This is a genomic window from Rhodococcus sp. FW305-130 (genome assembly GCF_058788335.1).
On record NZ_JBYTAP010000003.1, the window covers coordinates 559,171 to 616,841 of the forward strand.

The window sequence follows — 57,671 nt, forward strand, 5'->3', positions numbered from 1 at the left end:
GCAAGGCTTCGACCCAAGGACGAACGACGTCGGCGCTGCCGGACGCGATGTTGGTGAAGACGGTCGCTTCAGGCTCGAGCGTGCCGCTGTTCTGTGCGGACAGTTCGGCGGTGCGAGAGAGCAGCCAACGACCCAAAGCGTCGAATCGTGGCCGGTAGGCGGCGGTAGGCCGGCCACCGAGGATGGCGCCGAGGCCCATGTCGAGGTTGGGGGCGTCCCAGACCAGAAGCACCCGCTTGGGGTGGCGGGAGTCACGACCGAAGTCGAGAGGAGATTCCGACGACGTCACGTCGTCGGATAGCTGTTCGCTGACGCTCATGCTCTGATCTTCCCCCATATAAGCTCGGTGATTGCACTACCGACCTTATGGGCTTTGTCCTCGAACTTGGTGACCGGACGCTCGTGGGTCATCGGAGACTCCCAGTCGAGTGCGGTCAGCAGTGGCTCGGCATTGCCGGCTTCTTCGATCCATTCGGCGTACTCGGCGTGATCGGTTGCCACGTGCAGGACTCCGCCGGGCTTGAGGCGGTTGGCGATCAGCGCGAACGTCGGCCCCTGCAGGAGGCGACGCTTGTGATGGCGGGCCTTGGGCCACGGGTCCGGGAAGAACACCCGGACGCCCGTCAGGGACTCGGGGGCGACCATGTTCTCGAGTACGTCCATCGCGTCACCGCGTAGTACGCGGACGTTGGGAATCTCTTCACGCTCGACCTGCTGGAGAAGTTGCGCGAGCCCCGGGCGGTACACCTCGATCGCGATCAGGTTCACGTGCGGTTCCGCCTTGGCCATAGCGGCCGTCGCGGTGCCGGTACCCGAACCGATCTCGATGATCAGGGGTGCCTCGCGTCCGAACCAGGCGTTCGCGTCGAGCGGTGTGTCCGAGACGTCGGCGCCGATGAGCGGCCACTGACGGTCCCAAGCCTGCTGCTGCGCGTCGGTCAGCGCACCCCGGCGAGAGCGAAAGCTGGTCACTCTCGGATGGAGACGGGACCCCTTGGCGTGGTCCGTCTGCCCCGTGTCAGGGGTCTGCGGTGCATGCTGATCGGCTTCGTTCACGAACCCATTGTCACGCATGACCCCCGTTTAGCGCAGACGGGTCTGAAGTTTGAGTTGAGACTTTCTGCGGAAAGTCCTGAAACAGCCGACTTCGGACAGCTAGCGAAAGAGTGGTGTCACCTGCCGTCCTTGCCGAGAACCTGACAGAATCTCACCGACACGATGGGGACGTGGGGTGGGGATGAACACAGGATTTGCATGCAGTAATTGGTCACGAATGTTGCCCGCAGAATCGATCGACGACGCCTGCGCGGAGCCGATCGACCACTTGCGCGCTCTGGCATATCGGCTGACGTCGATCGATTCGGGAGCCGCAGAGGCGGTTCACTCGGTGCTCGGATCGCTGAGCGCGCCGCTCGAATTGGTGGTCGCCGGGCGAGCCGGGGTGGGGCGGTCGTCGTTGGCGCGGATCCTGGGGCGCGACGACCGGTTCTCGCACAGAGTCGTCGGCGCACCGGTTGTGGTGACCGAGTCACGCGCGTTCGACGTCCCTGGAACGCCGAACCCCGATCTGGGTCGTCGTTGCGTTGTCTACGTGGTGGTCGACGCGGTCCGCGACGTCGACGGCCGAGCCATTGCCCGAGTTTCCGATCGTGTGGTCGTCGCTGCGAACAAGGCTGACTTGTTCGGGCCGCGCTGGGACGAGGCGCTGGGACGGGCCGCGGAGATCTCGGAGACCGTCGGCGTGCCCACGGTTCCGGTGGAGACACTGACCGGGCGCGGCGTCGAAGAATTGTTCGAGGCTCTCGGACCTGTTCTGGAGGCGCAGTGGTGGGGCCGGGTCGAGCAGATCGGCCCGGCGCTGAGGCGGTCTGCCTCGCGCAGCGCTGCGGGCAGGGACGAGATCGAGTTGTATCTGAGTTCGGACTCCGCGGTGCTGTTCGGCGCCGCGGCGGCGATGATGAGCCCCGAAATTCGAGCCCTGCGTCAAGGCGAGCCTCCCGATCCTCGTACCGCCGACGACGCGGGCACATGCAGCCGGTGGTGGGGCGAGCTCGTGGACGGGTCGGAACAGGCTCCGCAACAAAGGGTCTCACTGATTCGCCGCGGGTATGTGCGTCGGTGGGCGCAGCTCGGGGGCGATCGCTCCGCTCCGGCGGTGACCGATGGATAGCGTTTCGGTACTTCCGGATTCGGTGCTGCGCGTGGTGCAGCGATGGAATCCGGCATCCGATCCGGGTCGCCAGGTCGCCGCCGAAACATCCAGTGGCACTAGAATTTACGTTGTCGGCCCACCGAGGTGTGGACGGGAAGACGTCGCCCGGATGTTCAATGCTTCGGATGCCTGTTCGACAGTGACACGCGAGGTGGACGCCGACGTCGTACTTCTGGTCGTCGACGCCGCCAGTGTGATCGGACGCGAGGATCTTCTTCTTCTCGACGACGCTGCAGAGAGCGGAATCCCGGTGGTGGTCGCGCTGACCCGCATCGACGTCTACCGAGACTGGCAGGCGGTGCGCCGGCGTGATGCCGAGATTCTTGCTTCGCACTGCACCGCTTTTGCTCAGGCCCCGGTGGTCCCGATTGCGCCTGGTCAAGAGCAGTCGCTCGTTGCCGTCGTGAGCCGGGCGGCACGGGAGAGGGAAGCAGGCGGTTCGGATTCCGGTGTCATCGCGCAGACGCGCCGGATGATCGAGATAGAGATCAGGAATCTGCGTGACAGTGTTCCAGGTGCCGAACTGCGGGCCGAGCGATCACAGCTGCTCGCAGACCGTGACGGCCGGCGAGGCGAACGCCTGGTGCAGGTGCGAAGCCGACTGCAGCGAGCGCGCGGGGATCTGTCACAACAAATCGCCGAGGCAACCCGGGCTACGGTCGCGGGGGCACGTGCCTGGGTCGATGCGGCCTCGCGAGCCGAATTGGGCAGCGTGCCGACGCGACTGCAGCACGAGGTCGACCACCACACCCGGGTGTTCGATGCCGCGATGGCGGCAGCGGTGGAAGTGGCGGGCACGATCGGATACATGCCTTCCCCACGGATTCCGGAGGGCCCGCCGCGCCGTCAGCGCGGAAACGAGGACCGGGTGACAATTCTTGTCGGCGCGTCCGCGGGTCTCGGCCTCGGCCGTATCGCGGTGACTCCGCTGGAGATGATTCCGGCCCTGGAGTTCGCGAGTATCCCCGTGACGTTGGTTCTGGGTGGCGCCGCGGCGTGGTGGTTGGCGCGAACTCGCGGGCTGACGGCGGATCGTGCCTACTCGAGGTCGTGGATCGTCGAATCGATGTCGACGGTTCGCGCACAGTGGGAGCAGCGAGTCCAGAGTGTTCTGCTCGAGGCCGAGGCGGATCTGGGAGCGGCGATCATGGCGGAGAGCCGCGAGCAGGTGGCGTCGGCGCAGGCCCGAATCGTGGAGATCGACGGTGAACTTCGTGAGCTTGCCGCGGCCAGATCAGGGCAACTGGCGTCGTGCGAGCGCGACCTCGCCGTTTTGAACGCCGCCTACTGACATTCCGCGAGTGCAGAGTTCTCCACAGCGCCGCAATTTCGGCCTCGACTGATCGTCGGGGTCTGGTAATACTGAGCGGACGGTTTCGGTAGGGGTTGCCGAAGCAGTAGGTCACCATCCAGTAGGGGGAGTAATGGACGCATTTCTGATCACGGCCGGACACATCGACGGGCACGAAGCCGAAGCGCTCGATCCTGGGCGTATCGAGCCCGAGACCTTCGGGCCCTCGTCGGGACCGGTCGATGCCGGCGACCTGAACTTCGACGCCTTCGACTTGGACGGTGACGGAACGGTCGACAGCCGTGTCGTCCACTCCGACGACGACGTCGTGATCGTGTCCGATTTCGATCGCGACGGTAGCGCCGATCGCCTCACGATGATCGAGTCGGACGGCGACTACTCGGCCTGGGAATGCAGTCGAGACGACGAAGGCGCCCTCGTGTGGCAGAAAATCGATGCCGGAGCGCTCTGAAAAGGTTCCGTTTATGTGCTCTGAGCGCCGGGTAGGCACCTGAACACACCAACTGAATCGTTTCTGTGACATTTCTGACCGCACCCGATTACCTGCAGGTGAACAGCCAGCGTTAACCTCAATACATAGGACACCCGGCGTCCGTGAAATCCACGTGAGTGGATGACGCGGCTGGACCCCGTCGAGAGGGGGACACCGGGATCGACTGGTATCGGGGCGCTGCAGTTTGCATCCGGTGTCACGAGAACCCGGTTCCGGCTCACCCCAGGAGAGTTTGATGACCTCAGCGACCATTCCCGGTCTCAATGGAACTGACGGCACGCCCCCCACGCAGCACAAGGAACTGCTTGCATGGGTGCAAGAGGTTGCCGAACTCACCCAGCCTGATCGCGTCGTCTTCGCAGACGGCTCGGACGAAGAATGGGACCGACTGACAACGAAGTTGGTCGAGGCAGGAACCTTCACCCGCCTCAACGACGAGAAGAAGCCGAACTCTTTCCTCGGCAACTCCGATCCGTCCGATGTCGCGCGAGTCGAATCGCGTACGTACATCTGCTCGAAGGAAGAAATCGACGCAGGTCCCACCAACAACTGGATGGACCCGGCGGAGATGCGCACCCTCATGGGTGACCTGTACCGCGGTTGCATGCGTGGACGCACCATGTACGTCGTGCCGTTCTGCATGGGCCCCCTCGACGCCGAGGATCCGAAGCTGGGCGTCGAGCTCACCGATTCCGAGTACGTCGTCGTCTCCATGCGCGTCATGACCCGCATGGGCAGCAAGGTTCTCGACAAGCTCGGCACCGACGGATTCTTCGTCAAGGCGCTTCACTCGCTGGGCGCTCCGCTGGCCGATGGCCAGGAAGATGTCGCGTGGCCGTGCAACGACACCAAGTACATCACTCACTTCCCCGAGGATCGTGAGATCTGGAGCTTCGGTTCCGGCTACGGCGGAAACGCTCTCCTGGGCAAGAAGTGCTACTCGCTGCGTATCGCTTCGGCAATGGCGCACGACGAGGGCTGGCTGGCCGAGCACATGCTCATCCTCAAGCTCATCTCGCCCGAGGACAAGGCCTACTACATCGCGGCGGCATTCCCCTCCGCTTGTGGCAAGACCAACCTCGCGATGATCCAGCCGACCATCCCCGGATGGCGCGCCGAGACCCTCGGTGACGACATCGCCTGGATGCGTTTCGGTGAGGACGGACAGCTCTACGCCGTCAACCCGGAATTCGGTTTCTTCGGCGTGGCTCCCGGCACCAACTGGTCGTCGAACCCCAACGCCATGCGCACCATCGACCAGGGCAACACGGTCTTCACCAACGTCGCTCTGACCGACGACGGTGACGTCTGGTGGGAAGGCCTCGAAGGCGACCCGCAGCACCTGATCGACTGGAAGGGCAACGAGTGGACGCCCGAGTCGGGCACCCATGCGGCTCATCCCAACTCGCGTTACTGCACCCCGATGTCGCAGTGCCCGATCATGGCTCCCGAGTGGGACGACCCGAAGGGCGTGCCGATCTCGGCAATCCTGTTCGGTGGACGCCGCAAGACGACGGTTCCGCTGGTCACCGAGGCTCGTGACTGGCAGCACGGCGTCTTCATGGGTGCAACGGTCGGCTCCGAGCAGACCGCAGCAGCCGAAGGCCAGGTCGGTACGGTTCGCCGTGATCCGATGGCTATGCTGCCGTTCCTCGGCTACAACGTCGGTGACTACTTCCAGCACTGGATCGACCTCGGCAAGTCCGCGGACGCGTCCAAGCTCCCCAAGGTCTTCTACGTCAACTGGTTCCGCCGTGGCGACGACGGACGCTTCCTGTGGCCAGGCTTCGGCGAGAACTCTCGCGTCCTGAAGTGGATCGTCGAGCGCATCGAGCACAAGGCTGCCGGCATCGACACCCCGATCGGCGTCGTTCCCACCGGATCGGCACTCGACATCGAAGGCCTGGACGTGTCGGACGCCGACATCACCGAGGCCCTCGCGGTCAACATCGACGAGTGGAAGGCCGAGATCCCGCTCATCGAAGAGTGGTTCGACTTCGTCGGCGAGAAGCTGCCGACCGGCATTCGTGACGAGTTCGAAGCTCTGAAGCAGCGGTTGGCCTGATAAACCGCCCCCGTATGTAGTGGCCTGATGCCGCATTGGTTCAATTTGATGAACCGATGCGGCATCGGTCGTCTGTATGCCCTTGCCTGTAGCCGTTATGCAGTTCAGCCGTAAAGCAGTGATCAGCGAATCGAGCGGGTCGACACACTCGATCCTCAGGAGGACCAGATATGAGCGGGATCTACAACAACGTGACCGAATTGGTCGGGCGCACCCCGATCGTGCGGCTCAACCGTCTGACCGAGGGCCTGGACGCACAGGTCGCCGTCAAGCTCGAGTTCTACAACCCGGCCAACAGCGTCAAGGACCGGATCGGCGTGGCAATCATCGACGCCGCCGAGAAGTCCGGTGCACTCAAGCCCGGCGGAACCATCGTCGAGGGCACCAGTGGTAACACCGGTATCGCACTCGCCATGGTCGGTGCTGCTCGCGGCTACAAGGTCATCCTGACCATGCCGGAGACCATGTCCACCGAGCGTCGCGTGATGCTGCGTGCTTACGGCGCCGAGATCGTCCTTACCCCGGGCTCCGAGGGCATGGCCGGTGCAGTCGCCAAGGCCAAGGAAATCGTCGAGCAGACCGAGAACGCTGTCTCGGCCAGCCAGTTCGCGAACCCGGCCAACCCGGCCATCCACGAGGCGACGACGGGCGAAGAGGTCTGGGCCGACACCGACGGCGCCGTCGACATCTTCGTGTCCGGCATCGGCACCGGCGGCACCATCACCGGCGTCGGACGCACCCTTCGCAAGTACAAGCCCGAGGTCAAGATCGTGGGCGTCGAGCCCATCGACTCGCCGATCCTCAACGGTGGCCAGCCCGGTCCCCACAAGATCCAGGGAATCGGCGCGAACTTCGTGCCCGACGTCCTCGATCGCGAGATCTACGACGAGATCATCGACGTCTCGTTCCCCGATTCCATCGAGGTCGCTCGCGCACTCGGAACCCAGGAAGGCATCCTGGGCGGCATCTCGTCCGGTGCCATCGTCTGGGCCGCACTCGAGTTGGCGAAGCGTCCGGAAAACGCCGGCAAGCTGATCGTGGCTGTCGTGTGTGACTTCGGCGAGCGTTACATCTCCACCCCGCTGTTCGAACACATCCGGGACTGAGACTTGTGAGTATCCTCGGGACAATTCGCGAGGACCTGCAGGCTGCGCGCGGTCAGGATCCTGCCGCGCGCAGCAATGTGGAGAACGCGCTCGTTTATTCAGGGCTGCATGCCATTTGGGCGCATCGGGTTGCGCATCGCATGTGGGTCGTCCCTGCGCTACGCGGCCCGGCGCGAGTGCTCTCGCAGCTGACACGCTTCGTTACCGGCATCGAGATTCACCCCGGTGCCACCATCGGTCGACGGTTCTTCATCGACCACGGCATGGGCGTCGTGATCGGGGAGACGGCCGAGGTCGGTAACGACGTGATGCTCTATCACGGCGTCACCCTGGGTGGTCGCTCGCTCGAGCAGGTCAAGCGTCACCCGACGCTGGGAGACCGGGTCACCGTCGGCGCTGGTGCCAAGATCCTCGGACCTGTCGTCATCGGTGAAGGTAGCGCTATCGGCGCCAATGCCGTTGTCACCAGAGATGTTCCGGCCGAATCCATCGCGACGGGTATCCCGGCGGTGGCGCGGCCACGGACCACCAAGGAAAAACTGGTGGACCCGAACAGTTACATCGATCCTGCGATGTACATCTGAAGCACTCCTTCTTCGATGGCCACCCTCGTGTAGACGGCGGGTGGCCATCGGCGTCTGTTCAGGCTCGCGTCAGGTGCCACCCGCGACGTCCCAGTACGACGGCCGTCGCAGCGCCCAGTGCTGCTCCGATCAGGGGATAGCAGGCCAGGACGAGCCAGCGTGGATTGTCCGATCGGGCGTCGAAAGCGATGTTCAACGACGACTCGTAGTCCCGAGCCATCTGTACGCCGCGCAGTGGTACGTAGGAACCCTGATAGACGATGGTCTCGTCAGGACTGGTCATCACGTCGATCAGACTGCCTACCAGGGGAATTCCCCCGACGACAAATCCCAGAACCGCCAGAATTACGATCAGTGCGCGCATCGAACGAGCCTATCGCCCGGCCGGAAGTTCAGACTGCGATCGACGGTTCTTCGGGCGTCGAGAGGGTCAGGATCGCTCGCACGACGCGTGGACTCTGCTCGAGTGAGCGTTCGAGTTCGCGCAACGTGTGGGCCACTCGGGATTCCGCGTAGTCGCCGACCAGGCCGACGCTGGCCACCAGGTACACCTGCCGCGGACCGAGGTATTCCATGCGCAGGAACGTGATTCGGTTGATCTCGGGCAGTTGGGTGAGAGCTTCGACGGCTGCTGCCCGCAGCGTCGGTGAGGCCTCTTCGCCGACCAGGAATCGGCGGTTGCGATCGATCAGGATGATCGCGATGACTCCGAGAAGTATGCCGACGAAGATGGAGCCGAGGGCGTCGGGGATCGGTGAACCGGTGATCTGGTGCAGTAGGACGCCGACGAATGCGATGACCAAACCGATCAGTGCCGCAGCATCTTCGGCGAACACGGCCCGGGTCGTCGGGTCGGACGTGTTGAGCGCCTGGGCCATGACGTCACGGTTCACGGCGGACGCTTCGGTTCGGAGTTGCTTGTACGCCTGCCGGAACGAGATGCCTTCGAGGATGAACGAGACGCCGAGGACTGCGTAGGCGACACCGAAGTCGGTGGCAGGTTCGGAATGGAACAGTTCCTGGATGCCGTGGGTGATCGACACACCTGCACCGAGCGCGAAGAGTCCGAGGGCGGCGAACATCGACCAGATGTAGGCCTCCCGGCCGTACCCGAGTGGCTGGTCTCGGTCGGGAACCCTTTTCGAGCGGCGGTTCGCGATCAGCAGCAGCACTTCGTTGCCGGTATCGGCCCAGGAGTGGGTGGCCTCGGCGACCATCGATGCAGATCCGGTGACGATGGCGGCCGCCGTCTTGGCCCCGGCGATCAGCGCGTTAGCCGCAAACGCCAGTACGACTGTCGTGGTGCTCTCGTCGCCGTTTCCCGTCGGCTCGGCCTTGGGTTCGATGCTCACGAACTTCAGGCTAGGCGGGTGGCGACGGTTTCGTGCGGTGACGCTCGGCGACGGAGCGCAGCAGTGTGTCGACGGCGTCGTGGAACTGCGTCAGGCCCGGCTCTTCGACGGGAAAGTGCCCGCACCCGTCCAGCATCACGAATTCGGTGTGTGCGTTGATGCGGCGGAGGAACTGCAGGCTCAGTTCGGGTGGCGTCCATCGGTCGTCGGCCGGGTGGGTGAGCAGAACGGGCGTCGTCCGAAATGCTTCGGGTGCGGTGTGCTCGAACGAGAAGTAGCTGCTGAGGAATCCGAGTGGCACCCGAACACCGCCACCGCGCGGATCGGTTGCGCACAGCGTCGCGAGTTCACGGTTGCTGCTCATGTTCGCGACGTCGGCGACCCAACGGATGGGCACGCGGATACGGCCCACCAGTCGTTCGGTGCGGCGCATCAGGGGAGCGCCGTAGACACCCATCGGGCCGAACCGCGCCGCGGCAGCTCTGGCCGACGGATGCGAGGGATCGAGCAGACAGGTGGCGACGACGGCGTCGGCCAGACCGGTCCGCGCGGCTACCTCGTAGGCCAGCAGACCGCCGATGCTGGCGCCCAACAACACCAGCGGCCGATCGTCGGCTGCCTTCTCGGCCCGGACGAGATCGCAGAGGAGATCGACCCACTGCTCGTACCGGACGCCGGCGGGATCGGCTACGACGGTGTCGCCGTACAGCGGAAGATCGGGGAAGAGGACTTCGGCTCCGAGTTTCACGCCGATCCCGGCGAACGGCCACAATGCGCCCGAGTAGCCGCCGGCGCCGTGGATGCCGAGAACACGAACCGGCGCGTCTGGAACCACTGCCCGTGCGACGTGGACGGTGTTGCCGTTCCACTCCCACCACGTCGGGGTCGGCGCCGGCATGTGGTCGGTGTACCGGTCGGGCATAAACTTCGAGTAATCGGCGCTGGTCACCTACACAATTCTCGGTACCGGCGTCGCGGCTGACAACTCGCATCGGAGGACCGTGTCGACTCGGCGGAAAAGGCCCTCCCAGCAGCGCTCGAGGGCTACCTACGACGCGATCCTGGAGGCAGCTACTCGCGTTTTCGCGTCGGAGGGCATGGCAGCGACCACCAACCGGATCGCTGACGAGGCAGGGGTGTCGGTGGGCTCGCTCTACCAGTATTTCGGCGACAAGTACGAGATCCTCGCGGAGTTGGCGAACCGTCACGTGAGTGCTGCGCGGGAGAGTTTTGCGCTCTGCCTTGCCGACATCGTCGAGCGTGAACTCACCCCGGACGAGGCCGTCCGGATGTTGGTGGAGTGCGCGGTCGAAGTGAACAGTAAGCCGCGAGAGTTCTTTCACCTGCTCTACGATCAGGTTCCGCGTACGCGTGAGCTCATCGCGCAGGTCGAAGGAATGAATCGGCAACTGGTACTGGGTTTTTCGGAGTACTTGCAGAGCCGCGGTTTCAGTGCGGACGATGCGTTGTTGACGTCGCGGTTGACTGTGACTGCCGTGGACAGCCAGGTGCATCGGGTTGTGCTGGAATCGGATTCACCCGAAGAACTTCGAGTGCGAACGGAAGCCGTCGTGCGGCAGGCGAGATCGATGATCGCGTCGGAATCCTGATCCGGTGTGCGGAATGGTGACCACAGTCCGTTATGGTTCTGACGTCATCATCGAGGTAATGGGAAGTCGGTGCAATTCCGGCGCGGTCCCGCCACTGTGAGGTCGTCCCTGCGTCGACCGTAGCCAGATACCACCCTCGTTGACGTTGTGTCATGCCACGAGGATGGATCGGTCACACCATGAATGCTGTTGGCGGAGCTCTGTCTCCACCTACCCACCTGCCTTCGCCGAAGGCTGGTGCGCCTCGAGGACGGCTCAGTCCGGGTATCGTGCTGCCCGCTCTGCTGGTCGTCACCGTGCTCTCTGCTGTGTGCGCGTTGGCATTCGGATCCGAGATGCTCCCCGTGTCCACTGTGGTGGACGTGGTGCACTCGCGCTTCGGGGGCCCACCCGTCACGCGTTCCGAACTTGCGATCGTGTGGGGGATCAGAGCACCTCGGGTACTGCTCGGTCTGGCCGTCGGCGCTGGTCTTGCCGTCGCCGGCGCGGTGGTGCAAACCCTCGTCCGTAACGCTCTCGCCGATCCCCACCTGCTGGGAGTGTCGTCCGGCGCGAGTGTCGGTGCCACCGCCGTCATCACCACCGGACTGTTCGCCGGCGCGGGAGTGTGGGCGCTCAGTTTCGGCGCGATGATCGGGGCGTTGGGAGCTGCGATTCTCGTCTTCACCATCGCGACGCTGCAAGGCGGTATCACTCCACTGCGATTGGTTCTGACCGGCACCGTCACCGCATCCGCCCTGTCGGCGATCGCGAGTTTTCTGGTGCTGCGTACCAATGATTCCCAGGCCGCGCAGTCCGTATTGTTCTGGCTCCTGGGAAGTTTGGCCGGGGCATCCTGGGACAAGTTGTGGGCGCCGGTCGTCGTAGTGTTCCTGCTGACGGCAGCGGTGTTCGCCCTGCACGGTTGGCTGGATGCGCTGGCGGCCGGACCGGACGTCGCGGCTTCGCTCGGTATTCCCATCCGAACCCTGCGAAACGTGCTGTTCGGCGTGCTGGCAGCGTTGGTCGGCACGATGGTTGCGGTGTCCGGCGCGATTGCCTTCGTAGGCTTGGTCATACCGCACGTCACACGCATGCTTGTCGGAGCCAGACATCGAGTGGTGTTGCCGGCGGCAGCGCTGATCGGCGCGTCGTTCCTGGTGTGGGTCGACGTCGTGGCGCGGACCTCGTTGCGGCCGACCGAGATCCCGCTGAGCGTGGTGACCGGGGTGATCGGTGCCCCGCTGTTTCTCCTGCTTCTCGGCCGTCGGCGCTACCGATTCGGTGGCAGTTCGTGAGCGCCCGCGCCCTGGCGGTGACCGCGTCCGGAGTCGTCGTCCGCATCGACCGCCGAACCGTCGTCAAGGGCGTCGACATCGCGGCGGACGCCGGTGCAGTAGTAGGCGTCGTCGGTCCGAACGGATCGGGCAAGTCGACTTTGTTGCGTGCGCTTGCCGGTCTCGGACCGATCGCTGACGGTGACGTCCGCGTCGGCGGCGAGTCCGTGCACGCGATGTCCGCGCGTTCGCGGGCCAAAGCCATTTCTTTTGTGGCGCAGGAAGAGCAGAGTCCCGCCGATTTGTTGGTTCACGAGTACGTGACTCTGGGGCGCACGCCACATACAAAGCCCTGGAGTGTCGGCGGAAAGCACGAGAATGCCGTCGTTGATCGTGCTCTGGGCGAGGTCGGAATGATCGAGCACAGGCTCTCTTCGATGGACACGCTTTCCGGCGGCGAGCGTCGGCGGGTATTTCTCGCCCGAGGTCTCGCGCAGGACGCCGGCGTGCTCATCCTCGACGAGCCGACCAATCATTTCGACATCCGGCATCAACTCGAACTGCTCGATCTGGTCCGGTCGTTGGACCGGACGGTGATCATGGCACTGCACGACCTCGATTTGGCTGCGGCAGTGTGCGATCGGGTGCTCGTGCTCGCGGATGGAGTGGCCAGGGCGTTCGGACATCCATCCGACGTACTCACCACCTCGGTGGTGGCAACTGTCTTCGGCGTCGAGACTTTCGAGCTCGTGAACCCCGCGACAGGCCGTTCACACCTCGTATTCGAATCACGAAATTCTCAACTACAACAATCATTTTCGGAGAGTGCACTTTGATACATGTCAAGACCCGAGCGTCGTTCGGTGCGGTTGTAGCCGCGACAGCGTTGTTGACAGTTGCCGGCTGCTCGGCAACCGCGCCCGTCGACGAAGCCGCAGACAAGACTTCGGTGACATTGGAGAACTGCGGGACCGAAAGCACTTTCCAGCTTCCGATCGAGAACGTCGTTGCGACAAGCAATGCGGCCAATATCGGCACCATTCTCCGAGTCGGCGGTTTGGATCGTCTCGCGGCCGTCGTGTTGAACACGAACAACGACGCGGTCATGGAGTCGATGTTCGGCCCTGGAATTGCGGACGTCCCACACCTGGACGGAACGATCACGCTGGAGACGATTCTGGGTAAGCAGGCGGACCTGGTGGTCGGCTCCTACAGTGGCTTGTTCAAGGGAGCCTCCGGTGTGACGCCGGAATCGCTGCAGAGCAACAACATCGATGCATATGTGATCTCCGATAGTTGTCGGCAGAGTGCCGCAGCGGATTCCGCGCTCGGCACGATGGGTCCGTGGGATGCCCTTCGTGCGGACGTGACCAATTACGGCAAGCTGTTCGGAACCGAGGACACCGCCGCCGAGGCACTGACCGAATTGGATTCACGTTTGGCACGTCTGGAGTCCGCGCCAGATGCCGCTGACAAGCCGAAGGTTTTGATCTACGACAGCGGTGAAGAAGATCTGTACACCAGCGGAGGCAACGGAGCCCCCAACGGAATCATCGACGTCGCCGGGGGAACCAACGTGTTCGCCGACGTCGACAACACCTGGTTCAAAGCGAGCTGGGAGACCGTCGCGAAGTCAGAACCCGACGTCATCGTGATCATGGATTACAAGAAGAGCGCTGACGAAGTACAGGGCAAGATCGACGCGATCAAGAGCCGAGAAGGCCTACGCGATCTCGACGCCGTCAAGCAGAACCGCTTCGTCGTACTCCCGCTCGCGATGTTCACCAGCGGATTCCCCAACGTCTACGGCGCGGAAGAGCTGCGCGCGAAGATCGAAGAGTTCGGACTTGCTCCGTCGAGCGGGATCGACTGGACAACCGCGCCGTCGGCATGAGTGTCGACAGTGGTTCGCATCGGGTGATCGTCGTACTGCGGCCGACCGTCAGCGGCCTCGACGAGTCGGCCGCGCGACGGATGTTCGACGCTGTTCGGGCCGGCACCGACGCCGACGTTCGTATTGCGTACCTTGATGTCGCGTCGCCGAGCCTTCACGAGGAACTCGATCGAGCGCATACCGATGACGTGGGCAAGGTCGTGTTGATTCCAGTTGCGGTGCCGAGGGATCGGTACCTGCTCACGTGGACCAGCAAGGCGGTTGCGAACTGGCGCGAAACCCGGATCGGTGCCGAACTGGAAGTGTCGCTCCACGAATCGGAAACGCTCGAAGGTGCCGTGGCCGCGCAGGTGATCGATGAACTCGGCGCGGCCGGAAAGCCGATCACTGCCAGTCCGGCGTCGTATCGCAGTCCGGCTTGGTCGGTGATCGAGCAGCACGATACACATCTGTTGGTGTGCAAGGGGCCCCGCTGCATGGCGTACGGAGCAGGGCCTCTCCACCGGGCCATGAGTGCGGCGGCCAAAGGCACTTCGGCAAAGGTGACGGGAACCGGTTGTCTGAGCCCGTGCAACCTGGGCCCGTTGGTGATCGCGAACCCCGGTGGCACCTGGTTCGGTCATGTGGACGCCGGTGACGCTGAAGCATTGGTCGCAGGTCAGGAGAATCAATTGGTGGATCACGTTCTGGACCGGTAGATACAGGTCGGCGAAACAGAGAACCCGCTGAGCGCGAAGTGCGCTCAGCGGGTTCTGTCCATCAGTGAGACGGTCAATTCGATTCAATTGGTCGAATATTTCTTGCGGACCCGGTCAGCCTGAATTGATTTCTCTTGAATGCAACCAGGACCCTGTGGCGATTGTCCGTCAATCAGACGACTGCCATGAGTATCGAGATTGGGTAGAAATATTCAGACCAATGCGAATTCGAGGAGTGAACCATGGGATACGACAATAGGTGCCGGGATTGCCAGCACGGCAAATGTTCGGTCTGCAACGGGGAGGGGAAGGTGTGGGGAACCTTTGGAAATTGCACGAGGTGCCACGGACAAGGCGGTAGCCCATGCGCGCAGCACCGATGAGTCAATGCTGCTCAGGCTAGCGCAGTAGGTTCGGTGAACGTCGATGTCAACGCTATGAGAGTTGGCTGCCGAGTGCCTGAATCCGGCGAAAAATATTCGTTATCAATCGGTCGAGAGGATATTCAATGGACATGGTAGTAGTCGGATTCATTGCATTCATCTCCTATGCTGTAATCGGTCGGGCAATAGGGACGTCTTACTGGAGAAGGAAACACGGAGTGTATCGCTCCTTTTTCTCGACAGAGGCGATATTTACAGGAATGTTCGGATTTCTAGCAGTTGGTCTCACGTGGCCCGTTTCCATATTCATCCCTGCAGTTCGAGCGCCCGAGCTTTGCACGCACGGCAGTCATATCCTGGAACGGGATTCTGCGCGTCGCGAGTATGAGCAGATGGAGGATGCGCTTCGTCGGGAGCGTGGACTGGCCTGAATGGTGCCTCGATTACGTTTGAAGCCCGCCGATTGACCAATCGGCGGGCTTCAAACATTCATGTCTCAGGAACCGAAGGGAAGGGTTCCCGGCGGGATCTGGTATCCACTGCTGCCGACGGAGGCGCTGCCCCAGAGTGCGAGGAAAGCGTTGATGGCGTTGGTGAGCATATGAATGTCCTTTGTGAGATGACTGATTCGTTTTCGACGGTACCGGGTGGATCTGTGGATTCGCTGGGAGTTGGCACCCATTTCATGGGGCTGGCACCCGTTCCGGCAGGTCGGAACGGGTGCCAACTGTCAGCAAAGGGTGCCAACTCCCGGGTGGGTCAGCCCACGTAGCCGGGCGGCATGAGTACGGACTTGGTCTCGCAGAAGGCTTCGAGGCCCTCAGGTCCGTTCTCGCGTCCGATACCGGAGTTCTTGTAACCACCGAACGGTGATCCGGGATCGAAGGCGTACCAGTTGATCGCGTAGGTACCAGTGCGGATCTGCGCGGCAACTTCGAGTCCGTGATCGATGTCGGTGGTCCACACCGATCCGGCGAGGCCGTAATCCGAATCGTTGGCGATCTTGATGGCCTCGTCCTCGGAGTCGTACGGGATCACCGAGAGAACGGGTCCGAAGATCTCCTCGCGTGCGATGGTCATCGAGTTGTCCACGTCGGCGAAGATCGTCGGCTCGACGTACCAGCCCTTGTCCAGGCCGGCGGGACGTCCACCACCGAGTACGACGCGCGCGCCTTCTTCCTTGCCCTTGGCGATATAGCCCTCGACGCGCTCGCGCTGCTTCTCGGAGATCAGCGGGCCGAGTTGTGCTGCGGGATCGGACGGATCGCCGACGGTCATGAAGCCTGCCGCGGTCTTCATTCCCTCGATGACCTCGTCGTAACGCGAACGGGGAGCGAGGATTCGGGTCTGAGCGACACAGGCCTGGCCGGTGTTCATCAGGCCGGACATGACGAGCATCGGCATTCCGGCGGCGATGTCGGCGTCCTCGAGGATGATCGCGGCGGACTTGCCACCCAGTTCGAGGGAGCAGCGCTTGAGGTTCTGCGCGGCGATGGCACCGATCTTGCGACCGACGGCGCTGGATCCGGTGAACGTGATCTTGTCGATGCCCGCATGAGAGACCAGGTATTCGCCGGTCTCGGCTCCGCCGGGGAGCACGGAGATGACGCCTTCGGGAACACCTGCCTCGGTGAAGATCTCGGCGATCACGTGGACGGAGAGAGGGGATTCGGGTGCGGGCTTGAGCAGTACGGTGCAGCCGGCGAGCAGTGCGGGGGCCAGCTTGTTGATCGCCAGGAACAGCGGGACGTTCCAGGCCAGCACGGCGGCGACGACGCCGACGGGCTCACGGGTCACCTTGGTCTGCCCGAATGCGCCGGTGCGCTTCTCTTCCCACGCGAACTTGTCGGCCAGCTCGGCGTAGTAGCCCAGCGTCGCCATTGACGGGGTCTGCTGCATCATGCCGACCATGGCGGGCGGCTGGCCCATCTCGTTGGAGATGAGCTGGTTGATTTCCGCGCTGCGCTCTTCGATCAGCTTGGCGGCCTTGGCGAGGATCGCGCCGCGCTCGGCGGGGGTGGTGCGTGACCACGGTCCCTCGAACGCCGCGCGGGCTGCGGACACGGCCGCGTCGATGTCTGCCGGTGCTGCGATGGGACAGCTGCCGACGCGCTCCTCCGTTGCGGGAGAGAACACTTCGAGTACCTGGTCGGTGGCCGGGGCCACCCATGCTCCACCGATGTAGAGCTTGTCGTAGTCAGTCATCAATTCATTCCTCGGTGTTGTCGGTCGCCGCGAGGGCATACGCGTCGTCTGCCTGTGCGGTGTCGGTGAAACTGGTGAATCCGTATTTCTCGTGCGGTCCGATGGCGGCTACCTCGAAAAGACCGGTGCCGGTGTTGGTGTTCGTGCCTTCGGTGAGCGTGAAGGACGCGAGGTTGTCGACGGGGGAGAACATGCGTTGGAACGGTTCGATCTCGTGGACCTTGTGGCGGAGCCCTTGTACGACGAGTTCGCCCTGCCACATTCCGTGACGCCAGTCCTGTTCGAGCCCGTAGCCGGTGCCGATTCCGATGTAGTTGGCCAGCAGCAGTTCGCAGGCGACGGTGAGGACTTCACCGCCTGGCCGGTGGAAGGTGATGGTCGCTCCGGTGACGTCGCGGGTGTCGGGGCAGAACGTCAGTTCGTGTTCGGGTCGGCCGAGCCATTCGTTGTCCCTGGCTTCGTCCGGCCACACTCGCATGGCTTCTTCGACGATGCGCCTGCCCTGCTCGTCTTCCTGCATGATCACCGAGATCGTGAACTCGTCGAACTGCATGACCGCGTAGATCCAGAAGAAGTTCTGGATTCCGTCGACGGCGCGTCTGCCTTGCGGTTCGGCTTCACCGACCGGACGCACACCCCACGAGCGGTCGCGGTTACCTCGCCACGTCTTCGGGTCGATCGCGAAGTCCTCCCCGTCGACGGTGAGCGATCCGGTCCACGTGCCGGTCTGCAGGAAGCGTGAGGTGTCGAACGTGACTCGTTCGAGTTGACGGCGAAAGTGCTTGGGCTCGAGCGCCGCGGGGATGGTGGCATCGAAGGTGATGTCGAAGGAGAGATCGTATTCGCTGCCCGGTTCGAGTACGACGCGGAGCTTCTGCAGCCCTTCGAGCACTTCGACGCGCAGAGGTCCGACGGTGGTGTCGGTACGGTCGGCACCCAGCGCCTTCGACATGCGAGCAACGATGTGGTCGTCACCGCGGCGAAGGACAGCGAATGCGTCCATGACGCCGAGGTTGGGGTACTGGCCGAGTCCGACGATGAGGAACACGTCGGGGGATTCGGTGGGGTAGCAGTTGAAGTAGTAGCGGTCGTAGAAGTTTCGATCCGAGGTGGCTACGTGACGGATCGGTTCGGCGATCTGGTGAACGGGATAGTCGTCCATCGGTGAGAGCATGTCAGGCCAACCTCTCCCAGTAGGTGCCGTCGAGCATCGCGGCGAGCGAAGCGCGGTGCATGATCATGTCGTCGGGGTCTTCGGGTCGCTGTGACTGGCCGAAAGCTATGGCGCGGGCCTGGATTCGCCACATGATGACCGCCTGACGCAGTGCGGCATAGGTAACGTAGAACTCCAGATCGTGTGGGGTGTGGCCGGTGATCTCGGCGTAGGTGTGCGCGAGATCCGGCAGTCGAAGGAAGTCGGGAAGGCCGGGTAGGTTCGCCAACCCGGCGATGTCCTCGAAGAACCTGTGCAGGAATGCCATCCAGCCCAGATCCATCTCTCGCGGGCCGAGAGTTGCCATTTCCCAGTCGAGTACGGCTACCGGCGCGAAGTCCTGGTACATGACGTTGCCGATGCGCGAGTCGCCCCAACAGAGCACCGCCGGAGAATCGTCCGCGGGATTGTTCTCCTCGATCCAGTCGAGGGCACGTTCGATGAGCGGTGATCTGATGCCGTCGGAGACCACCCACTCGTAGTACGCGCGCTGCTCGGCGATGTGCGCCGTGAATGCGTCTCGTGCAGTCGTTCCCGAATTCGGGAGTCGGAGGAAGTCGAAACGCTCGCACGGCTTGTCGATGGCGTGCAATTGAGCCAGGACGTCGACCGAGCTGCGCTGGAGGGTTTTTCGCTGCTCGGGGGACGCTTCGGTGACCCACGATCCGAAGTTGTACGGCATGACGTCTGGCGGCACGTCGCCGGAGATTCGTTCCATCACGAAGAACGGCGCACCCAACGCGTCCGGGTCGGATTCCGACCAGTACACCGCGGGTACGGGCACCGCCGAGTGCTCGCGCACCTGAGCCATGGTGCGGAACTGGGATTCGAGGTCGTAGGTCGGAAACACCGGCATGGTCGATTCCGTCGGTGCCACCCGAGCGACCAAGGGATGATGATCGCCGTCCCAGGTGGCGTCGAAGAGGATGGTTTCGCTGGACATGCCGTTGGCTGCGGGCAAGGTGACGTCGGCGACGGTCACAGTGGATCCGCTCGGCACTTTGCCGGCCATCCACCGTTCCAGGCGCTCACGGAGGTCTTCGGTGTCGCGGAGGGAATCGCTCGGTCGGGCGACCTGGGCGTGATGCTCGGTTTCATCGGTCGAAGAAGCAGTCGAGGCAACGTCAGATGAGGAAGCGTCTGGGCTCACGGTCACCTCCTTCCCGTAGGCGTCACGTGCAATGCCCGTAACGGTGTGAGTCAGAACACTAAAACACGTTACAGAAATTGGGAACAGGCGGCACCCGTTTAGTGGGACTCCCTGCGGATTTATCGGGGAAGAACGCGTGTCAGATAACGGCGGTGAGCGCGAGCAAGCCCGCACCGGTCAGAGTTCCGGCGCCACCTAGCTCGGCGGGAACGATCCGGAGCCCGGCGATGAACGACAAACGGGCATGTCGGGCAGCCGCGTCGAGCATCGGTTCCCACAGCGGTGCACCCGACTGGGCGAAACCGCCGCCGATCACCACGAGGTCCACGTCCAGGAGGGCAGCCGCCGAGGCGATGGCGCCACCGAGCGCCGTCCCTGCGCGGTGAAGCGCGTCCACGGCGATCGCGTCACCGCTGCGTGCACCCTCGGCTAGTTCACGGCCGGTGTTTCCCGACCAGCCCTGGCTACGAGCCCATCGCACCGCGGACGGTCCACTGGCCACCGTCTCGAGGCAGCCGACGCCCCCGCAGCTGCACGGTTCGGAAGATCCTGGAACGACGAGGTGGCCGATGTGACCGGCGTTCCCCGTGCGACCCCGAGCAATCTCACCGCCGAGGACGATTCCTCCGCCGATTCCCGTCGAGACGACCAGGCTCAGGAGGTTCGGGGTTCCGCGTCCGGCGCCGTGGTGGAACTCCGCCAATGCCGCTGCGGCTCCGTCCATGGCGAGGGCGGTTCCGGCATCGGGAAAGACGCTGCGGACGCCCGCTACCAGCTCGAATCCCTGTGCCCACTCGGTAATGTTGATGGGAGCTACGACGCCGGCGACGGTGTCCACCGGCCCGGCGCACGCGATGCCCACACCGTCGACGTCGCGGCCGTCTGCGACTCGTTCGAGCAGCGCCGCACACGCTCTCCACGGGTCGGTCTGCGGCGTCGGCACGCTGTCGAACACGGGAACACGGCCGTCCTCGGACACGACGCCGGCCGCCATCTTGGTGCCACCGATGTCGAGTGCGAGGCGCATGTCGCTATCGCTTTTCGAGAACCACGACGAGGTTGCTCACCAGGAACTCCCGAAGACCGGGGACTCGGACCATCCACCACGCCCACGACGGGTGGTAGCGCGGGATCGCGGCGAGCAACGTGCCCTGGCTGGTTCCACGGGCCCAGCGTAGGCCGTCGGTGGCGCCGACTTTGAACAACGACACCCCGAATCTGTTCTTCGGTTCGCGTCCGGTCTTGCGGAGGTACCGCTTGGCTGCGTACTCGCCCCCCAGCGCGTGCCACGGTCCGGTTTCGTGGCCGCCGAACGGACCCCACCACAGGGTGTACGAGAGAACCATCAAGCCGCCGGGCTTGGTCACGCGCAGCATTTCCTCGGCCATCAGCCACGGCTCGCTGACGTGTTCGGCCACGTTGGAGGAGAAGCAGATGTCCACGGACGAGTCCAGGAACGGCAGTGCCAAACCGGATCCACGCACCGCGCCGCCCACGGTCAGACCCGCGGCGTGCATCTCCGACGGATCGGGTTCGACGGGAATGTAGCGGGCACCTGCGGCTTGAAAGACCTCCGCGAAATAGCCCGGACCACCGCCGACGTCGAGGACAGTGAGACCGTCGAGGGATCGTCCGGTGTGACCTTCGTGCAGGTCCGAGATCAATTCGACGGAGTCGCGCGCAAGCGCGCCGTAGAAGATGTCGGGCGCGGACTGCTCGTGGCGGAAGTCGCTGAGCAGGCCGAACGAGCGTTTCAGGGTTGCCCGTCGGCCGAAAATGCGGGTCACTGCGGGCTTGGTCACGGGTAGCAACTTTAGCCACTGGGTCGCCCGGTCCACGAACACCGTCAGGAGCGCGGCAATACGGACGCTCGAACAGTTAGGGTGTTCGGCAGGGTTACCGGCCGGTCAGGCGGGGCATCCCGCAGGATCGCCCGAACCGGGGTGGCCACCGACCAACTCAGGGAGTAACGCACGTGCGCGAGGTTCTGTTGCTCTGCTGGCGCGATACCGGGCATCCCCAGGGCGGTGGAAGCGAGCGTTACCTCGAGCAGGTCGGATCCCAGTTGGCCGAGCGCGGTATCAAGGTGACGCTGCGGACGGCGTCGTACCCCGGGGCGCCCGCGTCGGAGGTTCGAGACGGCATCACGATCAGCCGGGCCGGTGGACGTTTCAGCGTGTACCCCCGCGCTCTGGCCGCCATTGCCGCCGGACGTCTGGGTTTCGGATCGCTCAAGGGCATTCGCCCCGACGCGGTGATCGACACCCAGAACGGCATCCCCTTCTTCTCGAAGACCGTGGCGGGTGCGCCGGTCACGCTTCTGGTCCACCACTGCCATCGTGAACAATGGCCGGTGGCAGGCAAGCTCGTCGGCCGGATCGGCTGGTGGGTCGAATCGCGATTGTCACCGCGCACCCATCGACGTAGTCAGTATCTGACGGTGTCGCTTCCTTCGGCCGAAGAATTGGTGGACCTCGGTGTCGAGCGCGAACGAATTGCCGTGGTGCGCAACGGTGCCGATCGGCTCCCCGTCGGCGTCGACGCAGGTGGATCGATCACCAGGGCCGAGCGTCCCACCATCTCGGTTCTCTCACGACTGGTGCCGCACAAGCAGATCGAGGACGCACTCGAGGCCGTCGCAGCCCTGCGTCCGACGCTTCCGGACATCCATCTCGACGTCATCGGTGGTGGTTGGTGGGAGCAGAACCTGCGAGATCGCGCCGCCGAGTTGGGAATCGGTGACGCCGTCTCGTTCTACGGTCACGTCGACGAGCCTCGTAAACATGAACTCCTTGCGCAGTCGTGGATTCACCTCATGCCTTCGCGGAAGGAAGGGTGGGGCCTGGCGGTCATCGAGGCTGCGCAGCACGGTGTTCCGACGATCGGTTACCGCAGTTCCAAGGGCTTGACCGATTCGATCGTCGACGGAGTGACCGGGCTGTTGGTCGGCGGTGAGCACGCCGGCGACGGCGACATCGCTGATCTGACGCAGGCGGCAGGCACCCTGCTCCGCGACCACGAACTCCGCACGGTGCTCGGTGAGAAAGCTCGGGTGTGGTCGGGCGAGTTCTCCTGGGAGCAGACCGGCACCGGAGTGCTCGAGGTGCTGACCGCGCACAAGGACGGTCGGTGGGTCTCAGGACTGGCCGCGCCTCGCGAGTCGAATTCGGTTCTGGTTCAGTCCGACTGAGATCAGCGCGATCACGCCCATCAGTATCCAGGCGAGATGCGCAACTATGACGGCCGTTCGGGCGCCGGTCGAGGCTTCGTGCGCGGCAACATCTCCCGGTACCCGGTAGAGCTCGAGATCGTTGTCGGCAAAGACCTGTTCCAACCCGTCGAGTGTCGCTGCCGCCTTGCCGAGCCGGCCTGGTGTCTCACGCTCGATCAGTACCCATCCGACTCCGAGATCGGCCAACTGCGTAGGACTCCCGCCGGCAAGCAGCACATCCTCGACCTGGGTGGCCCGGGTTCCTTCACCGCCGACAGCACCACCGGCAACCACCAGTTGGCCGGTCTGCAGAACGTCGAGCGGTAGGAAGCGTGGTGCTGGATCGAGTACCGGCGCATCACCGCTGTAGGGGAAGGCGCGGAACATCCCAGCGGGAAGCACTGCAACGTCACCGGTTTCGTCTCGTAGTTGCTCGGCCACCACGGTCCAGGACCCGGGATAGTGCACGGGCTTCAACGCGCCGCCGACACCCCACACCAGATCCGGTAGCGCCACGATCGTCACCACGACGGCGGCGATCGAGAATGCCGGGCGGGGAAGGGAGAACCGATTGCCCGCCCACATCACCGCGGCGGCGGCAGCGAGTGCGTAGAACGGTACGGCCAGCGCGACCCACTTCTGGGCGTCACGCAGTAGACCGGCGCCGGTGAACACCTCGACCGACCATCGGCCGACGTCGAGCCCCCACGGAGTAGCGCCCAGGGTCGGAGCGAGCACCGCGAACAGGGCCAGCGCGCCGAGTCCACCGACAACGGGGTTCCGGCGTCGGCGCCATAGAGCGGGCACACCGGCAAACACCACGACAAGCAGAAGAACTGTTCCGACCAACGCGAAGAGTGTTGTGCGCGTGGAAGGTACCGCTGCCGAGTTCCAGATACCGCCGAGCCCGGCGAGGCTGCCGAGCGTCGCGAGTCCCGGTTCTGCTCGGGCGGCAAAGGCGGCGACTCCCGCTGGATCGGAACCGTCGCCTGCTGCTCCGGATACGAAGGTGGCGACCAACCACGGCGAGGCGGCGACGAGGAACAGCCCGATAGCGCCGCAGACACGCCGCATGGCCGAGGTTCGGCCTCCGGGGGTGGCAACCACCACCAGCGCGGCCGTCAGAGCGAGCAGAGCGCCGGTAGGTGTCAGGCCCGCGAATGCCAGTGACGCGGCCAACGCCCACCAGGACCCGGGCGTGGCTCGGCGAACTCCGATTCCGGCACACACGATCCACGGCAGTGCGGCATAACCGGTCAGCAGGCTCCAATGTCCTTGCAACAGGCGCTCGGCCACGTAGGGGTTCCAGAGCATCACCGTCGACGCGACCAGTTGTGGACCGAGACCGGCCGTCGGCAGCAGGACGGCGACCATGCGCGCCGCACCCCAACCGGCGAGCCAGAGCGCCACGAGCAGGATGAACTTGACCACCAGTCCGCCGTCGATCACGGTGCTCAACGCTGCGATCAGCGCGTCCTGGGGAACGGCGCGGGCTGCGGCGTCGGTGAGTCCGAGGGCGGAGTCGGTCAAGTACGAGCGCGGCGTGCTGACGGCGTCGCGCAGCAGGAGGTAGCCGGGGCCGAGCAGCGGTCCGAGGATCAACAGTGCCAGCGCCAGGCTGTACGCCGCAGGCAGGTAACGGCGGTATCCGGCTTGCACTGTCATGACGCGCACGATACGTGGTGCATCATTACTGCCATGCCTCGCCAACCACTCGATCGCGCCGCCGCGGCCGGGGTCGGCATGGTTTTGGTGGGATCGATGACGGCCAATGTCGCGTCGTACCTGTTGGCATGGTTGGCCAGCCGATGGTTGGGTCCGGTCGGCTACGGCGAGTTCGCGAGTCTGCTTGCCGCCCAGTTGGTACTTGCGGTTCCGGCTTTGGCGTTGCAGACGGTGGTCGCCCGCGAGGCGGTGCGTGGCAAGAGCACAGATGCGTTGCGGTCGTTGGGGTATCGATGCACCGCGATCGTCGCCGTCCTCGCGGTTGCGCTCGCTCCGGCGATGGCGTGGCTGCTCGACACCGGAATCGTGGCGTCGTTCTCGGCATTGGTGACCGCGCCCATGTTGGTTCTACTGGCAACGGAGCAGGGGTTGTTGCAGGGTCACGGTCGATTCGGCACTCTCAGTGCCGTGCTGGCCGGAGCCGGGGTGATGAAAGTCCTTCCGGCAGTAATCGTTCTGGCTTTCGGCGGCGGGGCAGGCGCGGCATTGGTCGCGGGCGCGGCCGGAACTGCGTTGCTGGTGGCGATAGTCCGAGTGGTCGACCGAACCGTCTCGGTGAGCGAGGACCGTGCGGTGCGGATCGGCGTCGTCTCCGTGCTCGCGGCGTCACAGGTCCAGCTCGCGCTGATCGCGTTGTCTTCGCTGGACCTGCTGATCGTCCGCGTCGTCCTTAGTGAGTACGACGCCGGTGTCTACGCACTCGGCGCCGTCGCGACGAAGGTGGCGTTCTGGCTGCCACAGGCAGTGGGCGTCGTGCTGTACCCGAAGATGGCGAATCCGGCGCACTCGGCGCAAGCGGTTCGCTCGGCGTTGGCGGTGCTCGTCGGTATCGGCGCCGTGTTGGTTCTGGGGGCGGCGGTTGCCGGCCCGCTGGTGCCGATGCTCGTGGGCGACGCGTACGCCGCCGTGGCTCCGATGCTGTGGGCCTTCGCCCTGCACGGTGCAGCGTTGGCGGTACTCCAGGGTGCCTTGCTGTCCGCAATCGCGTCAGAACGCACGCGAGTGGCCCTTCTGGCGTGGGCAGGACTGGTTGTGGAGGCGACGGTCATGCTGGTGTGGGCGAAGACGCCGGGAGAGTTGATCGGCGTCGCCGTGGTGGTTGCGTCGACAACGGCCTTGGCGGTGTCCATCGCCGCAGTGCGAAGTGCCGACCGCGCCCGGCCGGCACCTCACAGCGACGTCAGTTCTCCAGACGCGTGAACAAATCGTCGAAGTAGTCGAGCGTACGCATCGCGGTGTAGACGGATCCGTAGTTGATGTTCCCACCCGTGTAGACGACGTTGTCGCCTTGTACTGCGCGGATACGGTTCCACATCGCGCGGTCGTCGGTGACGGGATCCACGCCGGGCGCGGTGGTGACGATCATTCCGTCGGCCGAGTCGAGGGAAGTCACCAGGTTTTCGGTGGAGATCTCCTTCTGTCCCTCGACGGGCCACTGGAGCTGGACGCCGAGGTCTTCGGCCACCTGCGTGGAGATGCCCTTTCGGTTGACGCCGTTGACCTTCTGATTCACGTAGTTCAGCAGCACGATCTGCTTGCTCGCCAAACTCCGGGCGTGGCGTTCCTTCAATCCGGCTGCCTTGTCCTCGTACGCTCCGATGACCTGACGGACTTCGGGGTTCTCGGTGCGATCCAGCCAACTTGCCAACTGGTCGATGTTCTCGCGCCACGGACGGGTGAAGTCCATCGGAAGCACAGGAGCCGTCTGGCTCAACTGCTGCAGCGGCCACATGTCGGAGGCCTCACCGATGTCGGTGCAGATGATCAGGTCCGGTTCCAGCGCGAGAATTGCCTCGACGATGACCGGTGCCTCGAACACCTGCGCCGTGGGATCGGCTGGAACCCACGGCTCGGCGGCGTCGAAGCTGTACGCGATGACCGGCAGGCCCATCGCAACGGCTGGTTCGAGGTCGAGTCGGGAGTCGATGGCGACGACGCGCTTCGGTGTCACCGGAATGTCGTAGGTTCCGAGCGAGGTCGTGACCGTGCGCATCCCGGACGCATCGCCCTCGGTACCGGCGGACCTTGCGCAACCGGCGGCGAACAGCCCGGAGAATGCAGCACTGCCGACAACAAATCTCCGACGTGTCAGATCGCTGACACAGATGTGCGAACCCAGAACTGTTGATGCGGGCATGTGGCTCCTCGTGTTCGGGGTGGTCTGGACTTCCAGAAAACGCTAAGCCCGCGACCACGCGGAGGGAACGACCCGTTGCGCCAATCCGTACGCCGATCCGGCAACAAAGTCCCGAAATGCAGCAGAGCGCCCCTTCCGTGTGGAAGGGGCGCTCTGCTTACTGCCTGAATCAGTCCTTGCGCAGATCCGGACGCGGGATCACCTGAGTGTCGTCCGAGGTCCAGTCGTGCTCACCCGGAGCCGGCTCGGGCGAACCCTGGCCGCTGGGATTCTGGTTCGTTCCGCCGTGTGCAGCGCGGGCCGGAGTTCCGCCCTTGCCGCCGCGAAGGCCGAGGAAGATACCGGCGATCAGCGCGATGACTCCGAGGACACCTGCCACGATCGGGACGGTGCGGCCGAACAGCGAGAGCTTGTCCATGCCGTCACGCGCCTGCTGGACCTGGTACTCGATGGTCGCCTCGTCGAAGGGCAGCGTGACCTTGAGAACCTCGACGTCGACGGCATCCTTGTTGCGGCCGTAGTACTGGTGCAACTGCTCCTGGCCCTTGACGACGACACCGGTCTTGGGCTCGACCCACAGGTCACGGACGTTGGTGTACCAACGCGTCATCGTGATCGGGGTTGCGCCGCCGGGAACGCCCCAGGTGTCAGCGGGAAGGCTCAGCTTGTTGGTGGGGGAGTTGACGACCTTCGACAGGTCGACGGGATCGATCGTCTGCTGGAAGTGGTACACCTTCAGACCGTTGATCTCGGTCTCTTCGACGAAGTCGATGTCCTTCGTGGCGCGAGCGTTCAGGTCGAAGTAGGGGTAGCTCTTCTGTTCCGTGTTGAACGGGAACTTGTACTGCAGACCGTCGCGGGAAACTTCTTCGGCGGGCTGGTCGCTGGACGTCTGGACGGTTCCGACCGGATCGTTGGTCGGCATCGAGCTGACGCGATCGAGCGTGACGCGGTCCAGGGTTGCGGTCAGCAGTCCGGTATCGCCCTGCTTGTCGGTACGACGGACCGTCTGGCCGGCTTCGACGGTGATGATGTCGGCGTCGGACGGGTCCTGCGTGGTGACGTAGCGCTGAGCGACGATCGGCACGTTGGTGTCGACCTGTGCCTTTCCGCCGAGGAGGGCCGCCGAGTTGAGGACGCTACCGGTGCCTGTGGCGACGGTGGTCACCTCGAGGTCGAGTGGCGTCTTCTCCAGCTTGCCTACCGTGTAGGTAGGAATGAGGATGGCGATGGCCAAAAGGAAGGCACCGAGGCCCACCAGAATGCAAGGAAGTATCCGGCTCGGCCCTGAGCGTTCCGCCATGCTGTGACTCCTAACCCGTTAAGTCTTTCGAGGTTCCCCAACCGGCACAATATGAGCTGCGCAGATCGCATGGGGCCCCCGATGGACACCATGTGTGGCAGAACACTAACAGTCCACCGGCCCGGTTTGTCGCATGAGGGCATGAATTGGCCAGGCATTTTGTTGTGAGTCCCTGGTGGTTTCCCTCAATCGGCCTGGGGTGCACACTTATCCGTGATGATCAGTTCCACGAATTCCTCTCAGACGGTCCCGCCACAGGCTCGGGGCTTCGTTCCGGCTTTGGACGGTATGCGTGGATTGGCCGCGCTCGGCGTCCTCGTCACCCATGTCGCGTTCCAGACCGGTGAAGCGCAGTCCGGTGCGATCGGGCGCGCGTTCGGTCGACTCGATCTCGCCGTAGCGGTGTTCTTTGCCTTGTCCGGATTTCTCCTGTGGCGCCCCCACGCGGCAAAGGCTCGCGGAATCGGGCAGCCGCAGTCGACCGTCCGGTACTGGATCTCCCGCGCGACGCGCATTCTGCCGGCGTACTGGGTGGCAGTGGTCCTGATCCTGCTGTTCCTGCCCGGTGCCGGCGGGGGCTACCAAGTGTGGTTGGCGAATCTCGGGTTGGCGCAGGTCTTCGTGCCGTTGACACTCACCGAGGGCCTCACGCAGATGTGGAGCCTGTCGGTCGAGGTGGCGTTCTATGTTCTGCTGCCGCTTTTCGCGTATCTGATGGTCCGACTACGAGGAAACTCGGTCCGGTTCCGGCTGCCGCTTCTGCTCGGGGTGTCGGTCTTGGCCTTGACGTGGGCATTCATTCCGATTCCGACGCCGGACGCTATCCACCACGACAACTGGTTGCCGGGCTACCTGCCGTGGTTCGGCGCCGGCATGGTGCTGGCCGAGCTGGCAGTGGGCCCGTCGACATGGGTGCATCGCCTCGCGCACCGTCGGGTACTCCTGACCCTGATTGCCTTTATCGCCTTCGTTCTCTCGTGCACTGATCTGGCCGGGCCCGAAGGTCTGGTGCGGCCTGAGCCGTGGCAGTACGCGATCAAGATTGCACTCGGTGCGACCATCAGCTTCTCGTTGATCGCGCCACTGGTTCTGCGCGATCAATCGCAGCATCGGTTCCTGGCCAGTCCTTTGGCGCTGGCAATCGGACGCTGGTCCTACGGCCTGTTCATCTGGCACCTGGCCGTACTGAACGCTGTGTTCCCCGTATTCGGCATAGTTCCGTTCTCGGGCAGCTTCTTCTACGTCCTGGCCCTCACGGTCGTCCTGAGCGTCGCTGTGGCCTCGGCCAGTTACGCCTTGGTAGAGGAACCGGCGCGCGTCGCGGTCACGCGGTGGGAGAAGCGCCGCCACATCGGTGAACCGGCAAAGGGCAACGCGGCCAACCCGGTCACGACCAAGGCCACCAACATCGAGAACTGAATCGCGAACGAGTCGCCCACATAGCCGCCCGGCGCCCGCCACGGTCCGGTCGAGAGCAGCGTGATGCCGATCATCGCGGCCACGCCGGCGGTGCCGACGAGAATGCGTGCGGTCCGAGCCGGGCCGAAGATTCGCAGCGCGGCAAGTCCGAGGATCGAGCACACAACTGCGATCGCCGCTCCCACTCCGCCGCCGATGACGGTGGCCGCCGCGAGCATGCCCACCCATCCTGCCGCGACGCTGCGCCACGGTCGGGGTGGTGTGAGGGGCTTGGGCTCTCGGCGCGTGGGGACAAGAGCCGCGAACAACAGCGGGATCAGCAACACGAGCCCGCCGAAGATGCCGAGGCGGTACCAACGGTCGCTGGGGAAGTCGATGGTGACGGTTCCCGCGGTGCCTGCCGGCACGATCCAGCCCTGCTGCCAACCGTTCACGACCACCGGCGTCAGCTCGGAACCGTCCGGCGCCGTGGCGATCCAACCGATGCTGGTGCTCTCGGGATTGACGATCAGCTGATCGGCGGACGAGCTCGTGACGGTGAGTTCGCGGTGATTCGCCGTCCACGCGGTCGATTCGAGCGGTGTATTCCGTTGCGCGGCTGAAGGACCGACCGCCGTCAGATCGAGATTGTCGACCGAGAATGCGGGGCCTGGTTCGACGACCACTTCAGGCTGTCCCGCCGGCAAAGTCGCCGAAGCGTCCAGACCGCACACACGTGCCTCGACGGGTGCGCCGGTCCGAAGTTGCGTCGCCGTCGCCGTGATCGAGGTGGGGAATTGCTGTCCGGCAACCGAAATGGTCGGGCCGTCGCCACAGGTGACGGTGACGGTGCGGTTGTCGAATGATTCTGCGCCCTGCACTCCGGAACCGGCGATCGGGGTTCCGTCGGCACCGACGACGCCGACCTCGGCGAGGCCGGTGGGCTGCGCCTGGGCGAAGCCGAGCGCCGTCTGATCGAGGACCGGTTCCCAAGCGGTGATGCTCAGGACGATCTTGTCGGTGACGAAGGGGGCGAGAGTAACTCGACTGGTTCGAGGCGTGTCGTCCGAGGGTTCGGGCAGCTCTCGCACCTGCGGCCCGTTGCCGAGATTCACCGCGACACTGGTCGGCAGCGACGGCAGAGTGCCAAGTCCCCGGGTGATGTCCAGGCCGGTGACCAGGGTGGGCTCGGGAAGATTGAGAGTCAGCGTCGGTTTCGGGCCGCCCGGTTCTGTGGTGCTCTGCGGCGCCGACCACGTGGTGCGTGCGTCGCCGTCGGTGGCAGCGAAGGCAGATCCGCGTGTGTCGCCGATGTCGCTCGAACCCGAAGCCGTGATTCGGCCGGGGATGGAAAGCAGATCTTCGAGGGCGTTGCCCTGACGCGCTCGGACAGTCAGTGCCGGTGCAACGACTGTGTTTTCGGGCACCGTGAGCGTGCGCTGGAAGCGGCTCGGCTCTTCGGGTATCGCCATGAATGCATTGCTGCACCGCACGCGGTCCGTCGAGTCGGCGCAGGCGTTGCGGCCGGGGAACTCCTGGCTCAGGTTCCACGCGTTCACAGATGCGCCCGTCGGCGTGCTCGGCAGGACCGTGTCGAAACGGATCGGTACGGTCTTCGGCGCGCTGCGATCGGAGAAGTCTTCGACGGAGAGTTCGCTGATGCCGAACTGTGTTCCAGGCGATCCGTTTTCGGTGTGAGTCGCTGTGACGCGTACCCACGGAGTGTTGCCACCCGGGATCGAGACGGTGATGGGCTCACCGGGACGCTCCACCTTCACCGCCGTGCTGCCGTTCGGTGTCGAGACCTCGAGCCATTTGACGGGAGCTCCGATTGCCGCGGCACTGGTGGTCAGATGAAGCAACCCACTGGAAATCGGTGTGTCGAAGTCGATCTGCAACCACTGGCCCAGCGCGCGCTCGATGCCGTTGCTGAACCAGCCGGTGGCCGGATCGCCGTCGACCGTCGACGCGGGACTGCTCGACGGTGAAGTGCCGCCCAGCTGGGTGGCATCTGAGGCGGCGCTGGAAACGGTGATCGAAGCTCCGCTCCAACGGCCTTCCACGAGAGGCGTGTTCGCAACCGGGTAGTCGGGCACCAGATTGTAGGTACGACGAGCGTCGTCAGGGGTGCGCAGGGCGGAACTGTGGTTGTCGACCTGACCGAAATCGGTTTCTCGATCGCGCGGTGTGTCGGTGACGGTGACAGAATCGACGGGCAGTCCCGCAGCTTCGGCGTCGGCGGCGAGAATCATCGGCCCGGTCCCCGGAACCAGCCCGCTTTCGTGAAGTCGCACAGACGATTCCGGCCCACCTTGTACACGCGGAACCTGGTTCAGGTCGACGGAGTACGGGCCACTGACCGCCGGGGTGCCGTCGGGCGGGGTGACCTCGAAGATTTCGATGGCCGGGTAACCGGGACGCAGATCGCTGTCCGCGACCAGCCCTTCGATCGGTTCGGGGCTGTCGTCTTCACCGAAGTGGGCGACTCGCTCGATCCCCGGCGAGCCTTCGACTGCCTGGTGCACGAGTATCGGCCTGGCCGAGCGCGACGTTTCGCCGTCGAGGTCGTTGCGCATCACCAGGTAGTGGATGCCCTGCCCAAGCAAGGTCTGTGCGAGGCCGTCCGACGGCCGTCCGTCGGCGATGAGACGTTGCACGGAATCGAGCGCTCGGATGGCGCCGGGAGGGGTCAGCGGGACCGAGTCACGCACCGCCCACGGCGTACTCGCCAAAGCCTGAAGCGGTTCGTCACGCGTCAGACCCCAGACCTGGCTGCCGAAGGGCGCTCCCGGGACGACCAGGGCACGTTCGGCTTCCGATCCGGGGGAGGTGTTGTCCTCGAGCCACTGCGCTGCTTCGTTCCAGTACGAGGGAACGTCCGGGTAAGCGCCGCGGGGAGCGAGCTTTCCCGTCCAGGCCAAGGCGGTGGAGAGGGTGAGGGCAACGAGGATCAGGCTGGTCAGTGCGACCATCGGTTCGCGCTCGGGATGGGCGAACGCGCGGCGCCATCGGGCGAGTGGAACCGATCCCGGTAGTGGCACTTTGGCCAGCAGGTGTGCGAGTCCGAGCACCAGCGGCAGACGGACCAACGGCTCGAGCTTGTGGACGTTGCGCAGCGGCGCGCCCGCCGAGTCGAGGAACAGGCGTACCGACTCCGACACCGGCGAGCTGAGTTCACCAACGTATCCCGCGGCCAGGCCGGTGATACCGACGAACAGGATGAGCGTCAGCCGTCCGCGAGCAGGCATGGACCGCATGCAGAGCCCGGCGAGGCCGGCGGCGGCAACCAGACCTGTGGCGACAACTGCTGCGGGCTGGGTGACCAGGACGGCGCCGGCAATGCGTTCGGGGGAGACGAACGGGGTCCAACTGTCCGTGCCGCGAAGTATCTCGGCCAGCGACGCCCACTGTGTGGTGACACCGGCGGACTCGATGTAGTCGAGGAACGGTGGGCTGATCTTGCCGAGCAGAAGTAGCGGCACGATCCACCAGAGTGTGCCGAGAGCGACGAACAGCGCCCACCACGCGGTGAACGTCAGCCATGTTCGGTTGGGTTTGTGCGAGAGCCACCAGATGATCGCGACCAGGCAGGCCGCGGCAGTGGCGACGGCATTGATCGAACCCATGAGCGCGACGGCAAGCGCGGATTGTGCGGCCAACCGCCTCAACCCCCGTGAGTGGTTAGGGAGTCCAGGGACTCCTTTTCCACGCACAGGGCCGAAGGCCAAAATCACCGGCAACAACACCCACGGCGCCAACATCATCGGCAGGGTTTCCGAGGAAATCGAACCGAGCGTGGTCAGCACGCGGGGAGAAAGAACAAAGGCAACCGCTGCGATGACGCGCGAACTACGGCTGCCGATACCGAGAGCCTCGGCAACTCGGATGATGCCCCAGAATCCTGCGATCAGAAGCAGCGCCCACCAGATGCGCTGGGTGATCCACGGCGGAACGTTCGCCAACTCGCCGAGGGCGAAGAACGGCCCGTGCGGAAAGAAATATCCGTAGGCCTGGTTCTGAACCTGGCCGAGCGGGGCCTGACTACTCCACTGATGCGACGCGCGTTCGAGAAAACCGAACGGATTCTGCGTCAGGTCGTACTTGGTGTCAGCGGTGATCAGACCCGGCGATTGCAGAAAAGTGAGAAGAAACGCTACGACGGAGGCGCCGAACAGCCACCGCTTCGACAGGGGCTCTGCCGACGGGGCGGTGTCTACCGAAGACACCGCTGCGTCGGCGGAAGAACGGGAACTCGCGAGGCCTGCGCTCTCAGCGGCTGCCGTACTCAACCTGGTTCAGCACGGAAGAATCTGCGTTTCCGCTGCGGTCGATCTCGGGACGAGTGTTGTCCGACGCGGCGGCCGTGACACCGAAGATGACGCCGGCACCCAGAACGGCACCGATGACAGCGCTGGCCACACCGGGGACAAGGAACTTCGTCATCGCGGATCTCCCAATTGGTCGTTAGTCGGTCGTTCGCGGTCGGACGGACTTACCGGCCCGTACGAACTGCTCGGGTCAAGGTATCACCCGCACTCGAGAATCCGGACGATTACCCTCGTGACGTGCTGGTCAGTCGAGGGTTTCGGTACCGAGCGCGGTCAACAGAGTGCGCAGTTTCGTAGATGTCTCGTCGAGTTCGTCCTGTGGATCCGATTCGGCGACAATTCCACCACCCGCGCTGGCCCAGGCGTTGCGGCCGTCCGCACTGATCTCGGCGCAGCGGATGGCAACCACCCAATCGCCGTCACCGGCCCCGTCGCACCATCCCACGGCGCCGCCGTAGAAACGGCGAGGCTCCTCGGTCTCGCGGATGACTTTCAGTGCCGCGTCGGTGGGTGTTCCGCACAGCGCGGGCGTCGGATGCAGAGCGATGGCGAGGTCGAGCGCAGTGGTGTCGTTTCGCAGCGTGCCGCGGATCGGGCTGGCCAAGTGCCAGACCTCGTGAGTATTGGTCAGTTCGGGAGTTGCCGGCACCGACAGATCACTGCACATCGGTTGCAGGACCTCGCGGATCCACGCCGTCACGAAGGCGTGCTCGGCCAGATTCTTCGTCGAATGCAGAAGGCTTTCGCCTGCCTCGCGGTCTTGATCGGCGTCGGCGGATCGCTTTGTGGTCCCGGCCAACGGGCGACATGTCACGACGCGCCCGCGTCGACTGACCAATACCTCGGGCGTCGCGCCGACCAGGCTGTGGCCCTCGAATTCGGCTCCCGCAGCAGAGAGGTCGACGGCAAAGGTGTTGGCGACGGGATTGAGCGCCGCCATGCGTGCGGCGAGCGCGGTCGGGGAGATCGGGGTCTGCGTGCGAAGTTCCACAGTGCGAGCCGCGACAACCTTGTCGATCTCTCCACTGCGGAGACGTCCGATCAACTTTTCCACTCGACGAAGATGCTCCGACGACGACGGGATCTCCCGGTCAACCCGGGTCGTCGGCAGGGCCTGGGGATCGCGCGGTTGCCACGGCCGCGACGCGATCGTCGCCTCGGCAGGTTCGTACAACGCGGTTGCGGCAGCCGGGTCGAAGGGGAGCGCTCCGACGATCAGCTTTGTCGTACCTGCCGACAGAGCGTGGGTGGCCGCGTCGGAGCTGTCGAAGCTGCGTCGTACGCCGCGGGTGACCACGCTGTGATCGGGGCGCGAGAGAACAAAACCGTCCATGGTGGCTTCGACACTAGTCGGCCACGGATCAGGAATGCGCGAAGGTCACTTCCCTGGAGGGACGATCAACACCGGCCGATGACTGTGACGCAGAACATGATCCGCGACGCTGCTCTGCAGTAGCGACCGCAAACCCGTAGTGCCACGGGTGCCGGTCACGATGATGTCGACGTCCAATTCGTCTGCGGTTTCGCAGATTGCAGACCAGATCGCGGATCGGCACTCGGCGCTTCTGCCTTCGACGGTCAGGCCTGCGGCCTCGGCCAGTGCGACGCCCTCGGCGAGGGTGACTTTGGCGTCGGTGTACGCGATGTCCTCGACGTCGTCGTCGGGAACCCACTCCGGTTGCATCACCCCGGACAGGCCGGACATGCGAGCGGCCTGGCGAACCATCGGCTCCCAGGCAGTGACGAGAACAGCACGATTGGCGGAGAGGAAACGCCCCGCATAGTCGACTGCACGCTTGGCGTTGTCGGAACCGTCGTACGCGATGAGCATCAGACCTTGTGGCATCACGACCTCCTCGTCAGCGGGGGAATCGGTTCTCTTCCAGGCTACCGTCCCGATGTGCCCGTGAGGGAGTGTATGGGTACCGGGTCCGTTACGGTCGAGGTATGCGGATCAAGTTTCTGAAGGCTGCGACGACCATTGCTTTATGCGGAGGGTTGGTTGCGGGATGCTCGGGCGAGAACGGGACCGCCGATCCGGTTTCGAGCGCCCCGACCAGCACCACCTCCGAGATCACGTCGACGCCTGCGGCATCCAGCTCCGCGCCCGTCGCCGCGTCGTGCGGTAGTGACCTTCTGGCTTCACTGTCCCTGCGTCAGAAACTTGCCCAGCTGCTCAACGTCGGCGTCACCGGGACCGACGACGCGTTGTCGATAGTGCAGAACGAGGAGATCGGCGGCATCTTCGTCGGAAGTTGGACCGATCAGTCGATGCTCACCAATCGCGAAGTGCCGCAGGTTGCTTCGGCGTCGAAGTTGCCGTTGATGGTGACGATCGACGAAGAAGGTGGACGAGTTTCCCGCGTCGCGGACATCCTCGGGCCCGATCCGTCGGCCAGAGAAACGGCGCAGACCATGACAGTGGAACAGACGTACCAGATGGCGCTCGAGCGTGGACGCGGGTTGAAGGATCTCGGGATCACCGTCAACTACGCCCCCGACGTCGACGTCAGCAGCCAACCCGACGACTCCGTGATCGGGGACCGCTCGTACTCCGACGACCCCCAGACCGTGGTTGCCTACGCCGGTGCGTACGCGCAGGGTATGCGAGATGCCGGAATCTTCCCGGTGATCAAGCACTTTCCCGGGCATGGCAGCGCGTCGGGTGACTCGCACCGGGGTGAGGTGACAACGCCGCCCTTGCAGGATCTGATCGCGTCGGACCTGATTCCCTTCCGGGAGCTGTCGGGAACCGGAGTCGGCGTCATGATGGGTCACCTCGAGGTTCCCGGTCTGACCGAGCCCGGTACCCCTGCCAGCATCAGCCCCGCCGCCGTCGCGTTGCTTCGCGACGGAGTGGGTTACGGCGCAGCGCCGTTCACCGGCCCGGTATTCACCGACGACCTCAGCGGAATGCAGGCGATCACCGACCGATACGATATTGCCGACGCGGTTCAGGCTGCGCTGGTGGCTGGAGTCGATCAGGCATTGTGGCTGACAACCGACGACGTTCCGCGGGTGCTCGACCATCTCGAGCAGGCCGTCGCGTCCGGTGAGCTTCCGCAGGCGCGGGTCGATCAGGCCGTGGTCACAGTTGCCACTGCCAAAGGTGCCGTGACCTGCTGAGTCGAAGTCAGGATTCGACGCACAATCTTACCGTAGAGTAAGATCGAAATTTACCCTGTGGTTGGAGGAAGCATGGCCGGCGGTACCAAGCGACTGCCACGCGCAGTGCGTGAGCAGCAGATGCTCGACGCGGCTGTGGACGTGTTCTCCGACAGGGGGTTTCACGAAACTTCGATGGACACCATCGCAGCCAAAGCCGAGATCTCGAAGCCGATGCTGTACCTGTACTACGGCTCGAAGGAAGAGCTGTTCGCGGCGTGCATTCATCGTGAAGGGCTCCGCTTCCTCGAAGCGCTCGCCCCGGCCGGCGCGCCGAACCTGACTCCGCGTGAACAATTGCGCGCCGCTCTCGAGGGCTTCCTCGGGTTCGTGGGCGCAAACCGCAAGTCGTGGATGGTGCTCTACCGTCAGGCCGTCGGGCAGCAGGCTTTTGCGGGAACCGTGCAGTCCAGCCGCGATCGGTTGATCGAGTTGACTGCGCATCTGCTCGAGTCCAGCACCAAGGATCCTGATGCCGCGCACGACTACGGGATCATCGCCATCGCGCTCGTCGGCGCCGGTGAGGCGGTAGCCGACCGGGTCGCGGGTGGGGAAATCGAAGTGGATGCCGCAGCGGATCTACTCGAATCCCTCGCGTGGCGCGGCCTGTCGGGCAAGAAGAAGTCCGAATAGCCCCCAAACCAATCTGAGCGAACGTACCTTTCAGCGCATCCAAGGCGCCGAAAGGTACGTTCGCTCAATTTGGGTGGGTGGGAAACCCGACAAAACTCAGGTCAGCGCAGCGTCGCAGTGACGTGCGGGTAACCCTTCTTCGGGTGACGCAGCGACAGATCCCAGCCGTCGTCGGTGCGATCAGCGTAGGCATTCAGCGTCGCCGGTAGCAGAATCGGCTTGCCGAAACGCACGCTGTAGGTGACCTTGTCCGCGACGGACCCCTCGACGGTCCGCAGAACTGCCGCGGCACTCCACATTCCGTGAGCAATGGTCTTCGGGAAACCGAAAGCCTTGGCGCCCAGAGACGAGACGTGAATCGGATTACGGTCGCCGGAGACGGCGGCGTACTTGCTGATCGTGGTCTGGTCGACGCGGATGGTGCTCATCGGCATCGGCGGGACCTCGTCGGCCTTGGGCTCCGGACCTGGCTGGCCGGACAGGGAGGTCTTCTGCTGGTTCAGGAAGCTCGAGGTCTGTCGCCAGACCAGTTCCCGTCCCACCCGAATTTCGGTGATCACGTCGATCAGCAGGCCCTTGCGGTGCTCACGCAGGTTCTCGGCATGCACCGAGAGGTCAAGCGGTTCGCTGACGGAGATGGGCCGCAGCGATTCGATGACGTTCTCGGCGTGAACGGAGCCGACGGCGGCGAAGGGGAAGTCCTTCGACACCATCAGCTTCATCACGGTCGGGAAAGCCAAGGTGAAGGGGTAGGTGATCGGCAGAGTGTCGCCGAATCGCAGTCCGGTCACGCGGCAGTACGCCGCCAGATTGTCGGTGTCGACCTTCAGTCCGGTGAGGGTGAGGGTCTGCTGTGGCACCGAGCGAGAATTGGACTTGTTCCACGGCAGCAATCCCAGTACCGCGCGGGAGTAGATGTCGATGGTCTTCGGCTGCTCGGTGAGCGCGACGGTCTTTGTTGCCATCATGCGCCCAGGAGGCTCTGGCCGCAGACGCGAACGACCTGTCCCGTAACGGCATTGGAGGCCGGGCTGGCGAAGTATGCGACGGTCTCGGCGACGTCGACGGTCTCGCCGCCCTGCAGGAGCGAGCTCATGCGGCGGCCGGCTTCGCGGGTGGCGAAGGGGATGGCTGCGGTCATGGCGGTCTCGATGAAGCCCGGTGCGACGGCGTTGATGGTGATGTTCTTCTTCGCCAGGACGGGAGCTTCGGCGTGTACGAGGCCGATGACGCCGGCCTTGGAGGTGCCGTAGTTGGTCTGGCCGCGGTTGCCCGCGATGCCGGCGATGGAGGAGACGTCGACGACGCGGCCGCCTTCCTTGAGGGCGCCCTTCTCGACGAGGTGCTCGGTGATCTTCTGCGGTGCAAGAAGATTGACGTTCATGACCATGTTCCAGCGGCCCTCGTCCATGTTGGCGAGGGTCTTGTCGCGGGTGATGCCGGCGTTGTGGACGATGATGTCGGCTCCGCCGTGACGCTCGAGGAGGTGAGCTGCGAGGACCTCGGCTGCGTCGGCCGCCGTGACATCGAGGGCGAGGGACGTGCCGCCGACCTTGTTTGCGGTCTCGGACAGTGCTTCGCCGGCGGCCGGGATGTCAGCGCAGACCACGTGTGCGCCGTCGCGGGCAAGCACCTCGGCGATGGTGGCACCGATGCCGCGGGCTGCGCCGGTGACGACGGCAACCTTGCCTTCGAGCGGCTTGTCCCAGCTTGCGGGCGCGACGGAATCTTCAGCACCGACGACGATGACCTGGCCGTCGACGAAGGCGGACTTCGCCGAAAGGAGAAAGCGCAGAGTCGATTCCACGCCGGACAGTCCGGTGGACGCCTTGGGGGAGACGTAGACCAGCTGAGCGGTGGAGCCGCGCTTGATCTCCTTGCCGACGCTGCGGGTGAAGCCTTCGAGCGCGCGCTGCGCGACATGCTCGTCGACGGTCGACGTTTCTTCCGGCGTCGTGCCGAGAACGACGACGCGAGCCGACGGTGCGAGGTTGCGGATCACGGGCTGGAAGAACTCGAACAGCTGCTCGAGCTCGCTGACCTGAGTGATTCCGGTGGCGTCGAACACGAGTCCGCCGAAGCTGCTGTCGTGTGCCTGAGCCGCCGGGTAGTCGGAGAGCAGTACGCGAAGTGGTTCTGCGAGCCGACCCTTGCCGCCGATGAGGACAGGTCCGGCGAGTGCGGGTTCCCCTGCTTTGTAGCGACGCAGGTTCTCGGGCCTGGGCAGGCCGGCCTTCGACGCGATGAATGCGCCGGGGGCGGACGAGAGGAACTGTGAATAGAGGTCGGGAGCTCCCTTGCTGGCTGCCACGGTCCTACCTTCTGTTGTGTTTCGGGTTGTCTCTCACCGGGCAATCGGAAGAATGCGCCGATAGACAAGTAACTTACTACTGAGTAAGAATAGTCTTCAACAGGTAATCGCACCATCCTTGGAGACGCAAGTGACAAGCAAAGCCCGTTCAAACGCAAAGCCCGCCGCACCGCGCACCGCACCGGCCGCAGCCGCTGCGAAGTCCGCAGGTCAGCGCCGTCCGGTTGCGATCGTCGGCGGAAATCGCATTCCGTTCGCACGCTCGGACAAGGCGTACGCACAGGCGTCCAACCAGGACATGTTCACTGCGACGCTCGACGGTCTGGTGAGCCGATTCAATCTGCAGGGCGAGAAGCTCGGCATGGTCGTCGGCGGTGCGGTGCTCAAGCACAGCCGTGATTTCAATCTCATTCGCGAGTCCGTTCTCGGCAGCGCGCTGAGCCCGTACACGTCGGCGTACGACCTTCAGCAGGCGTGTGGCACGGGACTGCAGTCGATCATCGCCGTCGGCGACGCCATTTCGGCCGGCCGCATCGATTCCGGCATCGGCGGCGGCACGGACACCACGTCCGACGCCCCGATCGGCGTCAACGATCAGGCGCGCGAGTTCCTGCTCTCCCTCAATCGCGCGAAGTCCACGGGCGACCGCATCAAGCTGCTCGGCAACGTGCGTGCGGGCATGCTCGGCCTCGAAATTCCGCGCAACGGCGAGCCTCGCACCGGCAAGTCGATGGGTGACCACGCTGCGATCACCGCCAAGGAATTCGGCATCAAGCGCGAGGACCAGGACGAACTTGCCGCTGCCAGCCACAAGAACATGGCAGCTGCCTACGACCGCGGTTTCTTCGACGACCTCGTCACCCCGTTCCTCGGCCTGACCCGCGACGACAACCTCCGTCCCGGTTCGACCGTCGAGAAGCTGTCGACGCTCAAGCCTGTCTTCGGTACCAAGCTCGGCGACGCGACGATGACGGCAGGCAACTCGACGCCGCTCACCGACGGCGCTTCTGCAGTGCTGCTCTCCACCGACGAGTGGGCAGCCGAGCGCAATCTTCCGGTTCTGGCGCACCTCGTCGATTCCGAAACCGCTGCCGTCGACTACGTCCACGGCAAAGACGGGTTGCTCATGGCTCCCACGTACGCGATTCCGCGTTTGCTGGCCCGCAACGGTCTGACCTTGCAGGACTTCGATTACTACGAGATCCACGAAGCCTTCGCTTCGGTGGTTCTGGCAACCCTGCAGGCCTTCGAGTCCGACGAGTACTGCAAGGAACGCCTCGGCCTCGACGGCGCGTTGGGATCGATCGACCGAAGCAAGCTCAATGTCAACGGATCGTCCTTGGCTGCAGGTCACCCGTTCGCGGCAACCGGCGGACGTATTGTGGCTTCCCTCGCAAAGATGCTCGCGGAGAAGGGTTCGGGCCGCGGTCTGATCTCGATCTGTGCGGCCGGCGGCCAGGGTGTCACGGCGATCATCGAGCGGTAACCGCTCCACAATCTCCCCACGTGCGTGAAAACTGCGCTCACCTGCAGTGATCGTCGCGAGGGGATGCGTAATCGGGGATCCGGCCACGAGGGGTGGCCGGATCCCCGAACTCTTTGCAAACTTTTTCGCGCAGGCGTGTAACGCTGCAGAATAGCTACCGATATTCATGACAGCCCCGTGTTGCTGCCTGACCCCCGACCTGGCAGCAGCGCGGGGCTCTCGTATGTCCGGATATCCTGTATTGAGTTGTCGGTGAGCGCCGCAGCGACGGTTGATGCAGCGAGGAGCCAACAGGTGAGTGACGAAGAGGGTCCGTCCGTCGAGAAGACGAACAGCGAGGACTCGTCCCTCCCGGAACAGGAACTCGAGTCGGTCGAGGAACCTCAGGCGGTCGACGAGACCGAGTCGGTCGAGGACCCCAAGACCCCTGAGGACACCGAGGCGGTTGTCGAGGCTGAATCAGTAGAACCTGAACCAGCCGAAGCACCAAGGCCTGTCGACGAAGAAGCAATCGATTCCACAGAAGCGACAGTCGACGAAGCAGTAGACGAGCCGACAATCGTCGAGCCCACAATCGTCGAACCGGCCATCGACGAATCGGCAAACGAGGTCACCACCGTCATCCCAGTCGTCCCAGCGGAGGACGCACCGCCGACGGAAGTAGTCGACTCGGCTCCGGCGACAGAAACCATCGACGAGCAGACAGAGCAGTTCGAGCCCCCGGCAGTGGTGGTTCCCCCGAAGCCGCCGCGTCCCGAGTTCGTGCAGCAGTACGACACCCAGCAATTCGAACCCATCCAGCAGCAGTACGAGCCTGTTGTCCGCGAACCAGAGGCAGTTGCACCACCAGCACCGCAACAACAGCCAGAAGCGCCCGCTCCGGCTTCTTCCCGTAAGTGGGTCAAACCAGCGATAGCACTCGGCGCCATCTTTGCCGTCGCAGTGATTGCCTACGGAGTGGACATCTTCACGTCGTCGGGGAAGACACCACGCGGCACCCAGGTCGCCGGGGTGGACATCGGTGATCTCACGCCTGCCGACGCAGAGGCCACGCTGCGCGCCGAACTCGGCCCAAGGCTCGTCGAACCGGTAGCGGTACATGCCGGCGGCGTCGATTCCGAGATCGTTCCCGCATCTGCGGGTGTGGACGTCGACTGGTCGGCGACGCTCTCGGGCGTGAACGCTCAGCCGATCAACCCGATCACCCGCATCACGTCGTTCTTCGGCTCCCGCGAGGTGCCCGTGGTGTCGACGGTCGACCAGGGTGCGTTGGATGCCTCGATGTCGCAACTTGCGGCGAACAGCGATCGTGCGCCCGTCGAAGGCGCAGTCGTGTTCGAGAGTGGGAAGGCGACGGGTGTTTCACCTGCCGCCGGCCAGGCTCTCGAAACGCAGCAGGCGGGCGCAACGTTCGCCGCGGAGTGGTCTGACGGTGGCGTCGTCGATCTTCCGGTCGACGAGGTGCCGGTGACGGTCACTCAGGCCGGTGTCGATCGCGCACTGCAGGAGATTGCCATTCCGGCTGCCTCGGGTGATGTCGTGGTCAACGGCCGTGACGGCAAGGTTGCGACGCTCGGCGTCGACCAGATCGGTGAGGTTCTGACCTTCACCCCTGACGGCTCGGGTGGGCTGACTCCGCAGTACAACACGGATGCTGCGATCAAGATTCTGACTCCGCAGTTGGTATCGACTGAAGTACAACCCAAGGACGCGTCGTTCACCTTCGCCGGTGGTAAGCCGTCGGTTGTGCCGGGTGTTGTCGGTGATCTGATCAACTGGCCGGACACGGTCAAGGAACTTCCGGTTCTGCTGGGCAGCACGGCGTCTCGGGCAACACCCGCCGTGTACGGACCGGTCCCGCCGGCGTTGACCACCGAAGCCGCGGATGCCCTCGGCATCAACGAGGTGATCGGCGAATTCACCACCGGTGGTTTCGAATACGCGTCTGGTGTGAATATCGGCCTGGCCGCGTCGGAGATCGACGGGGCCGTGATCAAGCCAGGGGATACGTTCTCGCTCAACGAGTACACGGGTCCGCGCGGTGCGGCTCAGGGATACGTCGAGTCGGGGATCATCAACAATGGTCGCCCGGACAAGGCTGTCGGCGGCGGTATCAGCCAGCTCGCGACGACGCTCTACAACGCGACGTATTTCGCAGGCATGGACGACGTCGCGCACACTGAGCACAGTTACTACATCTCGCGGTACCCCGAAGCGCGTGAGGCGACCATCTTCGATGGTGCGATCGACTTGCAGTTCCGTAATCCGGCGAAGACCGGCGTGATGATCGAGACGATTGCGACGTCGTCGAACATCACCGTTCGGATCTGGGGAACCAAAACCGTCGATGTCGCTTCGACGACCGGCCCGCGTACGTCGCCGACATCGCCGAACACCGTGACGTTGCCGGAGGGGCCTGGTTGTGTGGCTTCGAGCGGTGCGCCCGGATTCACGGTCAGCGACACCCGCGTGATCACCGACCACGCGAGTGGCGCCGAGATTTCCTCGAACACCCGGACCGTCAAGTACGACCCGGTGCCGATCGTGAAGTGCGAGTAGGGAACTACTTGCCGACGAGTGGGCCGAGGGTGCGGCCCGCGAGGTCGACGATGCCTGGCTCTTCGCCGTTGGTGATCAGGTTGATCACGACGCCGTCGATGCCGTGGTCGAGGATGCGCGTCTGAACCTGCTCGGCGACGTCGTCCGGGCCGCCGACGAAATGGCGTTCGGTGGCCTTGGCGACCACGTCTTCCGGCGCCGTGGTGATGTCGAGGCCACGCTCCGCGAGAAACGTTCGCTGATGCGCGCGAGCCTTGTCGCCGTCCTCGTCGATCATCATGAACGTGAGGAAGCTGGTCTCGAGGGTTGCGGGATCGCGACCGGCTTCGTCGCAGCGTGCCGCAAGTGCTTCCATCTTGCGCGGCAGTTCCGAGGGGTCGCAGATGATGTTGAGGTGATCCGCGAAGCGAGCGGCGAGGCTGAACGTCTTCTTCTCACCGCCACCGCCGAGCAGGATCGGCAGGTCGTCGCGGACTCGAGGCTCGTTGATGGCGTCCTTGACGTGGTACCACTTGCCGTCGAAGGTGGGGCGCTCACCGCGGAGCATCGGCGCGATGATCTGCAGTGCTTCGTCGAGTTTCTGGAAGCGCTCGGTGAACGTTCCGAACTCGTATCCGAACGAATTGTGTTCGAGTTCGAACCAACCGGCGCCGATGCCCAGGATGGCCCGACCGCCGCTCACCACGTCGAGGGTGGTGACGGTCTTGGCGAGCATGGGCGGATTGCGGTAGGTGTTTCCCGTGACCAGTGCAGACAACTGGATGGTCTCGGTGGCCGTCGCCAGCGCGGAGAGCGCGGAGTAGGCCTCGAGCATCGGGGCGTCCGGCGCTCCGATTCCGGGGAGTTGGTAGAAGTGATCCATCACGAATGCAGTGTCGAAGCCTGCGGCTTCGGCTTCGCGGGCCTGCGCTATGACGGTGGGGAAGAGGTCCTTGACCGGACCGCCGTAGCTGAAGTTGGGCATCTGGTATCCGAGGCGAGTGCTCACCGTTTCGACGTTACTCGCGATCGGTTGACCTGGCACGATTTTACCAACTCTATGGATTCCGTTGTGCCGGGCAGACTTCCGGAATTCAGAGAAGTTCTTCGGCCGCTTCGCGTCGCTTGGCGCGCTGCTGGTGAAGCTTGACTGCCGCGATTGCGACGCCGCCACCGACGATTCCGCCGACGAGAGCGCCGACCCACGTGGACGATTCTTCGTACGAATCGAATTTGAGGCGCGCCATGATGCCGACTGCGGCGACGAGGTACAGCGCGATGCTGATCACGACCCGGGGACGGTTGTAGTTGGACAACACGTAGACATCGACGTCGCGTCGAAGTGCATAGACAATCGTGACCACCGAGCCGAACAGCGCGACGATCAGCAGCGCGAGCGAGATCCACGCCCCTGTTCGGCCGGCGACCCAGGGCAGAATCGCCGAGCTGACGAAGACTGCCCAGAAGACACTCTGCAATCCCACCGCCGAGGCTTCGTTCCAGACGTCGCGCTGCCGCTCGTCCTTGTAGAAGTCGTCGTCCAGATCTCCGACGAACCGCATTGCCTTCATCATGGTGCTCATGCCGTCTCCTCTGGAATTTCTGCGGTGAGTGCCGATTCGGGTAAGGGGAAGAGCGCTTCGACGGTGGTCCCCAGTGCCAGTGCCAGGCGAAGTGCCAGGTAGACACTCGGTGCGTAGTCGCCGCGTTCGACGGAGACGATGCTCTGTCTGCTCACCTGACCTGCCGTGGCCAGTTGCGCCTGGGTGAGGCCGGCGAGGCGTCGGTGCTCCCGCACGTTGTTGTCGCCGGCCTTTCCAGTCATAGGAAAAGTAAAGAATACTTGTCACATGATGTCAAGTTTACTTGTCATATGAGAGGCTGAAGAGCATGCGTGAACGATTTCTCGAGATCGCCCTGGCCAATCCAGTGGTCGCAACGATCGTGGATCGGGCGCCGAAGCTGGGATTGTCGGAGTGGTACCTGACGGCGGGTGGGCTCTTCCAAACCGTCTGGAATCACATCGACGGCCGTGACCTCGGCGCCGGAATCAAGGACTACGACCTCTTCTATTTCGACGCCGGCGATCTGAGCTACGACGCGGAGGACCGTGTGATTCGTTCGGCGGCAGAACTGTTCGCCGATGTGGATGCCGATGTCGAAGTACGCAACGAAGCCCGCGTGCACCTGTGGTACGAGCAGCATTTCGGGATTCCCGGCGTTCCGTTCACCAGTTGCCGCGACGCTATCGACCACTTCGCTTCCACAACTTGCTGTTTCGGGATCACCAAGTCTGCGGGCGGCACTGTGGACGTGTATGCCCCGCATGGATACGACGATCTTTTCGACATGATCGTCCGCCCCAACCCGGTGCTGGCACCGAGAGAGGTTTACGAGGCCAAGGCAGCACGGTGGCGCAGGGAATGGCCTGCGCTGACCGTGGAGCCTTGGCCGGAGACCCTGACCTAGACTTCGATCGGCGGATGCAGCCTGTCCATGGTCCATTGCCGATTTCGGCGTGCAGCAAGTGAACTGGCCCCGAGTGAGGCGACGAGAAGGCCGCCGAGGACGGCGATCGAGACCCACAGTCTCGAGTCGATACCGCCGACGGTGAGTTGTCGTAGCCCGTTCACCGCGTAGGTCATCGGGTCGAAGGGGTGGATGATCTGGAACGGTTTCGCGGTGGTTTCGACGGGATAGATGCCGCCGGCCGAAACCAGTTGCAGCATCAGGAACGCCAGGGTGATGACGCGTCCGACGGAGACTCCGAAGATGGCGTTGAATGCCTGGATCAACGCCATATACGTGGCAGTGATGAGCATCAGGAATCCGACGGTGCCGAGGGCGTGTGTGGGGTGCAGGCCGACGGCGAAGTGCACGACCAGGTACATCACGATCACCTGGCAGATGCCGATGAGCAATGCAGGCCAGTACGAGGCGAGGACCACTCGCAGCGCGCCGAGTCCGTTTGCGATGGGCCGGTTCTGGAGCGGCTTGAGCAGCATCCAGGTGATGATGCCGCCCACGAACAGCGCGAGAGGCAGGAAGAACGGAGCAAAACCGGTACCGAAGGTGCTTGCCCGGTTCTCGTAGGTCTCCTGTAGTTCGACCGGGCTGGAGAGGGTTTGAGCGGTTGCGGTTCGCTGCTGATCGGTCCAACTGGGAATCTGACCGGCGCCCTCGGTGAGTTTTATTGCGAGTTCGGCAGACCCGGCACGGAGTTGCTCGGTGCCGTCGGCGAGTTTGGCTGCACCATCGGAGAGTTGGACGCTGCCGTCGGTGAGTTGAACCAGTCCACTGCTGAGGGTTTGAGCGCCGTCGTTGACTTGCTGACCGCCGTCACGCAGCTGCACCAGGCCGTTGCGGAGTTCACCGCCGCCGTTGGCCGCGGCATTCAGCCCGGCTCGGAAGGTGCTCGACGGATCGTCGAGTTGGTAAGCGAGTTGTTGTGCACCGCTCTTGAGTTCGCCCAGTTGGCCCATGGTCGCTTCACCGAAACCCTGAGTGCGCAGCATGTCCTGGGCAGGCGCGAGGGCATTGGCGATCTGTTGGCTGACAGGATCCGGGTTCAGCCGAAGGCTGGCCACCGCCTGCCCGACCAGCTGTGCGACGTCTGCCTGTGTGTTCCCGAGGACGCTCAGTTGGTCGACGACCTGGGTGACGCCACCACTGAGTTGGCTTGCGCCGTCGCCCAGTTGGACGGCTCCGAGATCGAGTTGCCCCAAACCGTCGGTCAGTGCGAGGACACCGTCTGTGGCGGTATTGATACCGGTCGAGAGTTGCGCTGTACCGCCGGCAAGAGTGGCTGCGCCGTCACGTGCGGTAACCATGTTGTCTGCCAGAGTTTTCGAGCCCGACGCCAATTCGCCGGCTCCGGCGTTGGCAGTGTTCACTCCGGCTGAGAGCTGGAGTGCTCCGTCGGCGGCCTGCTTCAAACCTGCACCGGCATCGGTCAATCCGACCAGGACCGTCTCGACGGACTGCGCGCCGATCTTGTCGCTGACTTGGCTGAGGACCTGCTGGGCGGCATTTTGACCGATGATGGTGCCGAGGTAGTTGTTGACGTCGTTGAAGGTGAACTGCAACTGCGCTTTGTGGGGGTCCTTGGACGTCGGGGAGGCAACGGCCTCGCTGAAATTCTCGGGCAGAGTGAGAGAGAAGTAGTACGTGCCGTCCGAGACTCCCTGTTCGGCTTCCTGCTGCGAGACCAGGTGGAGATCGAGCTCACCGGAATCGAGAAGTGCTTGGCTTACTTCGTCGCCCGCCTTGAGCTCTTGACCCTGAACCATCGCACCGCGGTCGGTGTTGACCAGTGCGACGGGGACCTTGTTGACCTCACCGAACGGATTCCAGAAGGCCCACAGGTACATTGCGCCGTACAGCAGTGGCATCAAGATGATGGTGACGAGTGCGATCCTGGGCATCGCGCCGCGGGAGAACCGCTTGAGTTCGGTTCCGAGAGACATTCCAGCGAGCATCGCGGTTACCTCGCCCCTTCTTGGTCGGGATTGGTGACTTCTTGGAGCAGGGCGACGGCATCGATGGGTGATCCGTCGGGCAGCGGGTTGACGGTCGACGCGATGATGGTCTGGTAGCTCCCCATCTCGACGAGTCGCTCGACGAGGTACGCGCGTTCGGAGTCGCGCCGCACCTGTTCGAGATCGTCGACGACGAGCAGGGCCGGCTTCTTCGTGTTCGCGACGGCGATACGCAGCAGGGTCGCCTCGAGTTCCCCGAGATCGCTGACGTACCGGCCGAGCGCAGGTAAGGGATGATCGCCGAAGACGGGAGCGCACACCGCTTCGAGTTCGCGGTCTCCGGCACGTCCGATGAGCTTGTACCAGGGCGCATCCCAGCGAATTTGTTCGGTGATCAGATCTCGGACGGTGACGGACTCGGCAAGCTCGTCGATGTCCTCGAACCCGGCGACCCCGGCGATCTCGAAGATCTCTCGGGGACGCGTTCGACCGAAGACGGACAGTGATCCGGAACTGGCTTTCATTCGTCCGCTGAGTGTCAGAAGTAAGGACGTACGTCCTGAACCGGCGGAGCCTTCGAGGATGGTCACACCGCCCGCACGAATCTCGAGATTGACGGGTCCGAACACCGGCCCCCATGGGCCGTCGAGCGCCAAGTCCGTGGCGGTCAATGCCAGTTCAGGGGCGTAATCGAGTTGTGCGTGCTCTGGTGCGACCACGATGATCACCTGTCTGTTGATCTACTCGGCCTTCGAAAGAACCGAGTGCTGGTTCAGTGGACGTTCGTGCTCACCCAATCACATCGGTAGCGGGCGAGCTGTCCCATGAATGGGATGTGTCGGACACGTCCGGCAACTTGGAGACCGAACGGTATGTATTCTGTTGGAAACGGAACGGGGGAGTCGAGGTGCCGGTTCGTAGACGCGGTATGTGCGCGGTACTGGTCATGGCCACCCTGTCGGTTGTCTCCTGTGCCGGCGAGCGCGAGTCGCCCCCGTTCGTGTCGAGCGAAAGGCTTTTCGAGTTCACCGGTCGCAATGTCGGACCCTTGACGGTTCCGCCCTTACCCTCCGATCGGCACGAGTCCGAAGCAGCGCCGTACGGTGCCATCACCCTGTCCGGTGGGTGGAGCGGCGCAGCCAGTGTCTCGCTGCCTGGATCCGTCACGTGTTTCGAGCACAACTGGGCGGATTCGCTGCCCGCCGGTCACCGTCAGTGGGCCTACGAGGTGCACACCAGTTCCTTCTACGAGTACGACGGCGGCGGCGAATATCCGGGACGTGATTTCCAGTTGCAGGTCTACGTGAACGAGAAACCCGAACCAGGTCAGCACGGGTCCGCGATCATGAAGTTCTCGGATCAGAGTGGACAGTTCGTGTCCTTCGGCGGCGGCGACGACAAGTCCGTCGAAATAGTCAGTTCTCCCGACCGCAGGCGCGTGGCGCTTTCCCTGGCGGGTACGGCGGCACGACCGGGCGAGCAACCGACGACGTCCGTACTGTCCGCACAGATCAGTTGCCCGACCGTCGAGCGCAGATGACCACAGATTGCATTGACTGCCGAGCATGAAAATGCCGGTCCCGAAACATTCTCGGGACCGGCACTTTTCATGAATCAGGAACGAATCAGAATGCTGCTTCGTCGATCTCCATGATGTCGTTCTCGGTGTTCGCGATGATCTCGCGTGAAGCGGTGAGCTCGGGCAGGACGTTCTTGGTGAAGAAGGACGCGATGGCGACCTTGCCCTCGTAGAAGCCCTTGTCCTTGTCGGAAGCGCCGTTGTCGAGTGCTGCGAGAGCGATCTCGGACTGGCGGAGGAGCTGCCAGCCGATGAGCAGGTCGCCGACGGACATCAGGAAGCGGACGGAGCCGAGGCCGACCTTGTACAGCTCGGTGGGCTGCTCCTGAGCTCCCATGAGGAAGCCGGTGAGCGTGGCAGCCATGGCCTGGACGTCTTCGAGTGCGGTGGCGAGCAGTGCGCGCTCCGCCTTCAGGCGACCGTTGCCGGCTTCGCTGTCGATGAAGGTCTTGATCTGTCCGGCAACGTGAGCGAGCGCGACGCCGCGGTCACGAGCGATCTTGCGGAAGAAGAAGTCCTGAGCCTGGATGGCCGTGGTGCCTTCGTACAGCGAGTCGATCTTGGAGTCGCGGATGTACTGCTCGATCGGGTAGTCCTGCAGGAAGCCGGAGCCACCGAGGGTCTGCAGGCTGTCCGTCAGGTACTGGTACGCACGCTCGGAGCCGACGCCCTTGACGATCGGGAGCAGCAGGTCGTTGACGCGGAACGCGGTGTCCTTGTCTGCGCCCGAGACGAGCTGGGCGACAACCTCGTCCTGGTGTGCTGCGGTGTAGAGGTACACCGCGCGCAGGCCTTCGGCGTATGCCTTCTGCATTGCCAGGCTGCGACGCACGTCGGGGTGGTGCGTGATGGTCACGCGCGGCGCTGCCTTGTTGGTCATCTGGGTCAGGTCAGCACCCTGAACACGCTGCTTGGCGTAATCGAGAGCGTTGAGGTAACCGGTGGAGAGGGTGGCGATTGCCTTGGTGCCGACCATCATTCGAGCGTGCTCGATGACGTCGAACATCTGGGCGATGCCGTTGTGGACCTCGCCGACCAGCCAGCCCTGTGCGGGGATGCCGTGGCCGCCGAAGGTGACCTCACATGTGGCGGAGACCTTCAGGCCCATCTTGTGTTCGACGTTGGTGACGAAGACGCCGTTACGCTCGCCGAACTCTTCGGTCTCGAAGTTGAAGTGCGTCTTCGGGACGAAGAACAGGCTCAGGCCCTTGGTGCCGGGTCCGGCGCCTTCGGGGCGAGCGAGAACGAGGTGGAAGATGTTCTCGAACAGGTCGTCCGAGTCGGCCGAGGTGATGAAGCGCTTGACGCCCTCGATGTGCCAGGAGCCGTCGTCCTGCTTGATCGCCTTGGTGCGTCCGGCACCGACGTCGGAGCCGGCGTCGGGCTCGGTGAGGACCATCGTGGCGCCCCATCCGCGTTCGACGATGGTGGCTGCCCACTTCTTCTGCTCTTCGGTGCCGTTGTTGAACAGCACGTCCGCGAAGGCGGGTCCGGCCTGGTACATGTGCGCTGCAGGCTGTGCGCCCAGGATCAGCTCACCGATGGCCCACACGACGGAGCGGGGAACCGGCACGCCGCCGACCTCTTCGCTCAGTCCCATGCGGTACCACTCGGCATCCCACAGAGCCTTGAACGACTTCTTGAAGGATTCCGGAAGTGCAACGGTGTGCGTCTCGGGATCGAAGACAGGGGGGTTGCGGTCCGCGTCGGCGAAAGATTCGCCAAGCGGTCCCTCGGCCAGGCGTGCGACCTCTGCCAGCATGTTGCGGACAGTGTCGGCATCCAGGTCGCCCCAAGCGCCTTCGCTCAGTGGCTTCTCCAGTCCGAGAACCTCGAAGAGGTTGAACTCCAGGTCCCGAACGTTGCTCTTGTAATGGCCCATGTCTTCTGCTTCTCCCAGTGAGGTGGTGCGGTCCAGCACTCCTAGTACCGCCCGAAGTTTATTACTCGTCGGTAACTTAATACATGTTACTAGCCGTTCTTTGCATTGCCAACACCGGATTTGCGTCCGATGACAAGCGCGTCGACTGCGATTCCCGTTTCGGTGTGTCTGTGCGGATTTCCGGCGATCTCGAACTCGAGCCTTCCTTCGAACTCCTGCATCAATTCTTCTGGTGTGTAAAGGATTTCGGGATCTTTCGGTCCGCCGACGCCGTAGTCGATGTTGCTTCGGTCGTGACCCAAAATCATGAGGATTCCATCAGGTTTCAGAGAATTTATGGCACGGTTCACAACCAGGGTGCGTTGTGGTGCGGGCAGATGAAGGTAAAGAAGCAGGGCCAAGTCGTATCCCTGCCCGTTCCTTGAGGCGTAATCCGCGACGGTGACGTCGCCGCATCGGTAGTCGAGCCGGTCGAGAACCGATCGAGGTGAGCGGGCCGCGATCGTGCGGGCTTTCTCGATCGCGACGGCCGAGTAGTCGATGCCGGTGACCTCCCAACCGCGGGTCGCGAGCCACAACGCGTTACGGCCCTCGCCGCACGCCAGGTCGAGTGCCTGGCCGTGGGGGAGGGCCGTCGCGTATTCCACCAGCAGTTCGTTGGGAGGAGCGCCCCAGACGAGCTCGGTTTCTTCGTACTTCTTGTCCCAGGCCGCCGCATCCATAGATGACGACGGTAGTGCCACTCAGTGGTTACGCACTCCGTCCATCGGGTTCTTGCGTAGGGCGGCGCGCGTCGGGATCGCGATGGAGACAAATCCCAGAACAGCGGTCACGGCGACGATGGAACCGTAGATCGCCGGTGAAATCGCCGGGATCGGCTGCCCGGACACCGCTACGGCGATGCCCATCAGAGGCGGCAGGGCGATCAGTGATCCGACCACGACGGCGATTCCCACCACCATCAACGACTCGATGCGCATCATCGCTCGGACCTGCCTCGTCCGCGAGCCCACCAGTTGAAGGAGCGCGAACTCGCGGGAACGCTCGGCAGTGGCGGCGACCAGGGTGTTCACGACGGCGACTGCGAGATAGCCGAGCAGGACGAGTACGGCGAGGATGCTGACCCACGACTGCATTCGACGCTGATCTTCGCCCGCGGCCCCGAACTGGTCCTGGTTCGTCGCGGCGATCGAGGGGAACGAACGCAACGACTGCTGGACTTCGGCCGACCGTCCGGGTTCGGCAGCAACCAGAACGGTGTCGATCAGAGCGTCGGTGGAGTGCTGACGCAAAGTCTCGATCGGCATGGTCACGTCCCCGAATCCGAGGCCGCGACCATATTTTGCGACGACCATCGGATGCACCAGTGTGCCGTCCCCTAGATAGAGGTCGACGCGCTGACCTACCTTGGCTCCGAGTGTGAAGGCGCCGTCTTCGCTCACGGCAACGGTATCGCCGGTCAGAGCGCTCAGGTCGCCCTCGGTCACCGCGAGATCGAGGGTCGCGTCGGCGCTGGTGGCGTCGATGCCCTGGGCAGCGATCGCGCTGTCGGCTGAGCCGCCTTCCTCACCGCTGGGTACCGGCAGGACTTGACTGCGGACCACCGGGTTTGCCGCACTCACTCCGGGCACCGATGCGATCGAGTCGAGGAGCGAGGGAGCGATGCCGGCCGGCGCGCCGACGATCAGGTCGGCGGTGACGCCCTTGATCGACTGGTTGGTCGCCTCGGCGGCGACGGTGCTCTGGCTGAAGAACTGCACCGAGCCCAGTGCGATTGCGAGAGCCAAGGGAACAACCGCCGACGAGAGCCGTCTCGAATTGGATTCGGCGTTGGCGGCAGCGAGAACTTTGGACGCCGACCCACTACGGCGCAGTGGACCGCCGATCACCTTGATGATGCCGCGCACCAACAAGGGGCCGAGCAGCGCGACCGAGAAGATCAACAACAGTGCACTCGAACCGGCTCCAGCGGCTGCCACGCTGCCGGGCAGGAAAGCGGGGAGGATGCACGCGCTGAGACCGGCGGCACCGAAGATCAGCCCGGTGACGATGCGTCCGCGGCTCAGTTTCGCCGGGCCGCTTTCGGATTCGCGAAGCGCTTCGACGGGGTCGAGCTTCGCCGGTCGTCGTGCCGCGATCGCCGCTGCCGCGCGGGCAGTGAGTACGCAGATCAGGAATGCCGCGATCGCCGGAAGCGGGCTGTACGCCAACGCGAAATCGGTGGGCATGACCCCGGCGTCGGCAAACTGTGCACCCAGGAATCGGGCGAGCAGGTATCCGGGCACCGCGCCGAGAGCCGCCGCAGCCGCCGCGACGAGCAGCACTTCACGTCCGATCATGACGTGGACTTGTCGCGTGGTGGCCCCGATTGCCCGCAGCAGAGCGAACTCTCGGCGTCTGGCGTTGATCGAGAGGGACAGCGTGCTGGAAACTACGAACATACTGACCATCAACGCGAGACCGGCAAACGACGCGCAGAGCACGATCAACTGGGTCCGCGCAGCACCGGCGTCGAGGAATTCGATGCCTCCGCGTGCGGTGCCGGTCGAGACCTCCGCGCCGGTTCCGGCGAGTGCATCGCGGGCGAGAGCGGCAGCATCCACGCCTTCGGGAGCGATCAATCCGACTGCGGTGACAGCGTTCTGGTGCGGCCACAACCGTTCGGCCTCTGCGTCGTCGAGGAAGACGAGTGCCGGACGGTCGGGTGATGGCACCGAGGCCGAATCAGCTGTGCCGACGACGGTGTACTCGTCGGCTATCGCGCCGTGAGCCAGCGTGATTTGCTCGCCGAGAGCGGCGCCCGTGGTCGAGACCACCTCGTCTCGGCTCTGCGGAGCGCGACCTTCGGTGAGCGAGTACGGCGCCAATTGTGCTGTGTTCCAAGGATGTGCGTCGAGTACGACGCCCTCGGCGGTGCTGACGGGGACGGAGATGTCGGGAACCACGGTGACATCGAGTGCGTCGAGCTTGCGGACCGTATCGCTGTCGAGGAGAACTCGCTCGGCAAAAGGCTGATCGGCGTCTTCCTTGACCTCGAGCGCCTGTGGTGCACTCACGACGGCGTCGGCACCGGCGTAGAGATGTGGTGAGACGCCGCCTCGCACTCCCGATTCCAGCAGCACACCCAGACCGCAGGTGAGGAGCGCTGCGCAGAATACGGAGACGAACACGGCGACGAAACCGGAGCGATGCGCTTTCAGGTGCGCAAAGGTGTGCGCTTTCATCATCACCAGTCCCCGAGGTGTGTCATGCGCTCGGCGATCTGCTGCGGCGTCGGGCGGTCGATGTGCCCGACAAGTTTCCCGTCGGCGAGGAACAGCACACGATCGGCGTACGACGCGGCCACCGGGTCGTGCGTGACCATGACGATGGTCTGATCGAACTCGGCGGCTGTCCGGCGCAACAACTCCAGAACCTGCTTGGCGCTGCGGGAGTCGAGGGCGCCGGTCGGCTCGTCGGCAAAGAGTGCGTCGGGGTGAGTGACGAGGGCGCGCGCGATGGCGACGCGTTGCTGCTGACCGCCGGACAGTTCGGAGGGTTTGCGCTTGCGGTGCGATCCGAGTCCGACGGATTCGAGGACGAAGGTCAGGTACTGCTTGTCGGCTCGTCGTCCGGCGAGGAGTAGGGGGAGCGTGACGTTCTGCTCGACGTCGAGAGCGCCGAGCAGGTTGTAGGCCTGGAAGACGAAACCGATGTGATCGCGACGGAAGATGCTGCGGGCCTTCGGCTTCAGCTGTGAGATCTCGGTGTCGCCCAGCCGCACCGATCCGCTGCTCGGTCGATCGAGCCCTGCGGCGCAGTGCAGGAAAGTGCTCTTGCCCGATCCGGACGGGCCCATCACGGCGGTGAAGGTGCTGCGCGGCAAGGTGAGGCTGATGTTGTCGAGGGCGGTCACGGCGCCGCGGCCGTTGCCGTAGATCTTGCTGACGCCTTCGAGTCGCACGGCGGATGTTCGGGCGGCCGTGTCACCAGGGGCCGGCGGGGCGAGGACCGAGTGTCGATTCTTCATGGGATGAACGCTATGGAGATTCGGCATTCGTCGACATCCAGCAGGGTCCCGAATCAATGGTGTAGCCAGCTGTAGTGGATCGCGGCATCAGGTGCGGCATGCTGGGGCAGTGAAGAAGAGAACCAGGGCTGCGGTGTACGTGCTCGTCGAGGGTGCGGCAGCCGTGGTCTCCCTGTTCTTGCTGATGGTCGGTCTCATTCTGCTGTCGCTCTCGATTCTGATCGTCGGCTGGTTGCTGTTGCCGTCGTACGTGCGGGTGCTCCGGTGGTGGGCGGGTCTGGCCCGCAAGAGAACGGCTGCGTACACCGGACGCCCTGTTCTGCAGCGATACCCACCGATGCCAAGCAATCCGACCTTCGGGGATTGGCGCCGGTTCCTCACCGATCAGTCGACGAGGCGCGACGCGGCCTGGCTGTCGATTCATGGTCTGGGGGCTTTCGTCGCGGCGATGCTGACCATTGCTCTGCCACTCGGTGCACTCAATTCGATTGCCGTCCCGCTGTACTGGCAGCAGATGCCCGCCGGTGAACCCGTCAACAATCCGTACCCCGTGACGTCGTGGTTGGGCGCTGCCGGAATGCCGTTGATCGGCATCCTGTACCTCCTGATCGCGTGGTGGTTGGTCCCCGCGATGGCGAAGTGGATCAGCTGGTCGACCACGACTTTGCTTGCGCCGGACACGCGTTCGGACCTCTCGAAGCGCGTCACCGCCCTGACGGCCAGCCGCGCTGCGGCGCTCGACGCACATTCGGCCGAACTCAAGCGCATCGAGCGGGATCTGCACGACGGCGCGCAGAACCGTCTGGTCGCGGTGGTGATGATGTTGGGGATGGCCGAGCGGTCGTTGCAGAACAATCCGGACCAGGCTCTGCCACAACTGCATCGGGCCCAGGATGCGGCCACCGAGGCGTTGAGCGAACTCCGGACGTTGGTGCACGACATCTACCCGCCGATCCTCGACGAGTTGGGTCTCGAGGGCGCGATCTCCGCGCTCGCCGGGCGCTCCGCCGTGCCCTGCGTACTCGAGATCGAAGAACTCCGCCGTGCCCCGGCTGCCGTCGAGGCTGCTGCGTACTTCGTCGTCGCCGAGGCCTTGACCAACGTCGCAAAACACAGCGGAGCGCGCAGTGTCACCGTCACGGCACGGACGGAGGCGTCGGACGACTCGTTGGGTGAGACGATGCTCATCGACGTGATCGACGATGGTCAGGGCGGCGCGAACGAACGCCCGGGCGGCGGCGTGGCGGGTATCCGACGCCGGGTCGAGGCTTTCGAAGGAACCGCAGTATTGGAGAGCCCGGAGGGTGGACCGACAACGATGAGGGTGGAACTACCGTGCGGATTCTGATTGCCGAGGACGACGCTCTCCTGCGAGAGGGGCTGGCACTGCTGCTCCGCGGAGAGGGCTTCGAGGTGTCTGCCGTCTCCGACGCCGCACAGTTCCTCACGGTGTTCGAGGAGACCGCCCCCGACGCCGCGGTGCTCGACGTCCGGATGCCTCCTACTTTCACCAACGAGGGGCTTCGAGCGGCGATCGAGGTGCGCAAGCTTCGCCCGGGCTTTCCCGTCCTGGTCCTTTCCGCGTACGTCGAGGATCGCTACGCCGGTGAATTGTTGGCAGGAGGCGCCGGCGGGGTCGGGTACCTGCTCAAGGAACGGGTCGGCAAGGTAGCCGAGTTCGTCGACGCATTGAACCGGGTCGTCGACGGCGGAACCGTGATGGATCCCGAGGTCGTATCCCAACTGATGAGCCGTCGACGCGCCGACGATCCGATCAGATCACTGACCCCACGCGAGTCCGAGGTTCTCGGACTGATGGCGGAGGGGCTGGGAAATCAGGAAATCGCCAGGAAACTGGTCGTCAGCGACACTGCTGTGAGCAAGCACATAGGAAATATCTTCGCAAAACTCGGCCTGTCGGCTTCCGAAAGCGGGCATCGTCGTGTTTTGGCAGT

49 protein-coding genes, 1 pseudogene and 1 riboswitch (2 of these 51 only partly in view) are annotated in these 57,671 nt (G+C 64.1%); of the genes and pseudogenes, 22 read left to right on the forward strand and 28 right to left on the reverse strand.

Features of this window, described 5'->3' with window-relative positions:
• Both AC3WQS_RS12545 and trmB read right to left on the reverse strand, forming a co-directional pair.
• Window positions 1–319: the 5' end (the start) of an NYN domain-containing protein gene (locus AC3WQS_RS12545; RefSeq protein WP_003945733.1), read on the reverse strand. Its footprint begins 389 nt before the window's first position; the window shows 319 of its 708 coding nt (coding positions 1–319); it begins with the start codon at window positions 317–319; its stop codon lies beyond the left edge, outside the window.
• Complete coding sequence (gene trmB, locus AC3WQS_RS12550; RefSeq protein WP_019747110.1) at window positions 316–1,074, reverse strand: tRNA (guanosine(46)-N7)-methyltransferase TrmB; 759 nt, start codon at window positions 1,072–1,074, stop codon at window positions 316–318. The genes AC3WQS_RS12545 and trmB overlap by 4 nt, the downstream gene beginning before the upstream one ends.
• Before the next feature lie 199 nt (window positions 1,075–1,273).
• Here trmB and AC3WQS_RS12555 point away from each other — a divergent pair, with 199 nt between their 5' ends.
• The 6 genes from AC3WQS_RS12555 to epsC all read left to right on the forward strand — a co-directional run bounded on the left by AC3WQS_RS12555 (window position 1,274) and on the right by epsC (window position 7,772).
• A complete protein-coding gene (locus AC3WQS_RS12555) occupies window positions 1,274–2,170 on the forward strand; it encodes a GTPase domain-containing protein (protein ID WP_029254575.1) in 897 nt (298 codons plus the stop codon).
• Entirely contained in the window at window positions 2,163–3,503 is a 1,341-nt protein-coding gene (locus tag AC3WQS_RS12560) for a hypothetical protein (RefSeq protein ID WP_438472989.1), read from the forward strand. Before AC3WQS_RS12555 ends, AC3WQS_RS12560 begins: the two co-directional genes overlap by 8 nt.
• A 133-nt stretch (window positions 3,504–3,636) precedes the next feature.
• A complete protein-coding gene (locus AC3WQS_RS12565) occupies window positions 3,637–3,975 on the forward strand; it encodes a DUF6802 family protein (RefSeq protein ID WP_021333139.1) in 339 nt (112 codons plus the stop codon).
• 277 nt (window positions 3,976–4,252) lie between these two features.
• Complete coding sequence (locus AC3WQS_RS12570; RefSeq protein WP_029254577.1) at window positions 4,253–6,082, forward strand: phosphoenolpyruvate carboxykinase (GTP); 1,830 nt, start codon at window positions 4,253–4,255, stop codon at window positions 6,080–6,082.
• A gap of 170 nt (window positions 6,083–6,252) precedes the next feature.
• On the forward strand, window positions 6,253–7,188 hold the full coding sequence (gene cysK / locus AC3WQS_RS12575; protein ID WP_019747115.1) for a cysteine synthase A: 936 nt from the start codon (window positions 6,253–6,255) through the stop codon (window positions 7,186–7,188).
• A gap of 5 nt (window positions 7,189–7,193) precedes the next feature.
• Window positions 7,194–7,772, forward strand: a complete 579-nt coding sequence (gene epsC / locus AC3WQS_RS12580) for a serine O-acetyltransferase EpsC (RefSeq protein WP_019747116.1) — start codon at window positions 7,194–7,196, stop codon at window positions 7,770–7,772.
• Window positions 7,773–7,830: 58 nt separating this feature from the next.
• Here epsC and AC3WQS_RS12585 read toward each other — a convergent pair whose 3' ends face one another.
• The 3 genes from AC3WQS_RS12585 to AC3WQS_RS12595 are packed head-to-tail and all read right to left on the reverse strand — an operon-like array spanning window position 7,831 to window position 10,073.
• The gene (locus tag AC3WQS_RS12585) at window positions 7,831–8,136 is read right to left on the reverse strand and encodes a hypothetical protein (protein WP_020968582.1); all 306 of its coding nucleotides are present in this window, start codon (window positions 8,134–8,136) and stop codon (window positions 7,831–7,833) included.
• A 28-nt stretch (window positions 8,137–8,164) separates the two neighbouring features.
• Window positions 8,165–9,124, reverse strand: coding sequence for a cation diffusion facilitator family transporter (locus AC3WQS_RS12590; protein ID WP_492712668.1), 960 nt, complete (start codon window positions 9,122–9,124; stop codon window positions 8,165–8,167).
• A gap of 10 nt (window positions 9,125–9,134) precedes the next feature.
• Complete coding sequence (locus AC3WQS_RS12595) at window positions 9,135–10,073, reverse strand: alpha/beta hydrolase (RefSeq protein WP_081098321.1); 939 nt, start codon at window positions 10,071–10,073, stop codon at window positions 9,135–9,137.
• A 148-nt stretch (window positions 10,074–10,221) separates the two neighbouring features.
• Between AC3WQS_RS12595 and AC3WQS_RS12600 the strand changes: the two genes are divergently transcribed.
• From AC3WQS_RS12600 to AC3WQS_RS12620, 5 genes are all read left to right on the forward strand, one after another.
• Window positions 10,222–10,734, forward strand: a complete 513-nt coding sequence (locus AC3WQS_RS12600; protein ID WP_047889133.1) for a TetR/AcrR family transcriptional regulator — start codon at window positions 10,222–10,224, stop codon at window positions 10,732–10,734.
• A gap of 16 nt (window positions 10,735–10,750) precedes the next feature.
• A riboswitch (cobalamin riboswitch) is annotated at window positions 10,751–10,886 on the forward strand.
• 117 nt (window positions 10,887–11,003) lie between these two features.
• Window positions 11,004–12,011: a FecCD family ABC transporter permease gene (locus tag AC3WQS_RS12605; protein ID WP_492712689.1), complete on the forward strand. Its 1,008-nt coding sequence runs from the start codon at window positions 11,004–11,006 to the stop codon at window positions 12,009–12,011.
• Window positions 12,008–12,826, forward strand: coding sequence for an ABC transporter ATP-binding protein (locus AC3WQS_RS12610; protein ID WP_492712667.1), 819 nt, complete (start codon window positions 12,008–12,010; stop codon window positions 12,824–12,826). The genes AC3WQS_RS12605 and AC3WQS_RS12610 overlap by 4 nt, the downstream gene beginning before the upstream one ends.
• Entirely contained in the window at window positions 12,823–13,884 is a 1,062-nt protein-coding gene (locus tag AC3WQS_RS12615) for an ABC transporter substrate-binding protein (RefSeq protein ID WP_151531831.1), read from the forward strand. Before AC3WQS_RS12610 ends, AC3WQS_RS12615 begins: the two co-directional genes overlap by 4 nt.
• A complete protein-coding gene (locus AC3WQS_RS12620; RefSeq protein WP_046378019.1) occupies window positions 13,881–14,582 on the forward strand; it encodes a (2Fe-2S) ferredoxin domain-containing protein in 702 nt (233 codons plus the stop codon). The genes AC3WQS_RS12615 and AC3WQS_RS12620 overlap by 4 nt, the downstream gene beginning before the upstream one ends.
• Window positions 14,583–15,724: 1,142 nt before the next feature.
• On the opposite strand, the gene AC3WQS_RS12625 is transcribed toward AC3WQS_RS12620, so the two are convergent.
• From AC3WQS_RS12625 to AC3WQS_RS12645, 5 genes are all read right to left on the reverse strand, one after another.
• Entirely contained in the window at window positions 15,725–17,170 is a 1,446-nt protein-coding gene (locus AC3WQS_RS12625) for an aldehyde dehydrogenase (protein ID WP_003945530.1), read from the reverse strand.
• Window positions 17,171–17,174: 4 nt separating this feature from the next.
• Window positions 17,175–18,344: an Rv3169 family protein gene (locus AC3WQS_RS12630; RefSeq protein ID WP_133727629.1), complete on the reverse strand. Its 1,170-nt coding sequence runs from the start codon at window positions 18,342–18,344 to the stop codon at window positions 17,175–17,177.
• A 1-nt stretch (window position 18,345) separates the two neighbouring features.
• On the reverse strand, window positions 18,346–19,533 hold the full coding sequence (locus tag AC3WQS_RS12635; RefSeq protein WP_029254583.1) for a phosphotransferase family protein: 1,188 nt from the start codon (window positions 19,531–19,533) through the stop codon (window positions 18,346–18,348).
• 139 nt (window positions 19,534–19,672) lie between these two features.
• Window positions 19,673–20,560, reverse strand: coding sequence for an ROK family protein (locus AC3WQS_RS12640; protein ID WP_336505033.1), 888 nt, complete (start codon window positions 20,558–20,560; stop codon window positions 19,673–19,675).
• Window positions 20,561–20,564: 4 nt separating this feature from the next.
• The gene (locus AC3WQS_RS12645; protein ID WP_003945692.1) at window positions 20,565–21,335 is read right to left on the reverse strand and encodes a class I SAM-dependent methyltransferase; all 771 of its coding nucleotides are present in this window, start codon (window positions 21,333–21,335) and stop codon (window positions 20,565–20,567) included.
• A gap of 173 nt (window positions 21,336–21,508) precedes the next feature.
• Between AC3WQS_RS12645 and AC3WQS_RS12650 the strand changes: the two genes are divergently transcribed.
• On the forward strand, window positions 21,509–22,723 hold the full coding sequence (locus AC3WQS_RS12650; protein WP_492712666.1) for a glycosyltransferase family 4 protein: 1,215 nt from the start codon (window positions 21,509–21,511) through the stop codon (window positions 22,721–22,723).
• Here AC3WQS_RS12650 and AC3WQS_RS12655 read toward each other — a convergent pair.
• Entirely contained in the window at window positions 22,670–24,409 is a 1,740-nt protein-coding gene (locus tag AC3WQS_RS12655) for an MmpA family trehalose lipid delivery protein (RefSeq protein WP_492712665.1), read from the reverse strand. The two genes, AC3WQS_RS12650 and AC3WQS_RS12655, sit on opposite strands and share 54 nt — an antisense overlap.
• Window positions 24,410–24,442: 33 nt before the next feature.
• On the opposite strand from AC3WQS_RS12655, the gene AC3WQS_RS12660 reads away from it, so the two are divergent.
• Entirely contained in the window at window positions 24,443–25,669 is a 1,227-nt protein-coding gene (locus AC3WQS_RS12660; RefSeq protein ID WP_408989145.1) for a lipopolysaccharide biosynthesis protein, read from the forward strand.
• On the opposite strand, the gene AC3WQS_RS12665 is transcribed toward AC3WQS_RS12660, so the two are convergent.
• Both AC3WQS_RS12665 and pgfA read right to left on the reverse strand, forming a co-directional pair.
• Complete coding sequence (locus AC3WQS_RS12665; RefSeq protein ID WP_492712664.1) at window positions 25,650–26,606, reverse strand: ABC transporter substrate-binding protein; 957 nt, start codon at window positions 26,604–26,606, stop codon at window positions 25,650–25,652. The genes AC3WQS_RS12660 and AC3WQS_RS12665 overlap by 20 nt on opposite strands.
• Before the next feature lie 169 nt (window positions 26,607–26,775).
• Complete coding sequence (pgfA, locus tag AC3WQS_RS12670) at window positions 26,776–27,909, reverse strand: cell envelope lipid trafficking protein PgfA (RefSeq protein WP_019747133.1); 1,134 nt, start codon at window positions 27,907–27,909, stop codon at window positions 26,776–26,778.
• Window positions 27,910–28,125: 216 nt separating this feature from the next.
• On the opposite strand from pgfA, the pseudogene AC3WQS_RS12675 reads away from it, so the two are divergent.
• A pseudogene (locus tag AC3WQS_RS12675) lies at window positions 28,126–29,175 on the forward strand (acyltransferase family protein); the annotation flags it as partial.
• 23 nt (window positions 29,176–29,198) lie between these two features.
• Here the strand turns inward: AC3WQS_RS12675 and AC3WQS_RS12680 are convergent.
• The 4 genes from AC3WQS_RS12680 to AC3WQS_RS12695 form a co-directional block, all read right to left on the reverse strand.
• A complete protein-coding gene (locus AC3WQS_RS12680; RefSeq protein WP_492712688.1) occupies window positions 29,199–33,533 on the reverse strand; it encodes an alpha-(1->3)-arabinofuranosyltransferase in 4,335 nt (1,444 codons plus the stop codon).
• Window positions 33,534–33,576: 43 nt separating this feature from the next.
• Entirely contained in the window at window positions 33,577–33,750 is a 174-nt protein-coding gene (locus AC3WQS_RS12685) for a DUF2613 domain-containing protein (RefSeq protein WP_003945488.1), read from the reverse strand.
• Between the two features lie 129 nt (window positions 33,751–33,879).
• Complete coding sequence (locus tag AC3WQS_RS12690) at window positions 33,880–34,968, reverse strand: isochorismate synthase (protein WP_060938335.1); 1,089 nt, start codon at window positions 34,966–34,968, stop codon at window positions 33,880–33,882.
• 45 nt (window positions 34,969–35,013) lie between these two features.
• The gene (locus AC3WQS_RS12695; protein ID WP_003945900.1) at window positions 35,014–35,481 is read right to left on the reverse strand and encodes a universal stress protein; all 468 of its coding nucleotides are present in this window, start codon (window positions 35,479–35,481) and stop codon (window positions 35,014–35,016) included.
• Between the two features lie 101 nt (window positions 35,482–35,582).
• On the opposite strand from AC3WQS_RS12695, the gene AC3WQS_RS12700 reads away from it, so the two are divergent.
• The gene (locus AC3WQS_RS12700; protein ID WP_019747138.1) at window positions 35,583–36,761 is read left to right on the forward strand and encodes a glycoside hydrolase family 3 N-terminal domain-containing protein; all 1,179 of its coding nucleotides are present in this window, start codon (window positions 35,583–35,585) and stop codon (window positions 36,759–36,761) included.
• Between the two features lie 72 nt (window positions 36,762–36,833).
• Window positions 36,834–37,433 carry a TetR/AcrR family transcriptional regulator gene (locus AC3WQS_RS12705; protein ID WP_003945885.1) on the forward strand — a complete coding sequence of 200 codons (600 nt, stop codon included), beginning with the start codon at window positions 36,834–36,836 and terminating at the stop codon, window positions 37,431–37,433.
• A 101-nt stretch (window positions 37,434–37,534) separates the two neighbouring features.
• Here AC3WQS_RS12705 and AC3WQS_RS12710 read toward each other — a convergent pair whose 3' ends face one another.
• Window positions 37,535–38,398 carry a MaoC/PaaZ C-terminal domain-containing protein gene (locus tag AC3WQS_RS12710; protein ID WP_153213288.1) on the reverse strand — a complete coding sequence of 288 codons (864 nt, stop codon included), beginning with the start codon at window positions 38,396–38,398 and terminating at the stop codon, window positions 37,535–37,537.
• Window positions 38,398–39,744, reverse strand: a complete 1,347-nt coding sequence (locus AC3WQS_RS12715) for a 3-oxoacyl-ACP reductase (RefSeq protein ID WP_492712663.1) — start codon at window positions 39,742–39,744, stop codon at window positions 38,398–38,400. The genes AC3WQS_RS12710 and AC3WQS_RS12715 overlap by 1 nt, the downstream gene beginning before the upstream one ends.
• Window positions 39,745–39,874: 130 nt before the next feature.
• On the opposite strand from AC3WQS_RS12715, the gene AC3WQS_RS12720 reads away from it, so the two are divergent.
• Together AC3WQS_RS12720 and AC3WQS_RS12725 are read left to right on the forward strand one after the other, a co-directional pair.
• On the forward strand, window positions 39,875–41,230 hold the full coding sequence (locus AC3WQS_RS12720; protein ID WP_019747140.1) for an acetyl-CoA C-acetyltransferase: 1,356 nt from the start codon (window positions 39,875–39,877) through the stop codon (window positions 41,228–41,230).
• A 294-nt stretch (window positions 41,231–41,524) separates the two neighbouring features.
• Window positions 41,525–43,789, forward strand: coding sequence for a VanW family protein (locus tag AC3WQS_RS12725; RefSeq protein ID WP_492712662.1), 2,265 nt, complete (start codon window positions 41,525–41,527; stop codon window positions 43,787–43,789).
• A 4-nt stretch (window positions 43,790–43,793) separates the two neighbouring features.
• On the opposite strand, the gene AC3WQS_RS12730 is transcribed toward AC3WQS_RS12725, so the two are convergent.
• From AC3WQS_RS12730 to AC3WQS_RS12740, 3 genes are all read right to left on the reverse strand, one after another.
• Entirely contained in the window at window positions 43,794–44,777 is a 984-nt protein-coding gene (locus AC3WQS_RS12730; RefSeq protein ID WP_029254594.1) for an LLM class F420-dependent oxidoreductase, read from the reverse strand.
• Window positions 44,778–44,862: 85 nt separating this feature from the next.
• On the reverse strand, window positions 44,863–45,351 hold the full coding sequence (locus tag AC3WQS_RS12735; RefSeq protein WP_019747143.1) for a hypothetical protein: 489 nt from the start codon (window positions 45,349–45,351) through the stop codon (window positions 44,863–44,865).
• Window positions 45,348–45,593 carry a helix-turn-helix transcriptional regulator gene (locus AC3WQS_RS12740; protein WP_019747144.1) on the reverse strand — a complete coding sequence of 82 codons (246 nt, stop codon included), beginning with the start codon at window positions 45,591–45,593 and terminating at the stop codon, window positions 45,348–45,350. The genes AC3WQS_RS12735 and AC3WQS_RS12740 overlap by 4 nt, the downstream gene beginning before the upstream one ends.
• Before the next feature lie 65 nt (window positions 45,594–45,658).
• Between AC3WQS_RS12740 and AC3WQS_RS12745 the strand changes: the two genes are divergently transcribed.
• Entirely contained in the window at window positions 45,659–46,237 is a 579-nt protein-coding gene (locus tag AC3WQS_RS12745; protein WP_492712661.1) for a nucleotidyltransferase family protein, read from the forward strand.
• Here the strand turns inward: AC3WQS_RS12745 and AC3WQS_RS12750 are convergent.
• Both AC3WQS_RS12750 and AC3WQS_RS12755 read right to left on the reverse strand, forming a co-directional pair.
• Window positions 46,234–48,246: a YhgE/Pip family protein gene (locus AC3WQS_RS12750; RefSeq protein WP_492712660.1), complete on the reverse strand. Its 2,013-nt coding sequence runs from the start codon at window positions 48,244–48,246 to the stop codon at window positions 46,234–46,236. The two genes, AC3WQS_RS12745 and AC3WQS_RS12750, sit on opposite strands and share 4 nt — an antisense overlap.
• A gap of 5 nt (window positions 48,247–48,251) precedes the next feature.
• Entirely contained in the window at window positions 48,252–48,974 is a 723-nt protein-coding gene (locus AC3WQS_RS12755) for an ATP-binding cassette domain-containing protein (protein WP_019747147.1), read from the reverse strand.
• Window positions 48,975–49,153: 179 nt separating this feature from the next.
• On the opposite strand from AC3WQS_RS12755, the gene AC3WQS_RS12760 reads away from it, so the two are divergent.
• Entirely contained in the window at window positions 49,154–49,786 is a 633-nt protein-coding gene (locus tag AC3WQS_RS12760; RefSeq protein WP_230587413.1) for a hypothetical protein, read from the forward strand.
• 85 nt (window positions 49,787–49,871) lie between these two features.
• On the opposite strand, the gene AC3WQS_RS12765 is transcribed toward AC3WQS_RS12760, so the two are convergent.
• The 4 genes from AC3WQS_RS12765 to AC3WQS_RS12780 all read right to left on the reverse strand — a co-directional run bounded on the left by AC3WQS_RS12765 (window position 49,872) and on the right by AC3WQS_RS12780 (window position 55,716).
• Window positions 49,872–51,707 carry an acyl-CoA dehydrogenase gene (locus AC3WQS_RS12765; RefSeq protein ID WP_020906438.1) on the reverse strand — a complete coding sequence of 612 codons (1,836 nt, stop codon included), beginning with the start codon at window positions 51,705–51,707 and terminating at the stop codon, window positions 49,872–49,874.
• Window positions 51,708–51,796: 89 nt separating this feature from the next.
• Window positions 51,797–52,429: a class I SAM-dependent methyltransferase gene (locus AC3WQS_RS12770; RefSeq protein ID WP_020968606.1), complete on the reverse strand. Its 633-nt coding sequence runs from the start codon at window positions 52,427–52,429 to the stop codon at window positions 51,797–51,799.
• Window positions 52,430–52,450: 21 nt separating this feature from the next.
• Entirely contained in the window at window positions 52,451–54,934 is a 2,484-nt protein-coding gene (locus AC3WQS_RS12775) for an FtsX-like permease family protein (protein WP_492712659.1), read from the reverse strand.
• Window positions 54,934–55,716, reverse strand: a complete 783-nt coding sequence (locus AC3WQS_RS12780; RefSeq protein ID WP_069147065.1) for an ABC transporter ATP-binding protein — start codon at window positions 55,714–55,716, stop codon at window positions 54,934–54,936. Before AC3WQS_RS12780 ends, AC3WQS_RS12775 begins: the two co-directional genes overlap by 1 nt.
• A 109-nt stretch (window positions 55,717–55,825) precedes the next feature.
• Here AC3WQS_RS12780 and AC3WQS_RS12785 point away from each other — a divergent pair, with 109 nt between their 5' ends.
• Window positions 55,826–57,064 (forward strand): sensor histidine kinase, encoded by a 1,239-nt coding sequence (locus AC3WQS_RS12785; RefSeq protein ID WP_254664987.1) that lies wholly within the window; start codon window positions 55,826–55,828, stop codon window positions 57,062–57,064.
• Window positions 57,052–57,671, forward strand: partial view of a response regulator transcription factor gene (locus AC3WQS_RS12790; RefSeq protein WP_003945784.1) — the 5' portion only. The gene runs 22 nt beyond the window's last position; 620 of the gene's 642 nt are visible here — the first part of the coding sequence; its start codon is at window positions 57,052–57,054; its stop codon lies beyond the right edge, outside the window. Before AC3WQS_RS12785 ends, AC3WQS_RS12790 begins: the two co-directional genes overlap by 13 nt.

Bases quoted from the DNA above. Each gene is read 5' to 3' on its own strand.
- trmB (WP_019747110.1), bottom strand. From the start codon at position 1,074: ATGCGTGACAATGGGTTCGTGAACGAAGCCGATCAGCATGCACCGCAG.
- AC3WQS_RS12555 (WP_029254575.1), top strand. From the start codon at position 1,274: ATGTTGCCCGCAGAATCGATCGACGACGCCTGCGCGGAGCCGATCGAC.
- AC3WQS_RS12560 (WP_438472989.1), top strand. From the start codon at position 2,163: ATGGATAGCGTTTCGGTACTTCCGGATTCGGTGCTGCGCGTGGTGCAG.
- AC3WQS_RS12565 (WP_021333139.1), top strand. From the start codon at position 3,637: ATGGACGCATTTCTGATCACGGCCGGACACATCGACGGGCACGAAGCC.
- AC3WQS_RS12570 (WP_029254577.1), top strand. From the start codon at position 4,253: ATGACCTCAGCGACCATTCCCGGTCTCAATGGAACTGACGGCACGCCC.
- cysK (WP_019747115.1), top strand. From the start codon at position 6,253: ATGAGCGGGATCTACAACAACGTGACCGAATTGGTCGGGCGCACCCCG.
- AC3WQS_RS12585 (WP_020968582.1), bottom strand. From the start codon at position 8,136: ATGCGCGCACTGATCGTAATTCTGGCGGTTCTGGGATTTGTCGTCGGG.
- AC3WQS_RS12600 (WP_047889133.1), top strand. From the start codon at position 10,222: ATGGCAGCGACCACCAACCGGATCGCTGACGAGGCAGGGGTGTCGGTG.
- AC3WQS_RS12620 (WP_046378019.1), top strand. From the start codon at position 13,881: ATGAGTGTCGACAGTGGTTCGCATCGGGTGATCGTCGTACTGCGGCCG.
- AC3WQS_RS12625 (WP_003945530.1), bottom strand. From the start codon at position 17,170: ATGACTGACTACGACAAGCTCTACATCGGTGGAGCATGGGTGGCCCCG.
- AC3WQS_RS12630 (WP_133727629.1), bottom strand. From the start codon at position 18,344: ATGCTCTCACCGATGGACGACTATCCCGTTCACCAGATCGCCGAACCG.
- AC3WQS_RS12640 (WP_336505033.1), bottom strand. From the start codon at position 20,560: ATGCGCCTCGCACTCGACATCGGTGGCACCAAGATGGCGGCCGGCGTC.
- AC3WQS_RS12655 (WP_492712665.1), bottom strand. From the start codon at position 24,409: ATGACAGTGCAAGCCGGATACCGCCGTTACCTGCCTGCGGCGTACAGC.
- AC3WQS_RS12660 (WP_408989145.1), top strand. From the start codon at position 24,443: ATGCCTCGCCAACCACTCGATCGCGCCGCCGCGGCCGGGGTCGGCATG.
- AC3WQS_RS12665 (WP_492712664.1), bottom strand. From the start codon at position 26,606: ATGCCCGCATCAACAGTTCTGGGTTCGCACATCTGTGTCAGCGATCTG.
- pgfA (WP_019747133.1), bottom strand. From the start codon at position 27,909: ATGGCGGAACGCTCAGGGCCGAGCCGGATACTTCCTTGCATTCTGGTG.
- AC3WQS_RS12685 (WP_003945488.1), bottom strand. From the start codon at position 33,750: ATGACGAAGTTCCTTGTCCCCGGTGTGGCCAGCGCTGTCATCGGTGCC.
- AC3WQS_RS12690 (WP_060938335.1), bottom strand. From the start codon at position 34,968: ATGGACGGTTTTGTTCTCTCGCGCCCCGATCACAGCGTGGTCACCCGC.
- AC3WQS_RS12695 (WP_003945900.1), bottom strand. From the start codon at position 35,481: ATGCCACAAGGTCTGATGCTCATCGCGTACGACGGTTCCGACAACGCC.
- AC3WQS_RS12700 (WP_019747138.1), top strand. From the start codon at position 35,583: ATGCGGATCAAGTTTCTGAAGGCTGCGACGACCATTGCTTTATGCGGA.
- AC3WQS_RS12705 (WP_003945885.1), top strand. From the start codon at position 36,834: ATGGCCGGCGGTACCAAGCGACTGCCACGCGCAGTGCGTGAGCAGCAG.
- AC3WQS_RS12710 (WP_153213288.1), bottom strand. From the start codon at position 38,398: ATGGCAACAAAGACCGTCGCGCTCACCGAGCAGCCGAAGACCATCGAC.
- AC3WQS_RS12735 (WP_019747143.1), bottom strand. From the start codon at position 45,351: ATGAGCACCATGATGAAGGCAATGCGGTTCGTCGGAGATCTGGACGAC.
- AC3WQS_RS12740 (WP_019747144.1), bottom strand. From the start codon at position 45,593: ATGACTGGAAAGGCCGGCGACAACAACGTGCGGGAGCACCGACGCCTC.
- AC3WQS_RS12745 (WP_492712661.1), top strand. From the start codon at position 45,659: ATGCGTGAACGATTTCTCGAGATCGCCCTGGCCAATCCAGTGGTCGCA.
- AC3WQS_RS12750 (WP_492712660.1), bottom strand. From the start codon at position 48,246: ATGCTCGCTGGAATGTCTCTCGGAACCGAACTCAAGCGGTTCTCCCGC.
- AC3WQS_RS12765 (WP_020906438.1), bottom strand. From the start codon at position 51,707: ATGGGCCATTACAAGAGCAACGTTCGGGACCTGGAGTTCAACCTCTTC.
- AC3WQS_RS12770 (WP_020968606.1), bottom strand. From the start codon at position 52,429: ATGGATGCGGCGGCCTGGGACAAGAAGTACGAAGAAACCGAGCTCGTC.
- AC3WQS_RS12775 (WP_492712659.1), bottom strand. From the start codon at position 54,934: ATGATGAAAGCGCACACCTTTGCGCACCTGAAAGCGCATCGCTCCGGT.
- AC3WQS_RS12780 (WP_069147065.1), bottom strand. From the start codon at position 55,716: ATGAAGAATCGACACTCGGTCCTCGCCCCGCCGGCCCCTGGTGACACG.